Origin of the sequence: Cryobacterium sp. TMS1-20-1, assembly GCF_004402355.1 — a bacterium.
Classification (GTDB): Bacteria; Actinomycetota; Actinomycetes; order Actinomycetales; family Microbacteriaceae; genus Cryobacterium; species Cryobacterium levicorallinum.
The window spans coordinates 57,672-99,497 of record NZ_SOGF01000027.1 but is presented as its reverse complement, the minus strand read 5'-3'; the positions used below and the strand labels follow the sequence as shown (position 1 = coordinate 99,497).

The window sequence follows — 41,826 nt, the reverse complement described above, 5'->3', positions numbered from 1 at the left end:
AAACGCAAGGTCTCGAAATGGCCCGCCAAACGCTTCCACCACGCCCACTGGCCACAACCCGGTCACGAGCCAGAAATCACCATTCAAGTGCTTAACTGAACGGTATTGAGGCTTAACCTGATCCACCAGGGGCTCCGGTCGGTGCAATTTATTCCACACTGGTAGACGCACCCCGCTCGCGCACGGTTGCGGTCATATTGTTCACGAGCTCACGAAAGAGGCAGGTAGTGCGTAAGGAATGGAGCATCGCTCGGCGTCTCTTTTTCGCGCACGCATTGTTCATCGTCATGCTCACGCTCTTCGTCGGAACGGCCTTCTTCGTCGACGCGCGCGATCGCGGCTACGTCGAGACCGGCAACCGGATGCTCGCGGTCGCCACCGCCATCGCCGACAGTCCGCTCGTGCTCGCGGCGAGTGAGTCGGCCGACCCGAGCGCGTCGCTGCAGCCTTACGCGCTCGAGTTGAGCGCCGATGCGGGGCTCGATTTCATCACGATCATGGCCCCAGACCGTACCCGGTGGACCCACCCAACCGACACCGAGATCGGCAGGGACTACATCGGCGCCATCGCTCCGGCACTCTCCGGAACCGCCTTCACCGAAATCAGCACCGGAACCCTCGGGCCATCCGTTCGTGCCGTGGTGCCGGTAACGGATGCCGACGGCACCGTGCGCGCGCTCGTCGCGGTGGGCACCACGACGAGCAACATCACGATCGCCCTGAACGCCCGGTTACCCTCGGTGCTCGGTCTGGCTCTCGGGCTCCTCACGTCGGGGTCAGTGGTGACCTGGCTGCTGGGGCGCTACTTACGCCGGGTCACCCTGGGCTGGGGACCGGAGCACCTCGCGCAACTGTTCGTCTACTACGACTCGGTGCTGCACTCCGTGCGGGAGGGTCTGGTACTAGTCGATCTGCACGGTGACCTCGTGCTCTACAACGATCAGGCGGCCACCCTGCTGGGGATTCCGCCGCGCCCGGCTGCGGGAAGTTTCGAGCGACCGCAGGCTTTGACCGCCCTGAGCCTGCCGCCGAGTCTCGGAGATCTGCTGCGGAGCGGCCGCAACGCGCACGACGAGATTCATGTGACCGGCACGCGAGTACTCGTAGTGAACCAGCAGCCGGCGACCGCCTCGGGGAACGCGGATGCCCGGGCGGAACCGATGGGGTTCGTGGCGACGATTCGCGACCACACCGATCTGCAGAACCTGGGCAGTGAGCTGCAGTCAATGCGGACCCTGTCCGATGCACTGCGAGCGCAGACCCACGAGCATTCCAACCGGCTGCACACGATCGTGTCGCTGATGGAACTCGGCCGCACCGAGCAGGCACTCGAATTCGCCACAAAAGACCTCGAATTGAGCCAGCGACTCGCCGACGAGATGGTCGGCTCGGTCGACGAACCGGTGATCAGCGCCCTGATCATGGGAAAATCGGCGCAGGCCAACGAACTGGGTATCACCCTGACCGTCACGGCGTCCGGCACGCTCGCGCAGTCCGGGCTGTCGATCCAGGACCTCGTGACGGTGCTCGGCAATCTGGTCGACAACGCGCTCGATGCGGCGGCGAGCGGCGACGACCCACGCCGCGTATCGGTCACGGTGTCGTCGACCGAGCAGGCCGTCGTGATCGAGGTGGCCGACAGCGGTGCCGGTGTGGCGCTCGATGTCATCGATGAGGTGCTGCGGCTGGGATTCAGCACCAAGGGCACTGGCACGGTCGGCGGCCGCGGCCTCGGTTTGGCTTTGGTGCGCCAGGCGGTCACGCGCCTCGGTGGCACACTCACCATCGGGCGTCGCGAGGGTGCCGTGTTCACGGTGACGATTCCGGCGATTGCTTTGCCCGCAGCGCCTCTGCCCGCAGCAGCAGACACCACGGCCACACCGACACCGCCCGAAACGCTCGCTGCGGCGGTCAATCATGACTGACTCAGCACCGATTCGCGTGCTCGTCGTCGAGGACGAACCACTCGCCGCCGAGGCGCACGCCGTCTACATCGGTCGCCTGGCCGGGTTCGAGCTCGTCGCCACGGTCGGCACCGGGCAGGAGGCCTTTCGCCGGGTAGCGGCCGCCGCCTCGGCCGGCACCCCGATCGACCTCGTGCTGATGGACATGAACCTGCCGGACAGCCACGGGCTCGACGTGAGCCGGCGCATCCGTTCGGCCGGTCTGTCCACGGATATCATCGCCATCACCGCGGTGCGCGACCTCGACAATGTGCGCGGGGCGATCGCCGCCGGCGTCGTGCAGTACCTGATCAAGCCGTTCACCTACTCGACCTTTGCTGCGAAATTGTCCAGTTACCGGGACTTTCGTGCGGAACTGAACGCGCACGCATCCGTTGTGACGCAGTCGGCGGTTGATAACGCGTTCGCGAGCCTGCGCGCGCCGACCGATATTCCGCTGCCGAAGGGCCTGGCCGATTCGACGCTGAATCCGCTGGTCACCTATCTGCAGGCCCAGACCGCGTCGGTCTCGGCGAGTGAGCTGATGGAGCCGCTGGGGCTCTCCCGGGTGACCGCGCGCCGCTACCTGGAATATCTCGCCAACACCGGTCTCGTGCTACGCGCGCCGCGCTACGGCACGCCCGGGCGGCCCGAGAATGAGTACAGCTGGAAGCGTGGTCGCTAGCGGTTCGTGAAATTCGGTGACCGCTTTTCGATGAAGGCGGCCATGCCCTCGCTCTGATCCTCAGTCGCGAACACCGAATGAAACAGGCGACGTTCCAAGTGGATGCCGCCGCTCAGCATCGATTCGTACGCCGCGTTGACGACCTCCTTGGCGAGCATCGCGATCGGTGCCGATTTGGCCGCGATCTCCGTGGCGGTCGCGAGGGCATCGGCCAGCAGGTCGGCGGCGGGCACGATGCGGGCGACGAGACCGGCCCGTTCGGCTTCGACGGCGTCGATGGTACGGCCGGTGAGGATCATCTCCATCGCCTTGGCCTTGCCGACGGCGCGGGTCAGGCGCTGGGATCCGCCCATGCCGGGTATGACGCCGAGCTTGATCTCGGGCTGGCCGAACGTCGCGGTGTCGGAGGCGATAATGAAATCGCAGATCAGGGCGAGTTCGCAGCCGCCGCCGAGGGCGTGGCCGGAAACAGCGGCGATGACCGGGGTGCGCACGGCGGCGAGCTTGTCCCAGCCGGCGAACCAGTCTTGGAGGTACATATCCATGTAGCTCTTCGACGCCATCTCCTTGATGTCGGCGCCGGCCGCGAAGGCCCGCTCAGAACCGGTGATCACGATCGCGCCGATCGAAGAGTCGGTGTCGAGCCGGGTGGCGGCACCGACGACGTCCTGCATGGTGGCGAAGTTGAGGGCGTTCAGTGCCTTCGGGCGGTTGAGCGTGATCACGCCGACCCGGCCGTGGCGCTCGAGCAGGATGTTTTCGTAGGTGTCGGCGTCGGTTGGAGTTTCGGTCTGGGTTGTGTCGCTCATGCGGTGGCCTTTCGTTCGGTGTTCTGGCGGAGTCCGCCGGTCGTGTGGATTTCGCCGGTCATGCCGGGCTCGACGCTCGTGCCTGGCTGCACGCTCGTTTCGGGCTCGGCGGGAACGTGCACGCGTGGCAGGCGCAGCTCGCGCTCCCCCAACGGCGCGAAGTGCGCCTGCACATCGGTGCCGAACACGGCGTCCAGACTGCTCGGCTGCCAGTTCGGGTTGCGGTCCTTGTCGATCACCTGGGCGCGAATGCCCTCGACCACATCGTGGCCGGCCACCATGCGCAGTGACACCCGGTACTCCTGCTCAAGTACGTCTTCGAGATCGGACAGGTCACGGGCGCGGCGGAGGGATTCGAGGGTGACCGTGAGCGCGGTGGGCGACTTGGCCAGAATGGCTGTGGCGGCGGCGCGGGCCGCAGCAACGGGAGAGTTCTGCAGCCGATCGATGATCACGGGCAGGCTATTGCCGGCGTAGCACTCATCGATCCAGGTGCGCTCGGCCAGCAGCGGGGCCGCGGGCACCGTCGACTCGGCGTACTCGGCGATGGCCGCGGCAACGGGCATCCGTTTGAGGGCATCGACCAGGGAATCGAGGCGCGCGGAGTCGACGAAACTGTCGGCGAGCCCGAGGGCGATCGCATCAGAACCGGTCATGGTCGCGGCGGTAAGGGCGAGATGGGTGCCGAGCTCGCCGGGGGTGCGCGAGTAGAGGTAGGTACCGCCGACGTCGGGCACGAAACCGATGGTGGTCTCCGGCATGCCGAGTCGGGTGCGTTCGGTCACGACGCGGTGTGAGGCGTGGCCGGAGAGGCCGACTCCCCCGCCGAGCACAATGCGGTCCATCAGGGCGACGAAGGGTTTGGGGTACCGCTTGATCTGCGCGTTCAGGGTGTATTCATCGGCCCAGAACCGGGCATTCTCGTCTGGATCGGTGCGGGCGTCGCGGTAGATCGAGACGATGTCGCCGCCGGCGCACAGGGCGCGGTCGCCGCTGCCGGTGAGCAGCACGGTCTGCACGGTCTCGTCGTCGGCCCAGTCGGTGAGCGCTGCGGTGATCGACCGGATCATGCCGTGGGTCAGCGCGTTGAGCGCCTTGGGCCGGTTCAGGATGATGCGGGCCAGCGGTCCCTCACGCTGCAGCAGCACCTCGCCGTCAGCGTGTGCCGAAGCGGATGCGTCGGTGCCGGTCGTCGACACTGTCAGGCCCTGATCGGAGGGTGTAGCAGTTGAATCCGTGCGGGGCATAGAGACCTTTCCGCGTCGCTGCGGTTGAGTTGGGGTGAACGTTGGCACAGTCTATCGAGGTGAATTTTCTGGCCGGCAACGTGCGAAGGCGCCGGAGGGTACCCCCGAACCGACGAACCCGGTGAGGATCGCTTGCCCTAGAACGGTTGAGGATCGGTGTCGAGGTCGAGATTGTCGGTGTTCCAAGTGGAGTTCCCGGCGGAGGTCCAGTCGGTGGTCCACGGGTCGGGCACGGGTGGTGCCGGCTCGGCCGGCATGGGTGATGCTGGCGCGGTTTGTTGTTGCGGTGGGTTGATGCGGGTGGCGGGGTCGGTGGCGTAGTGTTTGCCGGCGGGGCTGGTCCAGTGCACGGTGCCGTCGGGGCCGGCGACGGCTTTCCAATCGCTGAAGTGCTTGAGGTTGTGGTGGGCGGGAGAGAGGAAGTGGAGGTTGGTGGCGGTGGTGGGGCCGCCGAATTGTTTATCGATGGTGTGGTCGAGGTCAGAATGGCCGGCGGAGCGGTTGCAGCCGGGGAACCGGCAGGTTCCATCGCGTAGGCGGAGGTATTTCTTCAGCGCGGCCGGCACGCGGAACGGGGTGGAGCTGACGTCGAGGACGATGCCGGTGTGCGGGTGGGTGAGGACGCGCAGGAAACTCGTCGCCGTCCCAGCCAGCCGGCGGGCCGTCTCCGGGTCGATCGGCCCGTACCCTTCGAGGTCGGCGGGTTCCTCACTCTGACCCATCAGGGTCAGGACGGGGACGGTGATGTTGACGTTGGCGGTGAGGCCGGCGCCGAGGCCGCTGCCGGTGACGCCCTGCTGGAGCAGGTCAATGGCGACGTCGGCGCGGAGTTGGCTGAGGGTGCGGGGCTCATCGGGCCCCTGCAGACTGATCGCAGCATCGGTGACCCGGGTATAGACGCCTTGCAGGTCGTCGCCCGCCGCCCGTAACCACAGGGTGGCCATGCCGTCCTTATCGGGGAAGAACTGCACCCGGCGATCGGCCAGACACCGGGTGCGACGAACGGTAATGCTGTCAGGGTGGAACCGCTCCCGGAGTTTGCGGGCCTTGCCATCGAACTGCGCCGGAGTGAGGCGTTTCGCGTGCGGCAGCAACACCGCCTCTAACTCGGCCCGGGCGGGCTGCGGGACGGAATCGAGTTGGTCGAGCAGCCGCTGGGCATGCCGGAGGGAGATCTCTCCGGTGCGGAGCGCGGTCAGGGTCTCGGGCCGGGATTCGACCAGCACCCGGCTCTCCCGCAGCAGGCCGGAGGCTGTGCCGGCGGGGATGCGCAGCGCACAGGCCATTTCGGCGACCAGGCCCTGCTGGGCGGCGAAGGTCGCATCCCAGTCATGCTCATGCTGCGGACCGGCCTGCGGACGACCGGTCTCAGCACTGTTAGTGGTGTCATCCCACGCCTCCGTCAAGACCTCGGCCTTACTCGCCTGCGCCCACGCGATCACCTTCTCGAAGTAAATCACCCGGTCGACGAACTGCGCCTGGTGCCGTTGAAACGGACTCAGGTCGTCGGCCCGACTACTGTCGGCCGGTAGCAGCGGACCCGGTTCGTCGTCAATGTCGTGCTCGGTGCGGAGGTACTCGGCATAAAGGAACTCCTCGCGAAGGTCGTCATCGAACAGGTGCTCGGGCGGCACCGCGGCGAACACCTCGATCAGTTCCAGGCCGGCCGGAATGGGCGGGCCGTCAGGCATCTCACGGCGATAGAACGCCGGGCCGACAGGATCCGCTACGAATGGGTCGGTACTGAAAGGCTCCGTATCGACGTCTTCGAGGGCGTCGTACGGAGCGAACTGCCCGAGGCCCTCGGCGATCTCAACGCGCCAGTCTGCCTGGCACTGCGCCCAGAACGCATCAAACTCGGCGCGCTCCTCGGGTGTCGAAGGCCGGTAACCGTGGGCCGCAAAGAACGGATCGACGAGGCCCGGCTGGGGGGTGTCGCCGCTCTGGCTCATAGAACAAGTGTACCAAACTCATCCCTAAAAGTCGAGGAATTTTCAGACATCTTGGGAACTCTGAACGAAACTGCATTCGCATTATCAGTCCCGTTTTCGGCCGGCTCGACCCACGGGGAAAGGGCCCGGTTGTCAACGCCGGGCCAAAACAGGGCCAATAAGCCCGATACTCGCCCGGTTTTCGATCGGCGTCAACAGCCCCCAACACACGTGGGGGATGCGGTAATAATTTAATGCTCAGCAAGAACGCAGTTGCTCGAGGGAGTAGCACACTGTGGCGAGAACTGATGCCCGGAGAGGTTGACGCCCTGAGCACGAATCCGCGAGGGCCACAGCTCTTCGAACCTCTGAATCAAACCAGACCTTATGACAACGACAGACCCTTCAGCATGAATACTCGCATGGCTGGAGAAAGGGCCTTCAGCGACGGGCGCCGCGGACATCAAATGGCAATCGGACATCGATATCACCGCGGTGCGGTCCGTCTGTGCTTACTCCATTCCCACGCCACGCAATGTTCGCGACAATTTCCAAAGCGCTAACGATCCAACAGAGCGGCCGCCCGAAGACGTCCAGACCGGGCGACGATCAGCAGTAGCTATTATCGACTTGCAGCAGCTAGCGATTCCGACGGAACCTCTGGCCCCGCTGCCGAACACACTGCCGTAGGCAAGCGGCTGGCGAGTGAGGGGCGATCGTGGGCCCGACCATCGATTCGGGCGCAGAATGGCCAGCACCTCGCGGATGCCACGTTGGGGTCGGTCTGCGTACGCGTGGCCACGCGCAGGGCCCCGGCGATGCCGACACTGGTCGGGGACTCGAAAGACCGCGCACGAAAAAACCCCGCCGAACTGCATCAGCAGTAACGACGGGGTTTGATGGTGCACCCCCCCGGACTTGAACCGGGAACCCACTGATTAAGAGTCAGTTGCTCTGCCAATTGAGCTAGAGGTGCATGTCAAGCAGCGGAACTATCCGCGGCAACGTGTAACCCTAACACCCCAAGAGGGCATGATGCCAATCGAGGCCGAAAAGCGGCGGTGACCGGCATCCGTTCGTGAAATTACTATCCTTGAGACCGTGACCGAACCGCAAAACTACGCCCTTTCCGACGACCTGCAGCTGGCTCTTGCCCTCGCCGATGCTGCCGACGCGATCTCCCGTGCCCGCTTCACAGCGCTCGATCTCGTCGTGACGACCAAACCCGACCGCACCCCGGTGACGGATGCCGACCGGGCGGTCGAGCGCGCCATCCGCGACTGGCTAGCCAACGAGCGCCCCGATGACGGCATTCTCGGCGAGGAATTCGGCACGGCCGGATCAACCACGCGCCAGTGGATCATCGACCCCATCGACGGCACTGCCGGGTTCCTCCGCGGCATCCCGATCTGGGCCACCCTCATCGCGCTCGCCATCGACGGCGTCCCGGTTCTCGGCGTGGTCAGCGCCCCCGCGCTCGGCAAACGCTGGTGGGCCGCAACCGGCAGCGGCGCCTGGACAACTAATACAACCGCCGACAGCAGCAGCAAAGCGGATGCCGCCCCCACCCGCCTACGCGTCTCCGGCATCGCGACCCTCGCCGAAGCATCCATCAGCTACGGCAGCCTGCAGCAGTGGGATCAAGCCGGGCACCTCGACGAGCTCGTCACGCTTTCGCGCCAGGTCTGGCGCACCCGCGCCTACGGCGACATGTGGTCGTACATGCTGCTTGCCGAGGGGCACCTCGACGTGGCCGGCGAATTCGACCTGCAGCCCTACGACATGGCTGCCCTGGCCCCGATCGTGCAGGAATCCGGCGGCACCTTCACCTCGATCGACGGCCAGCCAGGACCGTGGCACGGCAGCGCCCTGGCCACGAACGGCCTGCTGCACGCGGCAACCCTCGCCGTGCTGAACCCGGCCTGAGGGCGCCGAAACTAGACTCCGACACCCGGATCGTCGGGATTCACACCGTTGCGGGCGTTGCGCGCATCGAGGCGGCGCTGCCGCCAAGCCCGGGGGTTGAGCAGCAGAATCGGCTTGGGGATGCGCAGCGCGTACCCGGTCGGAAGAATCCAGCCGTAGCGTTTGGCCAGCAGTGACAGCGCGGCTCCGCTGAGAATCGCGACTCCGGTGCCGATCGCGACGAATCCGAGCTTGCTCAGGATGACCATTTCGGTGCTCGCGAGCAGCGCGCTCGTGGCGTAGAGCGTGTTTCCGCCGAAGATCGTCGGCACCTTGAGCAGCATAATGTCCCGCACCATGCCGCCGCCGACGGCCGTGATCATGCCGAGCAGAATCGCAGGAAGCCAGCCGAGACCGGCCTCGAGCGCCTTCTGCGCCCCGACCGCCGACCAGCAGCCCACGGCGAGCGCGTCGAGCAGCAGCAGCACGCGGCGAGTCCACCGACCGTTGAAGGTCACGAAGTAGGCGATGACCCCGCCGAGGATGGCGCAGATCAGGTAGGCCGGGTCGAGCAGTGCGGCCGGCGTGCCCTGCTGCAGCAGCGTGTCGCGAATCATGCCGCCACCAAGCCCGCTCATGATCGCGAGCACCACGAAGCCGACAATGTCGAGGCGTGCGGTGCGCGCGGCGACGCCGCCGAGAATGGCATTGGCGAGCACGCCCGCCAGGTCCACGAAGCGGATTATCTCAAACAGCGTCTCCGACTCAGTGTTCACTTGCCCCATTCTCTCCTACTCTCGGGGCGCAAGCCGCGCACCTACAGTTAGGGAATGAGGATCACTGCTTTTTGCGACGTGTGCCTGCGGGTCGTCATGCTGCTGGCAGCGGCGCCGGAGAGCATCACGTACACCTCACGGGTCGTCGCCACCGAGGTCGGCACGCCCTACAACCACGTCACCAAGGCCATCATGCGGCTCCGCGAGCTGGGCCTGGTCGAGGTTATCCGGGGACGCACCGGCGGCGTGCGCATCAGCACGCTCGGCCGCGAAGCCACCGTCGGGGCGCTGCTGCGCCAGCTCGATACCCGCACCGATCTGGCAGCGTGCGACTCGCCCGATGGCCCCTGCCCATTATTGAGCGGATGCGGCCTCCGCGGCGCCCTGCGCCGGGCGCGGGAATCCTTCTACCGCGAGCTCGACGGCATCGTCATCGCGGCTCTGCCACACGGAAAACCGAATGGACCGGTTCTGGTCGAACTCGGTCTGGTGCGGTAGGACTAAAGTCCCTAATTTCTACAACTTGTAGAAAACATCCTTTTAATTGGTATATCAAATGCTACTTTTGACGCAGACCCCACGAACGGGTGTCGCCACGCAGAAGGAGTATTCATGCTTTCGCCCCAGTCTCTCCCCTTCATCGAAGCCACCCTGCCGCTCGTCGGCGAGCGGATGCCCCAGATCGCGAAGAACTTTTACCACCGCATGCTCACCATTCACCCCGAACTGTTCGACGGGCTGTTCAGCCGCTCCAACCAGAGGAACGGCACGCAGCAGCAGGCCCTCGCCGGCAGCATCGCCGTCTTCGCGACCTACCTCGTGCAGAACCCGGACACCACGCCGGAGGCCATGCTCTCCCGCATCGCCCACAAGCACGTCTCCCTTTCTATTACGCCCGAGCAGTACGACGTCGTCTACAAGTACCTGTTCGAGGCCATCGCCGACGAACTCAGCGACGTCATCACCGCCGACATCGCCGCCGCCTGGACCGAGGTCTACTGGTTGATGGCTCACGCCCTGATCAAGATGGAGAAGGGCCTCTACGCCGGACTCGCCAGCGACAAGCCGCTCGCCCCCTGGATCGTTGTGAAAAAAGAAGCTGCCGGAACCGACGCCGTCACGTTCACCCTTGAACCGGCCGACGACACTCCCGTGACGCCCGCCCTTCCGGGCCAGTACGTCAGCGTCACCGCCGTCATGCCCGACGGTATCCGCCAGGTGCGTCAGTATTCGCTCTCGGCCGGCACGGCCACGACCCGCGTCTTCACCACCAAGCTCGACGCCGACGGCGAAGTCTCCCCCGTGCTGCACCGCGACGTACAGGTCGGTGACACGCTCATCCTCTCCGTGCCCTGTGGCGACATCACTCTCGATGCGGGCACCGGCCCGTTGGTCCTGGCCTCGGCCGGAATCGGCTGCACGCCCAGCGCCTCGATTCTGCGTTCTCTGGTAGACACCGGCTCAAAGCGTGAGGTGCTCGTACTGCATGCCGAGAGCAACCTTGAGCGCTGGGCGCTGCGTGACCAGATGAACGAAGACGTCGCCCTGCTGGAGGCGGCCGAGCTCGAACTCTGGCTGGAGATCCCGAGTGAGGGTCACCACGAGGGCTTCATGTCGCTGGAGAACGTGACGATCCCGGAGGACGCCTCGGTGTATCTCTGTGGTCCGCTCCCGTTTATGCAGAGCCTCCGCTCCCAGGCGCTAAAGTCCGGCGTTCCGGCCGACCGCATCCACTACGAGATCTTCGGCCCCGACCTCTGGCTCGCGAGCGTCTGACCTCGGCAGCCTGGCGCGGGTCCCGCGCTAGGCTGAATCGTGGATACTAACGGCGGCATCGAGACAGAACTCAAGTTTGACGTCGACGAAACGGCGCTGCTGCCCCGGTTGTACGACCTTCCCGGGGTGCAGACGGTTGCCGCGCCGGTCACCCACGATCTTCAGGCCGTCTATTTCGACACCGCCGACCTCGTGCTCACCGCCCAGCACGTCACCCTGCGTCGCCGCACCGGCGGCGACGACGCCGGGTGGCACCTGAAACTGCCGCTGGATGCCGGGCGTCGGCGCGAAATTCACGCACCGCTGGGCAAGCACGTACTCGTTTCTGATGGGCACAGCGAAGCGGATGCCGTCCCCGAGTCGCTCGCCCAACTCGTGCGGTTTCACGTGCGGGACTCCCCGCTCGTTCCCGTGGCCCGGCTGAACACCGAGCGAGTGGTGCATGCCCTGATCGGCGTAGGCGGCGAGACCCTCGCGGTGCTCTGCGACGACCACGTTCAGGCCGAGCGCCTCACCCCCGATCCGGCAACGGCGGCCTGGCGTGAATGGGAGCTCGAACTCGTCGATGGTCCGGACGACCTGCTCGACGCCGGGGAGTCCATGCTCGCGGCGAGCAGCATCCACGTGTCGCTGCACGGGTCAAAGCTGGCCCGCGCCCTCGGCGACCGGTTTCCCGAGCGTCCGGACGCTGCGCCCCGGCGGCCCCGGTCTTCGGGATGGGCCGGCGACGTTTTGGTGTTGAACCTGCACGAACAGTACGAGGTGCTGCGCGCCCAGGATCCCCAGGTACGGCAGGCCACAGCCGGAAGCGTGCACGCCCTGCGCGTCGCCACTCGGCGGCTGCGCTCGGTTCTCGCCACCTATCACTCCCTGCTCGATGCGACCGTGGTGCCGCACCTGCGCAGCGAACTCGCCTGGCTCGGGGCCGTTCTGGGCGGCTCCCGCGACGAAGAGGTGATGCAGCGCCGCCTCACAGGCCACCTCGACCGCGAACCCGAGGGGCTGCTGCTCGGCCCGATTCGCGAGCGTCTTGGCAGTCGCGCGGATACTGACACCGACGCGGCGCACCACGCGCTCCTGACTGCCCTCAACAGCCACCGCTACTTTCGGCTGCTCGATGCGCTCGCGACGCTCGTGACCTCACCGCAATTCACCGCCGTGGCCAGGCAGGAAGCACGCACGGTCGTGCCGGCACTGATCAATAAGGAATGGAAGAAACTGCGCCGTGCGGTGCGAGCCGCCACGAAAACCGTGCCGAGCGCCGAGCGCGACCTCGCCCTGCACGAGGTGCGCAAGCGGGCCAAGCGGCTGCGCTATGCGGCTGAGACGGCGCATCCGCTCAGCCGCAAGCGCGCCGCCACGGTCAGTGCCTTCGCCCAGAAACTTCAAACCATTCTCGGCAACCAGCACGACAGCGTCATCGCCCGCGAGCGCCTGCTCAAGCGCGGCGCGGTCGACGCCTACCTGCGCGGCGAGAACACCTTCAGCTACGGCCGCCTGCACGCCCTCGAGCAGCAGAAGGCAGCCGTAGCCGAGTCGCAGTTTTGGCAGGAGTGGAAGAACCGCCCGTGATTACTCGGGCGCGGACGAAGCGGTTAACCTTGGGCAACCGCAAGCCGCCACTTTGCCGCCAAGAGTCACGCAGCATCCGCAACTGGGCTAGGCTCACTGCCGCCACCTTAGGAAAGCAGAGTTCATGACTGTTACACCCCTCATCTGGGTCATCACCATCGTTGTCATCCTGGCTTTGCTCGCCTTCGACTACTTCTTTCATATTCGCAAGGCGCACGTTCCCTCGCTGAAGGAAGCCGCCGTGTGGTCCTCCATCTACGTCGGCCTGGCCATCCTCTTCGGCATCCTGGTCTTGGTCTTCGGCGGCAGCACGATGGGGTCGGAATACTTCGCCGGCTACATCACGGAGAAGGCGCTGTCCGTGGACAACCTGTTTGTCTTCCTGATCATCATGGCGAGCTTCCGGGTTCCCCGCGAAGACCAGCAGAAAGTGTTGCTGTTCGGCATCGTCTTCTCCCTGATTGCCCGCACCGGGTTCATCTTTCTGGGCGCGGCGCTGATCAACTCCTTCGCCTGGGTGTTCTACATCTTCGGCCTGATTCTGCTCATCACCGCGGGCAATCTGCTCAAGCCCGAAGCACACGGCGACAATCAGGCGGATAATTTCATGATCCGCCTGGCCAAGCGGAGCTTTCACACCACCGACCACTACGACGGCGACAAGCTGTTCACGATGCACGAGGGAAAGAAGGCCCTCACGCCCATGCTGTTGGTCATGGTGGCGATCGGCGGTACGGACATCCTGTTCGCGCTGGACTCCATTCCCGCGATCTTCGGCCTGACCCAGAACGTCTACATTGTCTTCACCGCGACCGCGTTCTCGCTGATGGGACTGCGCCAGCTGTACTTCCTGATCGACGGGCTCCTGGACCGGCTGATTTACCTCTCCTACGGCTTGGCGTTCGTCTTGGCGTTCATCGGCGTCAAGCTGGTGCTCCACGCGCTCCACGAGAACAATCTGCCGTTCATCAACGGTGGTGTACCGGTCCCGGTCGTGGAAATCAGCACGGGGCTGTCCCTGAGCGTGATCATCGGAGCGCTCACGATCACCGTTGTGGCCTCGCTGTTGAGTAAGGCGGGCAAAGCCCAGACCGCCATCAACAACGCGCGCCGCCACGCGGTCAGCTACCTCGATCTGGATTACACCGCTGATCTGGCCGAGCGCGAGCGGATCTACCGAATGCTGACCGCGGAAGAAGAACAGGTCCTGGCCATGGACCTGAAATACCACGACAAGGCCAAGGACATCAACCGCATCCGCGAGCAGGTAGCTGAGGCGCATCAGCAGCATGACGAGTATCTGGCCCGGTAGAGCGCGCCGGAGCACCTAACTTCGCCGAGGTCGTTGTTGACAGCGGGTGGGCGCGGGGAGCAAGCTGTGGCACACAACGGTGTCGCGCACTGATGCGTGGGGCCAAGGAACCTTCTTTCGTGAGGAGAAGCCCGTGCAGATTCCGGCTCCGTTCGATTATGTTCGTGCCAGTTCGGTCGAAAATGCCCTGGCCCTGCTCGATCGTCACGGGCCCGAGTCCCGGGTGGTCGCCGGCGGTCACAGCCTGCTGCCCATGATGAAACTGCGTCTGGCCCGGCCGGACTGGCTCATCGACATCAACGACCTGTTCGAGCTCGATTACTTGCTGATTGACAGAGTGCTCGTTGATCAGCACGTGCTGCGCATCGGCGCCATGACCCGGCACACGACGCTGCTCGAATCCGACGACGTCAAGCGACTGTTTCCCATCATCACCGATGCCGAACGGGTCATCGCCGACCCGATCGTGCGCAATCGCGGCACCATCGGCGGTTCGCTCTGCCAGGCCGACCCGGCCGAAGATCTCTCCACGGTCTGCCACGTGCTCGAAGCGGTGGCCGTCGTGCGCGGGCCGGCCGGTGAGCGGATGCTGTCCATGGCCGATTTCCACCGCGGCCCGTACGAGACCGCGGTCGCCCAGAACGAACTGCTGATCGAGGTGCGCGTGCCGATTCGGGAGCGCTCCGGCAGCGCCTATGAAAAGGTCGAACGACGAGTCGGAGACTGGGCCGTCGCCGCGGCCGGTGCGAGCGTGACACTCGCGTCCGACGGCACGATCGGCCAGGTGACCGTCGGCCTCACCGCGGTCGGACTCGACCGCAATGTCACCGAGGTCGAAGCCGTGCTGGTCGGCCAGGCTCCGACCGAGGAACTGTTCACGGAGGCCGGGCGCCTGGCCTCCATCGCCTGCGATCCCCTCACCGACCAGCGCGGACCGGTCGACTACAAGCGGCACCTCGCCGACGAGCTGACCCGTCGGGTGCTGCGGGCGGCCTGCCACCGCGCCGCGGCATCCGTTTCTGAGATCACGATCTAGGAGTTGAGCCCTCATGCAAATCAGCCTGACCATCAACGGCACCGACGTCACCCGCGAGATCGAACCGCGCGTACTGCTGGTGCACTTCATTCGCGACGACCTGCGGCTCACCGGAACGCACTGGGGTTGCGACACCAGTAATTGCGGCACCTGCGTGGTGCTCATGGACGGCCAGCCGGTGAAATCGTGCACCGTGCTGGCCGCCATGGCCGACGGCCACACGATCACGACGGTGGAAGGACTCGCCGACGGCGCCACGCTCGACCCGGTGCAGCAGGGCTTCATGGAGGAGCACGGCCTGCAGTGCGGTTTCTGCACCCCCGGCATGATGCTCACCGCCCGCGCCCTGCTCGACCACAATCCGCACCCCGAACCGCTCGAGATTCGCGAGGCCATCTCGGGGCAGATCTGCCGCTGCACCGGCTACGCCACCATCGTGCGGTCGATTCAGTGGGCCGCCGAGCATCCGCTCGTTGCCGCCGTTGACACAACCGAAGATGAAGAGGTGCGCGCATGACCATCCTCGAAGACCGCCCGTCGAACCCGGCGGCCGGCGACCACGACCGGCCAATCGGCCACGGGCGTATGCAACGCAAGGAAGACCCGCGATTCGTGCGTGGCAAGGGCCACTATGTCGACGACATCGTGCTGCCCGGAATGCTGCACGGTGCGATCCTGCGCGCTCCCGTCGCCCACGCCCGGCTGGTCTCGATCGACACCACCGCGGCGCTCGCCCATCCCGGTGTGCACGCCGTCATAACCGGCAGCGACCTGCAGGCCCTCGGCCTGGCCTGGGCGCCGACCCTCTCGATGGACGTGCAGGCCGTGCTGGTCACCGACAAGGTGCGCTTCCAGGGCCAGGAGGTCGCTTTCGTCGTCGCCGACGACCGCTACGCCGCCCGCGACGCCCTCGAACTGATCCAGGTCGATTACGACGTATTACCGCCGGTCGTCGACGCCCGCAAGGCGATGGACCCGGGCGCTCCCGTCATTCGCGACGACCTCGAGGGCCGCACCGACAACCACATCTTCGACTGGGAAGCCGGCGACAAAGCCGAAACGGATGCCGTCTTCGCGAGCGCCGACGTCGTGGTGAAGCAGGAGATCGTCTACCCGCGGGTGCACCCGGCGCCGATGGAAACCTGCGGCGCCGTAGCTGACTTCGATGCCGTCGACGGCCGCCTCACCCTGTACGAGACGACGCAGGCGCCGCACGCCCACCGCACCCTGTTCGCGATGGTCTCCGGCATTCCCGAGCACAAGATTCGCGTGGTCTCCCCCGACATCGGAGGCGGCTTCGGCAACAAGGTCGGAATCTACCCGGGCTATATCCTCGCCGTCGTCGGCTCCATCGTCACCGGCAAACCGGTGAAATGGGTCGAGGACCGCTCCGAGAACCTCATGAGCACCTCGTTCGCCCGGGACTACATTATGCAGGGCGAGATCGCGGCGACCAAGGACGGCAAGATCCTGGCCCTGCGCACCAACGTACTCGCCGACCACGGCGCGTTCAACGCCACCGCCCAGCCCACCAAGTATCCGGCCGGGTTCTTCCACATCTTCACCGGCAGCTACGACCTCGCCGCAGCGCATTGCACCGTGACCGGCGTGTACACCAACAAGGCGCCCGGCGGCGTGGCCTACGCCTGCTCGTTCCGGGTCACCGAAGCGGTCTACCTGGTCGAGCGGATGGTCGATATCCTGGCCCGCAAGCTCGAGATGGACCCGGCCGAGTTGCGCCTGAAAAACTTCATTAAGAAGGAGCAGTTTCCCTACGCCAACAAGACCGGCTGGGAGTACGACTCGGGCGATTACGAACCCACCATGCGGCTGTCGATGAAGATGGCCGGCTACGACGAACTGCGCCGCGAACAGAAGGAGAAACGCGAACGCGGTGAGCTCATGGGCATCGGCATCTCATTCTTCACCGAAACGGTCGGTGCCGGCCCGCGCAAGGACATGGACATTCTCGGCCTCGGAATGGCGGACGGCGCCGAACTGCGCATCCATCCCACCGGCAAGGCCGTCGTGCGCATCTCGGTGCAAAGCCAGGGTCAGGGCCACGAAACGACGTTCGCGCAGATCGTGGCGGAGGAGATCGGCATCCCCCCGGAGGACATCGACGTCGTGCACGGTGACACCGACCAGACGCCGTTCGGCCTCGGCACCTATGGCAGCCGGTCCACTCCGGTCAGCGGAGCCGCCGTGGCGCTCGTCGCCCGCAAGGTGCGGGAGAAGGCCCGGTTCATCGCCGCAGCCATGCTCGAGACCCGGCCGGAAGACCTCGAGTGGGAGAAGGGCCGCTGGTTCGTCAAGGGCGATCCGAGCGTGGGCAAGACCATGGCCGAGATCGCGATGGGCGCCCACGGCACGGTCGCGCTGCCCGAGGGTATCGACGGCAATCTCGACGCCGAGGTCACCTACGATCCGCCCAACCTCACTTTTCCGTTCGGCGCCTATATCTGCGTCGTCGACGTCGACCCGGGCACCGGCCATGTCAAGGTGCGCCGCTTCATCGCCGTCGACGACTGCGGCACCCGCATCAACCCGATGATCATCGAGGGCCAGATTCATGGTGGCCTCACCGACGGTGTCGGCATGGCACTGATGGAGATCATCGAGTTCGACGACGAGGGCAACTGCCTCGGCGGCTCGTTCATGGACTACCTCATCCCCACCGCCATGGAGGTACCCGACTGGGAGACCGGCTTCACCGTGACTCCGTCGCCGCACCACCCGATCGGAGCAAAGGGCGTTGGTGAGTCTGCCACGGTCGGGTCACCGCCGGCCGTCGTCAACGCCGTCGTGGATGCCCTCGCCCCGTTCGGCGTGGTGCACATGGACATGCCGTGCACACCATCCCGGGTTTGGGAGGCCATGCAGGGCCGCACGAGACCGCCGGTTTAGCATGCCCGAGATGAAGTCCGTGCTGGAGCGGGAGCTCGAGGCGCGCCGCGAACCGTTCGTGCACGCGACCGTGGTGCGCGCGGTGCGCCCGACGAGCGCGCACGCGGGCGACACGGCGCTCGTGCGCTTGACCGGCGAGATCGAGGGCTTCGTCGGCGGAACCTGCGTGGAGGCATCCGTTCGCCTGTACAGCCTGCAGGTGCTCGAAAGTCGCCAGCCGCTGCTGCTCAAGGTCGTGGCCGGCGTACCGTCGAGCACTGTGGAGGACGGCGCGGTCGAGGTCTCCAACCCCTGTGTCAGCGGCGGGGCGATCGAGATCTTTCTCGAACCGCGCCTTCCCCTGCCGCGCCTGATCGTGGTCGGGTCGACGCCCGACGCCGCGGCCCTTGCCACCCTCGCACCGCTCGTCGGTTTCGAGCTCCTGCAAACGGATGGCGCCTCTGCCGCCCCGCAGGCCGGCGACGCTGCGCTGGTCGTCGCGTCCCACGGCCGGGACGAGGAGTCCGCGCTGCTGGCGGCGCTGGCTGTGGGGGTGCCGTACGTGGCGCTCGTGGCTAGTCCCCGGCGCGGTGCGGCGGTGCTTGCGTCGCTCGACGTGTCGCCGGAGCAGCGCGCTCGGGTGTTCAGTCCGGCGGGCCTTGACCTCGGGGCGCGAACGCCCGGAGAGATTGCGGTGTCGATTCTGGCGCAGCTGGTGCAGGAACGGGCCGGGCGGGGACATCCGGTTGGTGTGGGCGCGGTTGGTGTGGGCGCGGTTGGTGTGGGCGCGGTGGCGGGAGCGGCGGATTCGGCGATCGCCGCAGAGCCGCCTGACGCCAAAGCGCGTGCTGCCACCCCACCTGCTGCCGAGCCGCAGGCCGCCGGCGTCGCGATCGACCCGGTCTGCGGCATGTCCGTGGCCGCGCTGCCGTCGACGCTGCAGGTCGAGCACAACGGCGGGACCGTCTATTTCTGTGCGGCGGGCTGCCGCAAGGCGTTTCTGGCGAATCCGGAGCCGTATGCGACCGCGCGGTAGGCACCCGCGCGCTAGCCGCACGCGCCGTAGCCGCCCGACTTCACGATGGGGGTGGCTGCGTTGGTGACTCTGCCCGAGATCGTGCCCGATGTCGCCGCGCTACAGCGCGCCCTCGATGCCGAGGACTATCTGGCCGACGATGGGCTCGCAACCGCGGTGTTCCTGGCCGTCCGCATGCGCCAGCCGCTGCTACTCGAGGGCGAACCGGGGGTCGGCAAGACCGAGATCGCTAAGGCACTCGCCCGACTGCTCGACACCGCACTTTTTCGCCTGCAGTGCTACGAAGGTATCTCGGCCGCGGAGGCACTGTACGAGTGGAATTACCCGCGGCAACTGCTCGGCATCCGTTTGGCCGAGGCGCGCGGGGTTGAACTGGCCGAGACCGAGCTGTTCGGCCGCGACTACCTGCTGCGCCGCCCGCTGTTGCAGGCGATCGAGCACGCGGGCCCGCGGCCGGCCGTGCTGCTGCTCGACGAGATCGACCGGGCCGACGCCGAGTTTGAAGCCTTCACCTTTGAGCTGCTCGCCGAAGCTGCGGTCACCATCCCCGAGCTCGGAACCGTGCGGGCCACGCATCCGCCGATCGTGATTCTCACCAGCAATCGCACCCGCGACCTGCACGACGCGCTGACCCGGCGCTGTCTGTATCACTGGATCGACTACCCGGGGCCGGAGCGGATCGCGCAGATCGTGCGCCGCCGGGTACCGAGCAGTTCACAGGTGATTGCGACCGAGGCCGCCCAGGCCATCACCCGTCTGCGTTCGCTTGACCTGGTGAAGCCGCCCGGAATCGCCGAGGCCATCGACTGGGTGGGCGCGCTCGGGGTGCTCGGCATTGAGCAGCTGAGCGGCCGGGCGGTCGAGCAGACCTGGGGTTTCGTGCTGAAGAACCGGGACGACCTCGATCTCGCTACCGCTCGCGGGGCCGCCTGGGTCGTCGAGGCCGCCGGTGCCTGACCGCGGCGCACCTGTGCCCGGCAGAAGTGATCCCGGCACCAGCAAGCCCGACGCACGTCAGGCCGGCACCGAGTCGGCCTCACCGAGGCTTCCGAAGCCGCCGGCCCAGGGCCGGATCCCGCCAATCGAAGCTGCGGCCCTCGCCGCCGGGTTCAGCACGGCCCTGCACCGCGCCGGACTTCCCGTGTCGCCCGACCGGGCGGCCCGTCTGGCCGAGGCGCTCCGCCTCGTCCCCCCGACCGACCGCGCCGCCCTGTACTGGGCCTGCCGGATCGTGTTCGTCTCCCAGCAGCAGCACCTTGCCCGGTTCGACGCCGTGTTCAGCGCCGTCTTCGACGGTCGACTCGACCCGGCCGAAAGCCGCGGTGATCCCAATGCTCCCCCGGCGATCGGCTCGGAAACCCGTTCCCAGGCCGCCCCGCCGACCAATCGTCCGGCCGCAACTCCCGAGCCTGGGGCCGATCGACCGCCGGCCCCCTTGCCCGGCACCGACTCGAGCGACAACGATAACGAGGCCCCGGAGCACGACGCCATCCTCGCCCTGGCCTCCAGCGACGAACACCTGCACGACATGGCGTTCGCCGACCTCGCCCCCGACGAACTCGCCCGCCTGCGCGAGCTCGTTGCCCGCATTGTGCTGTCGACGCCGACCCGCCTGACCCGCCGCAGGCATCCGTCACGGCACAGCCGTGACCGGCTCGATCTGGCCCGCACCGTGCGGTCAGCGCAGCGTACCGGGGGCGATCCGATCGCCCTGCACCACGCCCGCCGCCGGTCGAAGCCGCGCCGACTCGTGCTGCTCTGCGATGTGTCGGGCTCGATGGAGCCCTACACCCGGGTGTTCCTGTCGCTGCTTCAGGGCGCGGCATCCGGCGCGCGGGCCGAAGCGTTCGTGTTCTCCACCCAGCTCACCCGGCTGACCCGTCAGCTCGCGCTCCGCGACCCGGACCAGGCACTCGCGCAGGCGGCCGCCACCGCGACGGACTGGGCCGGCGGTACCCGGCTGGCCGCGAGCATCCGTCGATTCATCGACGATTTCGGGCGACGCGGTCTGGCCCGGGGAGCGGTGATCGTGGTGTTCTCGGACGGCTGGGCGCAGGACGACCCGGTCGACGTCGACACCCAGATGGCACGCCTGCGCCGACTCGCGCACCGCATCATCTGGGTGAACCCGCGCAAGGTCGCCGTCGACTACCGGCCGCTCGTGGGCGGAATGGCCGCCGCGCTTCCCTACTGCGACGCCTTCGTCAGCGGCCACAGCTACGCCGCCCTGGCCGAGGTGGCGGCCGCGATTCGCGGCGACCCGCCAGCATCCGATCAACGAGCATTCTCCCACCAACCGACCTGACCGAGCAGAGGACACCCTGATGCAACTTGACAGCACCTTCACCGTTATCGCCCCCGTCGACACGGTCTGGGACACCCTGATGGACTTCGAACGTGTCGCCGGGTGTGTGCCGGGCGCTCAGATTCTCAACCAACTCAGCGATGACAACTACCAGGTGGGGATGAAGGTCAAGCTTGGCCCGGTCACGATGCAGTACCGCGGGCAGATGAACGTCGACGAGCGCGACGCCGAGGCACACCGGGCCGTATTCTCCGGCAAGGCTCAGGAGACCCGCGGTCAGGGTACAGCCCAGGCCACGGTCACCCTCGTTCTGGTCGAAACCGACGGTGTCACCCAGGGCACGGTCAGCGCCGATTTGTCCCTCTCCGGCAAGGCGGCGGCCATGGGCAAGGGCGTCATCAGCAGCGTCACCGAGCAGATGATGGGGCTGTTCGCCGGCAATCTGCAAGACCTGATCGAGGGCGGCGAGGCAGCTGAGTCGGAGGGTGAGGCGGAGGCCGCAGCCAGGGCCGCCGACAGCGCTGCCACCCCCGTAGGCGACCACCTCGACGACCCGGCCACCCTCGTCCAGGGTTCCCCCCGCGCCGTCACCGACATGAGTGATATTCCACTCGGGGATGCCCCGGCCGCCGATACCCTCCCTAAAGTCACGCCGGATGCCCCCGCCCGGCTGCCCAGCGCCGTGCCGCCGCGCCCAGTGCCACCGCGCGCGGCTCCGGCAGGCGGCCAAAGCGGGGCACCCGCTGGCGGGCATCGCGGCGCGCCGTATCGGGCAGCGCCGGCCCCGAGCCTCAACGCTCTGAGCCTGGTCAAGGGCGTCATTGCCGACCAGTTGAGCGACCCGGTGAAACTTGTGGGTCTGCTGGCCGCGGTAGCGTTCATCGCATACCGAATCGGTCGACGGGCATCCGGCCGTTAGAGTCGACCGACGACAGAAGGGAGCCCGGCATGCGTGAAGTTCTCACTACCCTCTTCGCTGGCTGGCAGGGCGGCGCGACGGCGGGCCTCGCGACCGTCGTGCGCACCTTCCAGTCGGCACCTCGGCCAGCCGGCGCATCGATGCTGGTCAGCGCCGACGGCACGGTCGCCGGCTCGGTCTCTGGCGGCTGCGTCGAGGGCGCCGTCTACGAACTGGCCACCCAGGTCGTAGAGGACGGCGTGCCGGTGCTCGTGCGCTACGGCATCAGCGACGACGACGCCTTCGCGGTGGGGCTGACCTGCGGCGGTATCCTCGACGTCTTCATCGAACCCGTCTCCCGCGACACCTTCGCACTGCTCGAGGGGGTGCATGACGATGTGGACGCCGGGCGCCCGGTGGGGGTCGCCACGGTGATCGAGCATCCGGATGCCGGCTGGATCGGCCGCCACCTCGTGGTGCGGCCGCAGGGATTCGAGGGCGATCTCGGATCGGACCGCGCCAACCACGCCATCGGCGACGACACCCAGGGGTTGCTCGCCGCCGGCCGCAACACGACTCTGACCTACGGTCCAGACGGCGAGCGTCGCGGCGAGGGCATGCGGGTGTTCTTCGCGAGCTACGCGCCCAGGCCCCGCATGCTGGTCTTCGGAGCGATCGATTTCGCCACCGCTCTGGCCCGGCTCGGAACCTTTCTCGGCTACCGGGTCACGGTCTGCGATGCCCGTGGCGTGTTCGCCACCGCCGCCCGCTTTCCCGGGGTCGACGAAGTCGTGGTGAGCTGGCCCGACCGCTACCTGCGCGAACAGATCGCGGCCGGCCTCATCGATCCCCGCACGGTCATCTGTGTGCTCACCCACGACCCGAAATTCGACGTTCCCCTGCTTGAAGCCGCCCTGCACGGCCCATCGGTGGCGTATATCGGCGCCATGGGATCCCGCCGCACCCACCTCGACCGGCTGGAACGACTGCGGGCGGTCGGCGTGACCGACAGCGAGCTGGCCCGGCTGCGCAGTCCGATCGGCCTCGATCTCGGCTCCCGCACGCCGGAGGAGACCGCGGTCTCGATCGCGGCCGAGATCATCTCCCTGCAGTGGGGCGGCAGCAACGAACCCCTGCACACCCTCGTCGGCTCCCTCCACGGCGACTCGATCCACCATGACGACCTCGTCGACCCCAACCCGCCGCCGTCATCGTCGCGGCCATCGCCATCGCCATCGAAGCAGGCTCCGGGTAGCACGTCCAGTGCACGAACGGTCCTTCGCGGCTAGCTGTACCGGGCAGCGCGCGCAGTTCGACGCGCGTGTTACGCGCGGTGCCATCTTTCGCCCTATGGCGTACGTGGGGTGCCACGGGCGGGCGGCGATAGGCTCGACGGATGGCTCTCGAATCCGCTGTCCCCCCGACTGTCACGACGAAGAGCGATCGAGATTCTGCCCGATGAGCATTCTGGACGCCGTCAGGTCGGTGCTGTTCGTGCACGCGCACCCCGACGACGAGACCATCGGCACCGGCGGCCTGATCGCCTATCTCGCGAGCCGCGGCATCCGCATCACCCTGGTCACGGCCACCCGCGGTGAACGCGGTGAAGTCGTCGCGGGGCCGCTCGCGGCGCTCGTCGGCACTGCCGCCCTGGCCGAGGAACGCGAGCGCGAACTCGAGCGCGCCGCCCGGACGCTCGGCATCAACGAGGGATTCTGGCTCGGCGAGGCACCGGCCCGCGCGCCCGGGCTCGCGCCGCGCCACTACCGCGACTCCGGTATGGAGTGGATCCGCCCCGGCCTGGCCGGCCCTGCCGCCGAGTCCGCAGCGGATGCCCTCGCCCGCGCTCCGCTCACCGAGGTCACCACCGACCTCGTCGCCGTTCTCCAGCACGTGCAACCGAGCCTGGTCATCAGCTACGACCGAACCGGCGGCTACGGCCACCCGGACCACGTCCGCGTACACGACGCCGCCCTCGCCGCCAGCCGAGCACTCGCCATCCCCTACGCCGAGATTCTCCACTCCCCCACAGCGGATACGGAATGGTTCGACCTCGACACCCATCGCGCCACCGTCGTGGCCGCCCTCCGCTGCCACGCCAGCCAGCTCAGTGTCGACGGCGACTTCATCGTGCACTCCGGCGGCCAGCGCGAACCCATCCGCCCGTCGGTCGGCCTGCGCCTGCGCTGACCATAGCATCCGCTTAAACCAAATGAGGCCGCCCAATGGGCGGCCTCAGAAGCGGTAACAGCGTGTGACAGAACCGGTGGTGGAGATGCGGGGAATTGAACCCCGGTCCACTGCTGTGGTCATATGCCTTCTACGGGTGTATCCAGTGAAATCGCTTTCTCGGCCCCGGAATTTGCCACTGGCATCTACTCCGACAGGCCCAGCCTTCGTTTAAGTCCCTCTACACCCCGTGGCTCAATGTAGAAGCAATCTCTCTAAATGGCGTCAGGATCCGGGTAGAGAGCATTCCCGGTCTGGCGGACTTCTTTAGTGCTTTCGCTTAGGCAGCGAGAGCGAAGTCAGTGCGCTTTGAATTGGCACTTATTGTTTTGCAGAGATCGTTTACGAGATAACCCTGCATCCTCGACCCGCTTCTCACAATTGCGCAAACAATGTCGAAACCGATCATCCCCATACACATCGCACGCCTCAAAAAGCGCCAGCGATGGGTTCGTGTCACACGCTGTTGAATTACCAATCTGCACCAGTTTCGGTGCAGCCCTCCATACTACTACAGAAGTTGCCTAGTCGCCGAGGTGGCGCTGCGCCGACATCGCGCGGTCCGATTCGCGCTTGTCGGTGCGTTCCCGCAGAGTCTGACGCTTGTCGTATTCTTTCTTACCCTTGGCGACGGCGATCTCAACCTTGGCCCGACCATCCGCGAAGTAAATCCGCAGCGGAATGAGCGTGTAACCGCCCTCCTTGGTCTTGTGGCTGATCTTAATGATCTCCTTCTTGTGCAGCAGGAGTTTGCGCTTGCGGCGCGGCGGGTGATTGGTCCACGAGCCACCGGAATACTCCGGAATGTGCACCGCATCCAGCCAGGCCTCGCCGCCCTCGATGAAGGCGTAGCCGTCAACCAGGGTGGCCCGGCCCGCGCGCAGCGACTTGACCTCGGTGCCGCTCAAGACCATTCCGGCCTCGTAGGTGTCACTGATGAGGTAGTCATGTCGGGCCTTGCGGTTGGTCGCCACGACCTTTTCGCCACGTTCCCTGGGCATGTGTTCACCTCAATTTTTATTCGTCAAGTGGATGCCGCCGAAAGATCCGGCAGACAGCCCACCAGTCTACCGGCCCCGCACCTGATCGCTGCGCGCGGGCATCCGCTTGACGCTTAAACCTTGAGGTAGCGGGTGATCGCGAAGTTGGCCGAGAACGCGGCGAGCACCGCACCGACCACCAGCAGGATGGGCACCACAACGAGCGCATCATCCATACCGACCAGGGCAAAGCCGGTGAGTCTGGCCCCGAGATACCCCTGCACGAAGAAGTAGACCAGCGCCACAATCGCGCCGCCGGCGAGCAGCGAGCCGAGCAGCGCCGCGAAGACGCCCTCGAGAATGAACGGCGTTTGAATGAACCGGTTGCTCGCGCCGACCAGTCGCATAATGCCGAGTTCGCGGCGTCTCGAGAACGCCGACAAACGGATGGTCGTGGCGATCAGCAGCGCCGCTGCGATCAGCATCAACCCGGCAATGCCGATGGCGGTGTAGCTCGCGACGTTGAGCACCGAGAAGATCTGGTCCAGGTATTTGCGCTGGTCAGCGACGTTTTCTACGCCGGCAACCCCGGACAAGCTCTCGACCAGCACGGCGGACTGGGACGGGTCCTTGAGGTTGACCCAGAAGGTCTGGTTCAACTGATCCGCGGTCACGTAGTCGGCCACCGGGTTGCCGGCGAACTGCTTCTTGAAATTCTCGAAGGCCTGCTCGTGCGTCTCGAAATAGTAGGTGTCGACGAACGGCGCCAGGGTCGGCGATTCGAGCTGGGCCTCGACGGCTGCGATCTGCTCTGCCGAGGCGTCGCCGCCGGTGCAGGTTTCGCCCGGCGAGATGTCGGAGCACATATAGATGCCGACCTGCGCCTTGTCGTACCAGAAGTTCTTCATCTGGCCGATCTGCATCTGCATCAGTACGGCCGCGCCGACGAAGGTCAGCGAGATGAAAGTCACGAGTACCACGGAGACGACCATGGATGCGTTGCGTCGCAGACCGTTCGCGGCCTCGGAGAGCACCAGTCCGAGCCTCATCGGTTGGGCCCCACGTTCTGTTCGCCGGTTTGGTCGGGTTTCTCACCCGGCGCCCGCAGGCCGAGTTTCTCGGCGAGGGTGAGCTGTTCGGGGGCGTCGTTCGGGGCGACCGGAAGAACCGGGCGCGCCATCGGCGGCGTGGCCACGGCGGGACCGGCCTCCTCTACAGCAGGAGATTCGGCCGCAGGAGCCGACTCAATCGGTGTCGGAACAACCGACGCGGCCGCCGCTGCAACCGCAGCTGCCGCCGCCTGGTGCAGCGACACGGAGGTTTCGGGAACCGGCGCCGACGGATGCGTCAACGAGGGTTGGGCCGCGGCCCGCGCTGCGACGGCGGCCGACGCGACCGGCGCGGGGTCGCTCGCTGCGGCATCCGCTTCAGACGTCGGCACGATGGTCGGGATGGACGCGGTGGCGTAGCCGCCCTGGCGTTCATCCCGCACGATCTCGCCGTTGACCAGTTCGATCACGCGGCGCTGCATCTTGTCCACGATGCCGGCCTCGTGGGTGGCCATGATCACGGTGGTGCCGCCCGCGTTGATGCTCGCGAGCAGTGCCATGATTTCGGCGCTCGTGGTGGGGTCGAGGTTTCCGGTGGGCTCATCGGCCAGCAGAATCTGGGGCTTGTTCACGATGGCGCGGGCAATGGCCACGCGCTGCTGCTCACCACCGGAGAGTTCGTGCGGCAGGCGCTGGGCTTTCTCGGCCAGGCCGACCATCTTCAGGGTGTCGGGCACGGCTTCCTGAATGAAGCCACGGCTCTTGCCGATGACCTGCAGGCTGAACGCGACATTGTCGAAGACCGTCTTGTTCGGCAACAGCCGAAAGTCCTGAAAGACCACGCCCATGTTGCGGCGAAAATAGGGCACCTTGCGGTTGGAGATCGAGCGCAGGTCTTGCCCGAGCACGTGGATGCTGCCGCTGGTCGGCTTCTCCTCCTTGAGCACGAGCCGCAGGCAGCTCGATTTGCCCGATCCGGAGGCGCCGACCAGAAAGACGAATTCGCCTCGCAAAATCTCGACGTCGATCGAGTTCAGGGCCGGCCGAGAGGTGCCGGGATACTTCTTGGTTATGTGATCAAAGCGGATCATAGCTCTTAGAGCCTAGGCACCCGCTGGCGTTTTCCCTACTGCGACATACCCGAGAGAGGGAAGGCTCAGCATCCGTTTAGTCTTCGGGGGCTTTCTTGCGCCAGCGGATGCCGGCCGAAATGAAACCGTCCAGGTCACCATCGAAGACGTTGCTGGGGTTGTTCACCTCGTACTCGGTGCGCAGGTCCTTGACCATTTGGTAGGGCGCGAGCACGTAGCTGCGCATCTGGTCGCCCCAGCTCGCGGTGATGTTGCCGGCGAGCTCTTTCTTGGTCGCGGCCTCTTTCTCGCGCTCGAGTACCAGCAGCCGGGACTGCAGCACGCGCATGGCTGCGGCCCGGTTCTGAATCTGGCTCTTCTCATTTTGACAGCTCACCACGGTGCCGGTGGGCAGGTGGGTGATGCGCACGGCGGAGTCGGTGGTGTTGACCGACTGGCCGCCAGGGCCGCTCGAGCGGAAGACATCCACGCGAATATCGCCGTCGGGCACCTCGATCGACTCGGTCTGTTCGATCAAAGGCACCACCTCGACCGCGGCGAACGAGGTCTGGCGCTTGCCGGCCGAGTTGAACGGGCTCATCCGCACCAGGCGGTGGGTTCCGGCCTCGACGCTGAGCGTGCCGAAGGCGTAGGCGGCATCGACCTCGAAGGTCGCGCTCTTGATGCCGGCTTCTTCGGCGTAGCTGATGTCGAGCACGGTCGTGCGGTAGTCGTGCTGTTCGGCGTAGCGCAGGTACATGCGCAGCAGCATTTCGGCGAAGTCGGCGGCATCCACTCCCCCGGCGCCGGCGCGAATGGTGATGACGGCGTTGCGTTCGTCGAATTCGCCGTTGAGCAGGGTCTGCACTTCGAGCTCGCCGAGCAGCTTCTGCAGGCTGGCGAGTTCGACGCCGGCCTCGTCGGCCAGTTCCTGGTCGCCCTGGCCGTCATTGGCCATCTCCACGAGCACCTCGAGGTCATCGAGGCGGGCTCCGATGCTTTCGATGCGGGCCAGTTGCGACTGCCGGTGGCTGAGGTCGCTCGTCACCTTCTGGGCGTGCTCGGTGTCGTCCCACAAGTCGGGCATACCGGCCTCGCCGCTGAGGTCGTCAATCTCCGCGCGCAGTCGATCAATGTCGATCACCGAGCGGATGTCGCCAAACGTGGTCCGCAGCGCGGCGATCTGTACTGAGAAATCCAAGTCAATCATGTTCTGTTCAGCCTACCGGGCGAAGGCGCGGTACTGCCGGGCTGGTGGGAGCACCACTCGAACAGCACTCCGGAAAACACGGTCGGGATCGCACGTGCCGGATTACAGGGGCGGGATCGCACGGGTCTGAGCAGCACGGGTCGGGATAGCACGGTCGGGATTGCACTGCGAGTAGCATCGAACCGATGAGCAACCACGAGCGCCCCTTCAGCCTGCGCTCGGTCGCCCTGGTCGCGTTCCTACCGACCCTGCTGTTCTCAATCGGCGAGGGCGCGATTATCCCGCTGATTCCCCTGGTTGCGACTGACCTCGGTGCTTCCCTGGCCATTGCCGGTGTGATTGCAGCGATGGTCATGCTCGGTGAGCTGGTCGGCGATATTCCCAGCGGCTGGATCGTCTCGCGCATCGGGGAACGGAACGCGATGATCTGGGCATCCGCTCTCACCATCGGTGCCGTGATCGTCTGCATTGTCGCTCCCAACCCACTCGTGCTCGGTCTCGGCATTTTTCTGGTCGGCCTCGCCACAGCCATTTTTGCCCTCGCCCGGCATGCCTTCATGACCAACTATGTGCCGCTGGTCTACCGGGCCCGCGCGCTGTCGACCCTCGGCGGCGTGTTTCGAGCCGGCTGGTTTGTCGGCCCCTTTCTCTCGGCCGGCCTGATTCACCTCACCGGTGGTACGCAGGCCGTGTTCTGGGTGTTCATCATCTGCTGCGTCGCCGCATCAGCGACGCTGCTGTTGTTGCCAGACCCGTCGAAAGCCTTTGCCACTCCCTCCGCTGATAGGACCATATTCGACGCCACCGACACGAGCACCGGCGCGATCAGCAGCACCGGAACGGCGCGACCGGCCGTGCCGGTGCAGGGATTGTTCCAGACCATTTGGAGTCACCGCGGAGTGCTTTTGCGGCTCGGTACGGGCGCCGGTCTGATCGGTGCGATGCGGGCCAGCCGCACGGTGATGCTGCCGCTCTGGGCGGTCAGTATCGGCATCAGCGCCCCCGACACGGCGTTGATCATCGGCATCGCCGGCGGCATCGACTTCGCCCTGTTCTATGTCAGCGGCCAGATTATGGACCGGTTCGGCCGCATCTGGAGCGCGCTGCCCTCGATGATCGGCCTCGGTGTCGGCCACCTGGCACTCGCGTTCACCCACGACCTGCCGAGCAACGTGGAGTGGTTCATCGGCGTGGCCATGTTCCTCTCGCTCGCCAACGGGGTCGGCAGCGGCCTGCTGATGACGCTCGGCGCCGACCTCGCTCCGCGGCCGAATCCCGCACCGTTCCTGGGCGCCTGGCGGTTCACGGCCGACTTCGGGAGCGCCGCAGCTCCCCTGGCGGTCGCCGGCATCACCGCGCTGGTCTCGCTCTCGGTTGCCAGCGGCGTGATGGGGGCAATTGGCCTCTGCGGCGCGGTGCTGCTGCGCCGCTACATTCCGCGCTACGCCCCGCATCGCCCCGGCCGCCTGCTCTGACCGGGCGAACCTGACCGGGTGGAATGTTCCCGGCGGCTCGCGCGTTGGGCCAAATATGCCCCTCATCGGAGAATACGAGCCAAGCACCGCCCAGTGGGTGCGCGACCAGGTCGACCTGTACGAGAAGTCCGGCGGAACCGAGGGCACGACTCTGCGTGACATGCCCGTGATCGTACTCACCACCGTCGGCCTCAAGAGCGGCAAGTTGCGCAAGGCACCGCTCATGCGCGTCGAACACGACGGCCACTATGCCGCTGTCGCCTCGCTCGGTGGCAGCCCCAAAAACCCGGTCTGGTACGCCAACGTCATCGCGCACCCCGAGGTGGAGCTGCAAGACGGGCCCGAGAAGTGGGACATGCGCGCCCGCGAGATCACCGGCGACGAAAAGGCCGTCTGGTGGGAGCGCGCCGTGGCAGCCTTCCCCGACTACGCCGCCTACCAGGTCAAGACCGAGCGGAAGATTCCGGTTTTCGTGCTCGAACCCATCGAATAAAGGTGGCGAAAGCAGCCACCCGCAAGGCGTCGATCGACCGCATCACGCTGCCCGACCTCGCCGACGACGACGGGGCGCAGCTTTGTTCCGGCGACGGTCGCGAGGCCGAGCGCTACGCCGGCGTGAACCTCGACGGCCGCGACCTGACCGGTATCTCCTTCGGGGAGTGTGAATTTGCGGGAGTCTCGCTGCATGAGACCAAGCTGCGCGGAGCATCCTTCTCGGAATGTCTCGCCACCGATCTGCACGCCCCGGTGTTCAGCGCGCCGCGCTCGAACTGGCGTGACGTGCAGATCAACCACGCCCGACTCGGCTCGGTCGAGGTCTACGAGGCGACGCTGCGCTCGGTGCACATCGACGGGTCGAAGCTCGATTTCGTAAATCTGCGCAACGCGACCCTGACCGATGTGCTGCTGAGCAACTGCATTATCGACGAGCTCGACCTCGGCAGCGCCACCGTGCAGCGCCTCGAACTGCAGAACTGCCGCATCGGCACCCTCGATGTCGGCGGCGCCAAGCTCAAGGACGTCGACCTGCGCTCCAGCGACTTCTTGGCCGTCCACGGCCTTGAGAGCCTGCGCGGTGCCACGATCGACGATGCCCAGCTCGGCATGCTGGCGCCGCTTCTCGCCGCCCACCTCGGCCTGCGCGTCGAATAGGCAGGGCCTCGGCGCCGCTCGATAAGCGGATGCCCGGGCCGGCCTGGTACGGCCGCCCGCGCGGGGTCGCCGCGTCAGGGAATCGCGACCGCGGTCAGCTCGAGGTCGGACTTCGGCTGGTCGCGCTGGGTCGCGATCGCAGCCCCGGCGGCCACGCAGACCACGACGATCGCGATCTGCTGCAGCAGCGTGAAGGTTTCGCCGAGCACGAGCGCGCCGAACCCGGCAGCGATCACCGGGCCGAAGCTCGTGATGATCGCGTACAGCCGAGGGCTTATCCGCCGCAGAATGTACGTGTCGAGTGTGTAGGGAAAGGCCGAGGAAACCACTCCGACGAGCAGGAGCAACCCGACAACGCCCCAGGTGAACGCCGACAGGTCGAGGGTGAGCACGGCGAACGGCACCACGATCACGAGGCTGACCAGGCTGGCAATGGAGATACCCTCAAGGCCGGCAAATTCGGTCGCCACCCTGCGGGTCAGCAGAATGTAGCAAAACCAGGAGGCCGCTGCGGTCAGGGCGAGCACGACGCCGAGCAGGTCGAGCGTGCCGTCCGACCAGGTCAGCAGAAACACGCCCCCGGCGGCGGCCGCGGCGCACACGAAGTCCAGGATGCGGCGGCTGGTGACGAGGGCGAGAGCGAACGGGCCGAGAAATTCAATGGTCGCCGCAACGCCCAGCCCGAGCATGCTCACGGCCTGGTAGAAGCTGAGATTCATCACGGCGAGCACGACGCCGAGGGCGAGCGGCGGCCAGATGCGGCTCCAGGTCAGGTTCTTGAGCCTGGGCCGGGCCAGCGGCAGCACGACGATGACCATGACGATTTGTCGGGCCGCGACGACGACCGGCGAGCCGACGAGGGGAATGAGCAGTCCGGCCAGCGACGAACCGAAATTGATGCTGACTTCGGTGGCGAGTTGAGCTCCCGCACCCTTCCACTGCCCCCGCTTGGTACGCACACTGCTCCTGTCGGCGCCGTCAGGGCACCTAGCGAGGGTACCGCGCGCGGCATCCGCTCTGAGAATGCGCGGACGACCGCGGCCTAGAGCTGGAGCGGAACGAAGGTGTATTCGCTGGTCAAATGTTCGTGCTGGCAGGCACCGCAGTAGAGCACTCCGGACACGCGCATCGCGTCGACCCGGGAGGAGCATTGGATGACCTTGGGCCCACAGCACGGCGAGATCACCATGAAGCCACCCGATTCGGCCGGATCGTGACCGCTCAATCCGCGGTAGTGATGCACTCCCTCGCAGGGGAGAAGGGACTCGAAGTCGAGCTGCTCCACACTGTGCTCATCGACTTCGTGTCGGTCTAGTAATGCATCCATGAATTAACAGCCGTTCTCGGTGATTCTCAGCCGCCATGCTGGGCCACGTCAACCGGTGGCGACCAGCCCGGTTGAACGACGACCCGAGGTCGCCAGCACTACCAACCGGGGACCGGGGCTGGAACGAGTTTCGACTGCGTAAAAATGTGATGCTCCTACGGGTAAGAGGCCTCCGTGTCGGCTACGTGTCTGTGCATAGTACGCTTCCATCCTGAAAAAGCTAGTGCGCCTTGGTGGGCGCTCCCCGCCTACCCCGGCCATCTCCCTCGAGAGCGGGAAATGTGTTGCTTCACGGGTGCTGAGGCAGCAATTATCCCGCTCTCGCTGAAGGGGATGCTGTTAGTGGAACACAGCCCGGGACACCGCCGTTACCTCGAGCGGCACCCCGTCGGGAACCACGAGGGTGAGCACGGGTGGGCGCCACCACGACCGCAGGGTCACCGACGCGCTCTGCCCATCAGCGGATGCCGCGCTCGTCACGCCGAGCGCCTCGAACGAGGCGTGCGGGACCAGGCGCAGGTATTCATCCACCGCAGCCGACACGTCACCGGAGCGCAGCTGCGGCCGAGGGCCCACCATTCCGACCTGCACCTCGCCGAGAGTGAAGGCCTCGGACCCGGCGAGCGCCGCCCCGTCGGCAAGGCTCAGCAGCCGCTTGTGCTCGAGGTAGAGCGACGTCGCTGAGAGTGCCACGAGCACGAGGCTGAGGGCGAGAAAGCCGTAGAAGATGATGAGCAGCAGGGTCGACCCGTCCTCGGCCCCGGCATGCGGCAGGCGCCCGCTCATTCGAGGCCGCCAAACCGGGACACGACCTGCGTGGATGCCGCAGTCATCGGCACGCTCGCGCTCTGCTCGAGCGCGAGCAGGTCGGGCACGAGCGGCAGGGCGATGCCGATGCGCACGGTGACCGTCACGAGAGCCTGGCGGGTGAGGCAGTGGCTCGGCCCACCGGAGCACTCGATCTGCACCTCGGCATCTCCGGCATCCAGTCCGTAGTCTTCGAGCGCGAAGGCCACGGCGCGCCGAGCGCGCTCGGTCGCCGTGGCCTGGTCCGGCGCCTGCACGTAGACCCTGGCTGCCTGCCGCGCGGCTCCCTCCACGGCGAGCGCACCGCCCTGCAATGACGACAGGGCGAGCACGAGGTAGACCAGCGGAACCAGCAGGATCATTCCCGCCGTGATGAATTCCAGCGAGGCCGAACCGGCCTCACTTCCGGGCGCCCCGGAGCGACTACTCCAGCGTTTCGACCGCGGCATGCGCGACCACCTCCAGTCCGCGCGGGGCACCGAGCAGGCCCATCAGTGGCAGCGGCGCCACCACCCGTACTTCGACGCTCGGGTAGTCGGCACGGGGGCCGTAGCGAGCGACCACATCGGTGGCATAGGTTGCTCCGATGGCGGTCGTGATCAGATCGCGCGTTCGCGCAGCTCCGGCAGGCAGGCTGCTGTCGGCGAGCGTGGCATAGCGGGCGCCCTCGGCCGCCGCATCGAGCACGGTGTTGCGAATGTGCAGCGCGAGCGCCAGCTGCATGACCATGAGCGTGAGAAAGGTCAGCAACGACACCACCATGACGAACTCGGCCACGGCGCTACCCGCCTCGTCGCGCAACTCGTGAAGGCGCAACCAGGCGAGCCGGCGCATCCGGTTATGCATGGGTCGGTCAGAAACTACTGACGCGATCCATGGCCTGCTGGAAGACCCCGCTGAGGGCCGGACCGGCCAGCCCCCAGATGATCAAAACCAAACCGGCCGTCATGAGCGTGATCAGCACCCAGCCGGGGACGTCACCCGTTTCGTCGTGGAGCAGACCCTTGAGGCGAAGCATGATTCGGGACATGGCATTCTCTTTTCTGGTGAGCGGAACGGTACCGGGCAGTGCGTTTAGAAGCCGGCCTGCAGAACAACCAGGCCGGGAAATACAGCGAATAAAACGGTCATCGGCAAAATCAGAAAAACCAGCGGCACAAGCATGGCAACTTCCTTCTTGCCGGCCATCTCGAGTAGCGAGCGTTTGGTCTGGTCGCGGGAATCCTGGGCCTGCGCGCGCAACACCTCGGCGATCGGCGAGCCCCGGTCGAGGGCACCGGTGACCTGATCGACAAATCGGGTCACCTCCGGCAACTGGATGCTCCGCGACAGCGCCGAGAGCGCCACCCCGATCGGTACCCCCGCGTGCACCTCGGTGATCACCCCCGCGAATTCTCGCGACAGCTCCCCCGAACTCGTGCGGGACACCCGCCGGATCGAATCCAGGATGCCTTCCCCCGCCGACAGCGACAGGGTGAGAAATTCGAGAATGGTCGGCAACTCGCTGCGCATGCGGGCCAACCGGGCGGTGGCGGCCCGCTGCAGGAGCCAGTCCCGCAACACGGCGCCACCGATTCCCGCCACGAACGGCACGACCACGCGCGCCGGCCACGGCAGTTCCGGAAGGGTGACGATGGTGATCACCGTGCCGGCGGCAAAGGCGAGAAGCGCCCAGACCAGTTGCACCGAGCGAAACTCCAGCGCGGTCTTCGCCGAGCCTGACTGGTGGAGTCGGCGCGCGATGAACTCGCTGCCGCCAAGCAGGTTCGACAACCCGCGGGTGAGCGCTCCGAACAGCGGCGCAAACAGGCTGCCCAGCACAGGAATCGGGTTGACGGTTTTCCGGGCGACGATGCTGCGGGCTTCGGCGGAGACGTCGAGAATGTACGGCACGACCCGATCGATCAGACGGGGCCGGGTCAGCCGCGGCGTCAGGCTCACGAGCGACCACAGCCCCACACCGAGACCGCTGCCGCAGAGGACGGCCCAGCCCAGGCTCGCGCTCATGGCCGGCACCCGCCGGCTACGCGAACCATCGGCGTTCCTCCGGCAGCCGGCCGAGCGCGAGCATGACCCGGTAGGCCACGATTGACAGGGCCAGGCCGCTCGCGATCACGGCGACGCCAGCCGGCGAGTTGTAGGCGACGGCAGCCTCCGGGCGGGACGCGAGCAGCACCAGGATTATCCACGGTGCGGCCACCCCCAGTCGGGCCGCATTGACGACCCAGGACTGCCGCGCCTCAACTTCGAGCCGTACCGCGGCATCCTGTCGTAGCCAGGCTGCGAGGCTGCGCAGCACCACGGTGAGGTCGCTTCCACCCACTTCCCGGGCCATGCGCAGGGTTTCCAGGATGCGATCGGCGACCGGATCGGCGAGGGAGCGTTTGAGTTCGTCGACGCAGTAGCTGAAATTGCCGGTGGCCCGGTACTCCCGCTCGAACTGGGCAAACGCCGTGCGGGTGGCCACCGGTCCGGCCTGGGCGAGGCTGCTCACGCTGTCGGGCAGGGCCAGCCCGGAACGCAGTGCCGACACGAGGTGATCGACGACATCGGGCCAGACCGTGCGATTGGCCCGGCGCCGGGCCGCGGCCCGCCACGAGACGATCAGCCACGGCAGCAGCACTCCGACCAGTCCGGCAACGGCGCTCAGGGCCTGTACGGCGAACAGGCCGTGCATCAGGGCAGCGGATGCCACACCCACGATCGTCGACACCGCCAGGAACGCCGACACCGGCACCGACCGCAGCCCACCCTGAACCAGGCGCACCCGCATCCGCTCCCCGGCGCCCGCCCGGCCTCCCGCGGATACAGCGCCGGCCGGCCAGAGAAACGGCGCCAGCAGCAGCACGAGCCCACTCCCGAGCAGGCACCCCAGCACGAGAGTCATGCGGCACCCTGCCGCAACACCAGCGCCGGGTCGACGCCGGCGGCACGAAATTTGGCGAGCTTGGTGGGATGCGAGCCGGTCGGCTCGAGGTGCCCGTGCGGGGACAGAAACAGGGGGCTCGCCTCGATCGTCGAGCCGGCCAGTTGGCCGCTCGGCGCAATGATCTCGGTGACCCGGCGACGGCCGTGCCGATCAATCTCGCAGTGCACCACGATGTCGATGCAGCCGGCCACCGTCGGCAGCACGAACGACGAGTCGATGTTGCGCCCGGCCAGCAGCGGCAGGGTGGAGAGCTTGGCCAGCGCGTCCCTGGCACTGTTGGCATGAATCGAGCACATTCCGGGGAGCCCGCTATTAAGGGCGATCAGCAGGTCGAGGCTTTCAGCCTCGCGCACCTCACCGACCACCAGCCGGTCGGGCCGCATGCGCAGGGATTCCTTGATCAGGCGGCGCAGGGTGATCTCGCCGGTGCCCTCGAGGCTGGGCTGCCGGCACTGCATCGCGACGACGTCTCGGGCCGACAGATCGAGTTCGAAGGTCTCCTCAACGGTCACGATGCGCTCACCCGGCCGCGTCGACGAGAGCAAGGCGTTCAGCATCGTGGTCTTGCCGGTCTGGGTGGCGCCGGAGACCAGAATATTCTGGCCGCCGAGCACGCAGATCCGCAGAAAATCGGCGGCCTGCTGGGTGAGTGAGCCGAGCCCGACGAGCTGGTTCAGATCGCGAATGCGCCGGGTGAACTTGCGAATGTTCACCGCCCAATATTTTCGCGTTATATCCGGGATCACGACGTGAAGTCGGGAGCCGTCGGGTAGCGAGGCGTCGACGAACGGCGACGAGAGGTCGACTCGGCGACCGGAGGCCTGCAGCATCCGCTCAACGAGGTCGCGCACGTCCTGCTCGCCGAGCAGCAGCGTGGTCAGCTCGGGGACCCCGTCGCGGGCGACGAATACCCGGGCGGGGCCATTGATCCAAATCTCTTCGATCTCCGGATCATCCAGAAACGGCTGCAAGACGCCGAAACCGGTCAGCGCGGCCACAACCTCGCGGGCGGCCTGGTGCTCGTCGGCGATCATCGGAGCGAGCCCGCTGAGCGCCCGCTCGCTGTACCGGCGCAGTTCGTCGCGCACGTACTGCTCGACCAGCGCGTTATTGGCCGCCAGGTCGACGCCCTCGCGGCGCACCCGCGATCGCACTTGCTCTGTGATGATACGAACGGCTTCGGTCATCCCCGTATGATGGCCTCAATTGCCGTTCTGCGTAAAAGTTATCCACAGGGCTTGTTTTTAGGTGCCCCGAGCCCCAAAAATGGTCGCAACGGATGCCGGGCATCCGTTGCGATTATCAGCGATCGACCCAGCGTCAGCGCGCTGACCAGCCGCCGTCCATCGTGTAGCTCGAACCGGTGACCATGGCAGCATCGTCGGAGGCGAGCCAGGCCACGAGCGACCCGACCTCGGCTGGTTCAACCAGTCGTTTGATCGCGCTCTCGGTGAGCATGATCTTGCTGAGCACCTCGGCCTCCGGAATGCCGTGCACCAGAGCCTGGTCGGTGATCTGCTTCTCGACCAGGGGGGTGCGCACGTAACCGGGGGCCACGCAGTTGCTCGTCACTCCGTGCGCCCCGCCCTCGAGGGCGGTCACCTTGGACAGGCCTTCAAGCCCGTGCTTGGCCGAGACATAGGCACTCTTGAACGGCGAGGCACGAATGCCGTGCACCGAGGACACGTTGATGATGCGCCCAAAGTTCGCCGCGTACATCTGCGGCAGTACGGCCCGAATCAGCAGGAACGGGGCCTCCAGCATAAGCGTGAGAATATTGTGAAAATCGGCCGGATTGAAGTCCTGGATCGGATTGATCCGCTGAATTCCCGCGTTATTGACCAGAATGTCGACGCCGTCGAGAGCAGTGGCAAGAGCGTTATCGGTGAGGGCCTCGGTGGCCATCAGGTTGACGGTCCAGATTGATCCACCGACCTCCTCGGCCAGGGAGGTCGCCTCCGCTGTGTCGATGTCGGCGACGACGACGTGCGCGCCCCGAGCGGCGAGCGTTCGAACGACGGCCGCGCCGATTCCGCTCGCCCCGCCGGTGACGAGGGCGCGACGACCGGCCAGGGGCTGGCTCGGGGTTCGAACGGAGACGCTGCTGGCAACGAAGGTGTTGGCGCTGACGGCGTCGGTGAGATCAGTCATTTGGTTCCTTTTAGTTGCGCGATCGCTGCAGGGTGGGTCGGTCAGAGGCGGGGCACCCCCGGCGCCCCGCCTCTGACGATCGAATGAGTTGAGCCGGTCAGTTGCCGGAGGAGGCGGGCTCGAGCCCATGCTTGCGGGCGTCGACCGCGTCGACCTCGCGCAGCGATGCCCCCTTGGTCTCCTTCAGGGTGACGACGGCGACCACGGTGATCGCGCAGGCGATCATGATGTAGATCGCGACGGGAACCCACGTGTTGTACTGCTGCAGCAACGCGGCGGCGATGATCGGCGCCATCGAGCCGGCCAGAATCGACGTGACCTGGTAGCCGAGTGATACCCCGGAGTAGCGCATTCGAGTCGGGAACATTTCGCTCATGATCGCGGGCTGACCGGCATACATCAGGGCGTGGAAGCAGAGCCCGACCGTGACGGCGAGAATGATGAGCACCGGGTTCAGCGTGTCGAACATGGGGAAGGCGAAGAATGCCCAGCTGGCACCGAGCACAGCACCGGCGAGGTAGACGGGCTTACGGCCGAGGCGGTCCGAAAGGCGGCCGACCTGGGGAATCACGATGAAGTGCACGACGTGGGCGATCAGCAGGGCGATCAGCAGCTGGCCCGTGTCGTACTCGTGCACCGTCTTCAAATAGACGATCGAGAAACTCACGATGATGTAGTATAGGATGTTCTCGGCGAAGCGCAGACCCATGGCTCCGAGGATTCCCTTGGGGTACTTCTTAACGACCTCGAGCACGCCATAGTTGACGGCCTTCTCGGCCTCAACCTGGGCTCGGGCCTCGAGAAAGATCGGGGCTTCGCTGACGTGGGTGCGAATGTAGTAGCCGATCACGACGATGATCGCGGAGAGCCAGAACGCCACGCGCCAGCCCCAGCTGAGGAACTGCTCGGGCGGAAGGAGCCAGGTCATGGTCAGCAGCACGAGGGTGGCGAGCAGGTTGCCCACCGGAACGGCGGCCTGCGGCCAGCTTGACCAGAAGCCACGCGACGCGTTCGGGCTGTGCTCGGCGACGAGCAGAACGGCGCCGCCCCACTCGCCACCGACGGCGAAGCCCTGGATGAAGCGGAGGGCCACGAGCAGCGCGGGGGCCCAGTAGCCGATGGTGTCGAAGCCGGGCAGGCAGCCCATGAGGAAGGTGGCGGCACCAACCATGATGATCGTCACCTGCAGGGTGTGCTTGCGACCGAGTTTGTCACCGATCTGGCCGAACACGATGCCGCCCAAAGGCCGGGCAATGAACCCGACGGCGTAGGTGAGGAAGGCGGCGATAATGCCGTCCAGCTCACTGCCGGCGTTCGGGAAGAAGACCGTGCCGAAGACCAGGCTCGCGGCCGTGGCATAGAGGAAGAACTCATACCATTCCACGACCGTGCCCACCATCGAAGCGGCGACGATCTTCTTGAGGCCGGACTTTTCAGTTTCGCTGCCGGCGGTTGCCGTGGTCTTACCGGAACCGGCAGCTCCAACGCGTTGATTGACACTCATTGTCTGTCTCCTTTGTGTCGTCAATGACACGTACTGTGCGGTGAGAAGTGCGCAAAAGATTTCGGCCGCCTGGCTGAAGCACGACCTGACTGAGTATTCCCGCAGGACGGCCGGGCAACAAGAGTCAAAATGACAGAGCGCGTGTGCATAATTGCAGATATGACCTTTGAACCGGCTGGTACCGACCCACACCCCGATGATCTGCTGATCTTTCTGGCCGTTGCCCGCACCGGGCGTTTCACGACCGCCGCCGAGGGCCTGGGCCTCAACCACACCACGGTGTCCAGGCGGATCGCCGCTCTGGAGAAGGCGCTCGACGGTCGTCTGTTGGCCCGCGCTGTCGGCGGCTGGGAGTTGACCGAGCTCGGACACCGAGCCCTGTCGGCGGCCGAAGGCGTCGAATCGGCGCTCACCCTGCTGCGCAGCTCCGCGACAGATTCCCCGCAGCTGTCCGGAGTGGTGCGCATGTCGGCCACCGACGGATTCAGCGCCTACATCGCCGCCCCGGCCGTGGCAGCGCTGCAGCGACGGCATCCGCTGCTGCGAGTTGAAATTGTCACCGTGACACGTCGCGCCCTGCAGCACCGCTCCGGCCTGGATATCGAGGTCGTGGTGGGTGAGCCGCAGGTGCACCGGGCCGAATCGATCCTTCTCGGCTATTACCACCTCGGTATGTACGCCTCCCGGCCGTACCTGGCCGAGCACGGCACTCCTACGACGGTGGAGGAGCTAACGCAGCATCCGCTCGTCTATTTTGTGGATTCGATGCTGCAGGTCGACGATCTCGACGCGCCCAGGCGACTGGTGCCGCAGATGCGGGAGTCGCTCAGCTCGACGAACGTCTTCGTGCATGTCGAGGGCACCAGGGCCGGCGCTGGAATCGGCTTCCTGCCGTGTTTCATGGCCGATCAGCACGCTGATCTGGTACGGGTGCTGCCGCAAAGTTTTCAGGAGCGACTGCCGTACTGGATGGTATTGCGCACCGAATCGCTGCGGCTGCCCGCCGTGGCGGCACTGGTGGGCGCCCTACGTGCCCAGATGGAATCGTATGCCGCGGCGTTGCTTGGTCATCACGACGACCAACGAGATCCTGCCGCGCAACTGGCCATCTAGACTAGGAGCACACCGGCGGGAGTGGTGGAATTGGCAGACACGCAGGATTTAGGTTCCTGTGCTTTCGAGCGTGGGGGTTCAAGTCCCCTCTCCCGCACACGGTCATCGGGCGTCACCTCCCCCTAATGCCGGGGCGGAGCGGCCGGGCAACTTCCCACGATTGCGCGATACTCTGGGCTCGGTATCCGCTGCACTCACCCGATAAATGCCCGCCGCCAACTGGAGTTCCCTGCATGAATCCCACCGCACTGATTCCCTGGCTCGACCCGACCCAGATTATCGAATCGGCCGGTCCGTGGGCGCTGCTCGTCGTCTGTGCCATCGTCTTTGCCGAGACCGGATTGCTCGTCGGATTTCTCCTCCCCGGGGACACGCTGTTGATCATCACCGGCCTACTCGCGTTCCCCGCAGCCGGCGTGATTCAGATCGACATCTGGTGGGTCGCACTGGCCATCGGCTTTGCGGCATTTCTCGGCGGCGAGGTCGGCTACCTCATCGGTCATAAGTTCGGCCCGCGCGTCTTCGAACGCAAGGAATCCGGCTTGTTCAGTATTAAAAACGTCGACCGCACCAATGCATTCTTCGTGCGTTTCGGCGGCGTCGCCGTCATCGTGGCCCGGTTTGTGCCGATCGTGCGTACCTTTGCCCCGGTCGCCGCCGGTGTTGGCCACATGGACTACCGCAAGTACACCCTGTACAACCTGATCGGTGCC

At 66.2% G+C, this 41,826-nt stretch carries 40 protein-coding genes, 2 tRNA genes and 1 other RNA gene (1 of these 43 cut by a window edge); 22 read left to right on the top strand and 21 right to left on the bottom strand.

The annotated features are described in order from the left end of the window. The first annotated feature begins 227 nt into the window (after positions 1-227). Entirely contained in the window at positions 228-1,925 is a 1,698-nt protein-coding gene (locus E3O45_RS06920; RefSeq protein ID WP_134442718.1) for a sensor histidine kinase, read from the top strand. Beyond that, positions 1,918-2,628, top strand: a complete 711-nt coding sequence (locus E3O45_RS06915; RefSeq protein WP_134442717.1) for a response regulator — start codon at positions 1,918-1,920, stop codon at positions 2,626-2,628. The genes E3O45_RS06920 and E3O45_RS06915 overlap by 8 nt, the downstream gene beginning before the upstream one ends. Here the strand turns inward: E3O45_RS06915 and E3O45_RS06910 are convergent. From E3O45_RS06910 to E3O45_RS06895, 4 genes are all read right to left on the bottom strand, one after another. After that, complete coding sequence (locus E3O45_RS06910) at positions 2,625-3,437, bottom strand: enoyl-CoA hydratase (protein WP_134442716.1); 813 nt, start codon at positions 3,435-3,437, stop codon at positions 2,625-2,627. The genes E3O45_RS06915 and E3O45_RS06910 overlap by 4 nt on opposite strands. Beyond that, positions 3,434-4,684 (bottom strand): enoyl-CoA hydratase/isomerase family protein, encoded by a 1,251-nt coding sequence (locus E3O45_RS06905; protein WP_134442715.1) that lies wholly within the window; start codon positions 4,682-4,684, stop codon positions 3,434-3,436. Before E3O45_RS06905 ends, E3O45_RS06910 begins: the two co-directional genes overlap by 4 nt. Before the next feature lie 137 nt (positions 4,685-4,821). Further along, entirely contained in the window at positions 4,822-6,636 is a 1,815-nt protein-coding gene (locus E3O45_RS06900) for an HNH endonuclease signature motif containing protein (RefSeq protein WP_134442714.1), read from the bottom strand. An 879-nt stretch (positions 6,637-7,515) separates the two neighbouring features. Further along, positions 7,516-7,591 (bottom strand) — tRNA-Lys (locus E3O45_RS06895). Positions 7,592-7,716: 125 nt separating this feature from the next. Between E3O45_RS06895 and E3O45_RS06890 the strand changes: the two genes are divergently transcribed. After that, on the top strand, positions 7,717-8,541 hold the full coding sequence (locus E3O45_RS06890) for an inositol monophosphatase family protein (RefSeq protein WP_134442713.1): 825 nt from the start codon (positions 7,717-7,719) through the stop codon (positions 8,539-8,541). 11 nt (positions 8,542-8,552) lie between these two features. Here the strand turns inward: E3O45_RS06890 and E3O45_RS06885 are convergent, their stop codons facing one another. Then, positions 8,553-9,296, bottom strand: a complete 744-nt coding sequence (locus E3O45_RS06885) for a trimeric intracellular cation channel family protein (RefSeq protein ID WP_134442712.1) — start codon at positions 9,294-9,296, stop codon at positions 8,553-8,555. Positions 9,297-9,350: 54 nt separating this feature from the next. Between E3O45_RS06885 and E3O45_RS06880 the strand changes: the two genes are divergently transcribed. The 13 genes from E3O45_RS06880 (at position 9,351) to E3O45_RS06815 (ending at position 24,307) form a co-directional block, all read left to right on the top strand. Next, on the top strand, positions 9,351-9,794 hold the full coding sequence (locus tag E3O45_RS06880) for an Rrf2 family transcriptional regulator (RefSeq protein WP_134442711.1): 444 nt from the start codon (positions 9,351-9,353) through the stop codon (positions 9,792-9,794). A gap of 114 nt (positions 9,795-9,908) precedes the next feature. Then, positions 9,909-11,072 (top strand): globin domain-containing protein, encoded by a 1,164-nt coding sequence (locus tag E3O45_RS06875; RefSeq protein ID WP_134442710.1) that lies wholly within the window; start codon positions 9,909-9,911, stop codon positions 11,070-11,072. A gap of 39 nt (positions 11,073-11,111) precedes the next feature. Next, entirely contained in the window at positions 11,112-12,644 is a 1,533-nt protein-coding gene (locus E3O45_RS06870; RefSeq protein WP_134442709.1) for a CYTH and CHAD domain-containing protein, read from the top strand. A gap of 124 nt (positions 12,645-12,768) precedes the next feature. Further along, positions 12,769-13,956 (top strand): TerC family protein, encoded by a 1,188-nt coding sequence (locus E3O45_RS06865; RefSeq protein WP_134442708.1) that lies wholly within the window; start codon positions 12,769-12,771, stop codon positions 13,954-13,956. Positions 13,957-14,089: 133 nt separating this feature from the next. Continuing rightward, a complete protein-coding gene (locus E3O45_RS06860; RefSeq protein WP_134442707.1) occupies positions 14,090-14,992 on the top strand; it encodes a xanthine dehydrogenase family protein subunit M in 903 nt (300 codons plus the stop codon). Between the two features lie 13 nt (positions 14,993-15,005). Then, positions 15,006-15,509 (top strand): (2Fe-2S)-binding protein, encoded by a 504-nt coding sequence (locus E3O45_RS06855; RefSeq protein ID WP_092449329.1) that lies wholly within the window; start codon positions 15,006-15,008, stop codon positions 15,507-15,509. Further along, positions 15,506-17,899: an aerobic carbon-monoxide dehydrogenase large subunit gene (locus E3O45_RS06850; protein WP_134442706.1), complete on the top strand. Its 2,394-nt coding sequence runs from the start codon at positions 15,506-15,508 to the stop codon at positions 17,897-17,899. Before E3O45_RS06855 ends, E3O45_RS06850 begins: the two co-directional genes overlap by 4 nt. Before the next feature lie 10 nt (positions 17,900-17,909). After that, positions 17,910-18,914 carry an XdhC family protein gene (locus E3O45_RS06845; protein ID WP_241985262.1) on the top strand — a complete coding sequence of 335 codons (1,005 nt, stop codon included), beginning with the start codon at positions 17,910-17,912 and terminating at the stop codon, positions 18,912-18,914. A 63-nt stretch (positions 18,915-18,977) separates the two neighbouring features. Continuing rightward, positions 18,978-19,871, top strand: a complete 894-nt coding sequence (locus tag E3O45_RS06840) for a MoxR family ATPase (protein ID WP_241985261.1) — start codon at positions 18,978-18,980, stop codon at positions 19,869-19,871. Positions 19,872-19,884: 13 nt separating this feature from the next. After that, on the top strand, positions 19,885-21,219 hold the full coding sequence (locus tag E3O45_RS06835; protein WP_241985260.1) for a VWA domain-containing protein: 1,335 nt from the start codon (positions 19,885-19,887) through the stop codon (positions 21,217-21,219). 19 nt (positions 21,220-21,238) lie between these two features. Next, positions 21,239-22,138, top strand: coding sequence for an SRPBCC family protein (locus tag E3O45_RS06830; protein WP_241985259.1), 900 nt, complete (start codon positions 21,239-21,241; stop codon positions 22,136-22,138). A gap of 29 nt (positions 22,139-22,167) precedes the next feature. Next, complete coding sequence (locus E3O45_RS06820; protein WP_134442703.1) at positions 22,168-23,406, top strand: XdhC/CoxI family protein; 1,239 nt, start codon at positions 22,168-22,170, stop codon at positions 23,404-23,406. A gap of 169 nt (positions 23,407-23,575) precedes the next feature. Further along, the gene (locus tag E3O45_RS06815) at positions 23,576-24,307 is read left to right on the top strand and encodes a PIG-L family deacetylase (RefSeq protein WP_134442702.1); all 732 of its coding nucleotides are present in this window, start codon (positions 23,576-23,578) and stop codon (positions 24,305-24,307) included. Between the two features lie 77 nt (positions 24,308-24,384). Here the strand turns inward: E3O45_RS06815 and ssrA are convergent. The 5 genes from ssrA to prfB form a co-directional block, all read right to left on the bottom strand. Beyond that, positions 24,385-24,759: a transfer-messenger RNA gene (gene ssrA, locus E3O45_RS06810) on the bottom strand. Positions 24,760-24,870: 111 nt separating this feature from the next. Further along, entirely contained in the window at positions 24,871-25,347 is a 477-nt protein-coding gene (gene smpB, locus E3O45_RS06805; RefSeq protein ID WP_092449344.1) for an SsrA-binding protein SmpB, read from the bottom strand. Between the two features lie 113 nt (positions 25,348-25,460). Then, positions 25,461-26,375, bottom strand: coding sequence for a permease-like cell division protein FtsX (gene ftsX, locus E3O45_RS06800; RefSeq protein ID WP_104132645.1), 915 nt, complete (start codon positions 26,373-26,375; stop codon positions 25,461-25,463). After that, positions 26,372-27,466 carry a cell division ATP-binding protein FtsE gene (gene ftsE, locus E3O45_RS06795; RefSeq protein WP_134442701.1) on the bottom strand — a complete coding sequence of 365 codons (1,095 nt, stop codon included), beginning with the start codon at positions 27,464-27,466 and terminating at the stop codon, positions 26,372-26,374. The genes ftsX and ftsE overlap by 4 nt, the downstream gene beginning before the upstream one ends. 76 nt (positions 27,467-27,542) lie before the next feature. Continuing rightward, positions 27,543-28,655, bottom strand: coding sequence for a peptide chain release factor 2 (gene prfB, locus E3O45_RS06790; protein WP_134442700.1), 1,113 nt, complete (start codon positions 28,653-28,655; stop codon positions 27,543-27,545). A 185-nt stretch (positions 28,656-28,840) separates the two neighbouring features. On the opposite strand from prfB, the gene E3O45_RS06785 reads away from it, so the two are divergent. Genes E3O45_RS06785 through E3O45_RS06775 form a run of 3 tightly spaced genes read left to right on the top strand, consistent with a single transcriptional unit; the run spans position 28,841 to position 31,282 of the window. Next, positions 28,841-30,130 (top strand): MFS transporter, encoded by a 1,290-nt coding sequence (locus E3O45_RS06785; protein WP_134442699.1) that lies wholly within the window; start codon positions 28,841-28,843, stop codon positions 30,128-30,130. 55 nt (positions 30,131-30,185) lie between these two features. After that, on the top strand, positions 30,186-30,623 hold the full coding sequence (locus tag E3O45_RS06780) for a nitroreductase family deazaflavin-dependent oxidoreductase (protein WP_092449355.1): 438 nt from the start codon (positions 30,186-30,188) through the stop codon (positions 30,621-30,623). A gap of 2 nt (positions 30,624-30,625) precedes the next feature. Beyond that, a complete protein-coding gene (locus E3O45_RS06775) occupies positions 30,626-31,282 on the top strand; it encodes a pentapeptide repeat-containing protein (protein WP_134442698.1) in 657 nt (218 codons plus the stop codon). 74 nt (positions 31,283-31,356) lie between these two features. On the opposite strand, the gene E3O45_RS06770 is transcribed toward E3O45_RS06775, so the two are convergent. The 11 genes from E3O45_RS06770 to E3O45_RS06730 all read right to left on the bottom strand — a co-directional run bounded on the left by E3O45_RS06770 (position 31,357) and on the right by E3O45_RS06730 (position 40,000). After that, complete coding sequence (locus tag E3O45_RS06770) at positions 31,357-32,241, bottom strand: DMT family transporter (protein ID WP_241985258.1); 885 nt, start codon at positions 32,239-32,241, stop codon at positions 31,357-31,359. Positions 32,242-32,324: 83 nt separating this feature from the next. After that, entirely contained in the window at positions 32,325-32,609 is a 285-nt protein-coding gene (locus E3O45_RS17495; RefSeq protein WP_134467497.1) for a hypothetical protein, read from the bottom strand. 339 nt (positions 32,610-32,948) lie between these two features. Next, a complete protein-coding gene (locus E3O45_RS06765; RefSeq protein WP_134442696.1) occupies positions 32,949-33,395 on the bottom strand; it encodes a pilus assembly protein TadG-related protein in 447 nt (148 codons plus the stop codon). Then, positions 33,392-33,865 (bottom strand): hypothetical protein, encoded by a 474-nt coding sequence (locus E3O45_RS06760; RefSeq protein ID WP_134442695.1) that lies wholly within the window; start codon positions 33,863-33,865, stop codon positions 33,392-33,394. Before E3O45_RS06760 ends, E3O45_RS06765 begins: the two co-directional genes overlap by 4 nt. Beyond that, positions 33,840-34,262 (bottom strand): TadE/TadG family type IV pilus assembly protein, encoded by a 423-nt coding sequence (locus E3O45_RS06755; RefSeq protein WP_241985257.1) that lies wholly within the window; start codon positions 34,260-34,262, stop codon positions 33,840-33,842. The genes E3O45_RS06760 and E3O45_RS06755 overlap by 26 nt, the downstream gene beginning before the upstream one ends. Before the next feature lie 7 nt (positions 34,263-34,269). After that, positions 34,270-34,446 (bottom strand): hypothetical protein, encoded by a 177-nt coding sequence (locus E3O45_RS17490; RefSeq protein ID WP_166789417.1) that lies wholly within the window; start codon positions 34,444-34,446, stop codon positions 34,270-34,272. Between the two features lie 44 nt (positions 34,447-34,490). Further along, positions 34,491-35,423 carry a type II secretion system F family protein gene (locus E3O45_RS06750; protein ID WP_134442694.1) on the bottom strand — a complete coding sequence of 311 codons (933 nt, stop codon included), beginning with the start codon at positions 35,421-35,423 and terminating at the stop codon, positions 34,491-34,493. A 16-nt stretch (positions 35,424-35,439) separates the two neighbouring features. After that, entirely contained in the window at positions 35,440-36,303 is an 864-nt protein-coding gene (locus tag E3O45_RS06745; protein ID WP_134442693.1) for a type II secretion system F family protein, read from the bottom strand. Beyond that, positions 36,300-37,532 (bottom strand): CpaF family protein, encoded by a 1,233-nt coding sequence (locus E3O45_RS06740; protein WP_134442692.1) that lies wholly within the window; start codon positions 37,530-37,532, stop codon positions 36,300-36,302. The genes E3O45_RS06745 and E3O45_RS06740 overlap by 4 nt, the downstream gene beginning before the upstream one ends. Before the next feature lie 133 nt (positions 37,533-37,665). Further along, a complete protein-coding gene (locus E3O45_RS06735; protein WP_134442691.1) occupies positions 37,666-38,496 on the bottom strand; it encodes a 3-hydroxybutyrate dehydrogenase in 831 nt (276 codons plus the stop codon). A 97-nt stretch (positions 38,497-38,593) separates the two neighbouring features. Next, on the bottom strand, positions 38,594-40,000 hold the full coding sequence (locus E3O45_RS06730) for an MFS transporter (RefSeq protein ID WP_134442690.1): 1,407 nt from the start codon (positions 39,998-40,000) through the stop codon (positions 38,594-38,596). Between the two features lie 159 nt (positions 40,001-40,159). On the opposite strand from E3O45_RS06730, the gene E3O45_RS06725 reads away from it, so the two are divergent. The 3 genes from E3O45_RS06725 to E3O45_RS06715 form a co-directional block, all read left to right on the top strand. Further along, positions 40,160-41,113, top strand: coding sequence for a LysR family transcriptional regulator (locus E3O45_RS06725; protein ID WP_198418233.1), 954 nt, complete (start codon positions 40,160-40,162; stop codon positions 41,111-41,113). Positions 41,114-41,128: 15 nt separating this feature from the next. Beyond that, positions 41,129-41,210, top strand: a tRNA-Leu gene (locus tag E3O45_RS06720). A gap of 136 nt (positions 41,211-41,346) precedes the next feature. Continuing rightward, on the top strand, positions 41,347-41,826 hold the 5' portion of the coding sequence (locus E3O45_RS06715; RefSeq protein WP_134442688.1) for a DedA family protein. The gene runs 258 nt beyond the window's last position; 480 of the gene's 738 nt are visible here — the first part of the coding sequence; the start codon lies at positions 41,347-41,349; its stop codon lies beyond the right edge, outside the window.

Excerpts from the sequence above, each read along its gene's own strand:
- E3O45_RS06915 (WP_134442717.1), top strand. The coding sequence starts at position 1,918 with ATGACTGACTCAGCACCGATTCGCGTGCTCGTCGTCGAGGACGAACCA.
- E3O45_RS06910 (WP_134442716.1), bottom strand. The coding sequence starts at position 3,437 with ATGAGCGACACAACCCAGACCGAAACTCCAACCGACGCCGACACCTAC.
- E3O45_RS06905 (WP_134442715.1), bottom strand. The coding sequence starts at position 4,684 with ATGCCCCGCACGGATTCAACTGCTACACCCTCCGATCAGGGCCTGACA.
- E3O45_RS06900 (WP_134442714.1), bottom strand. The coding sequence starts at position 6,636 with ATGAGCCAGAGCGGCGACACCCCCCAGCCGGGCCTCGTCGATCCGTTC.
- E3O45_RS06880 (WP_134442711.1), top strand. The coding sequence starts at position 9,351 with ATGAGGATCACTGCTTTTTGCGACGTGTGCCTGCGGGTCGTCATGCTG.
- E3O45_RS06875 (WP_134442710.1), top strand. The coding sequence starts at position 9,909 with ATGCTTTCGCCCCAGTCTCTCCCCTTCATCGAAGCCACCCTGCCGCTC.
- E3O45_RS06865 (WP_134442708.1), top strand. The coding sequence starts at position 12,769 with ATGACTGTTACACCCCTCATCTGGGTCATCACCATCGTTGTCATCCTG.
- E3O45_RS06855 (WP_092449329.1), top strand. The coding sequence starts at position 15,006 with ATGCAAATCAGCCTGACCATCAACGGCACCGACGTCACCCGCGAGATC.
- E3O45_RS06850 (WP_134442706.1), top strand. The coding sequence starts at position 15,506 with ATGACCATCCTCGAAGACCGCCCGTCGAACCCGGCGGCCGGCGACCAC.
- E3O45_RS06845 (WP_241985262.1), top strand. The coding sequence starts at position 17,910 with ATGAAGTCCGTGCTGGAGCGGGAGCTCGAGGCGCGCCGCGAACCGTTC.
- E3O45_RS06830 (WP_241985259.1), top strand. The coding sequence starts at position 21,239 with ATGCAACTTGACAGCACCTTCACCGTTATCGCCCCCGTCGACACGGTC.
- E3O45_RS06820 (WP_134442703.1), top strand. The coding sequence starts at position 22,168 with ATGCGTGAAGTTCTCACTACCCTCTTCGCTGGCTGGCAGGGCGGCGCG.
- E3O45_RS06815 (WP_134442702.1), top strand. The coding sequence starts at position 23,576 with ATGAGCATTCTGGACGCCGTCAGGTCGGTGCTGTTCGTGCACGCGCAC.
- smpB (WP_092449344.1), bottom strand. The coding sequence starts at position 25,347 with ATGCCCAGGGAACGTGGCGAAAAGGTCGTGGCGACCAACCGCAAGGCC.
- ftsX (WP_104132645.1), bottom strand. The coding sequence starts at position 26,375 with ATGAGGCTCGGACTGGTGCTCTCCGAGGCCGCGAACGGTCTGCGACGC.
- ftsE (WP_134442701.1), bottom strand. The coding sequence starts at position 27,466 with ATGATCCGCTTTGATCACATAACCAAGAAGTATCCCGGCACCTCTCGG.
- prfB (WP_134442700.1), bottom strand. The coding sequence starts at position 28,655 with ATGATTGACTTGGATTTCTCAGTACAGATCGCCGCGCTGCGGACCACG.
- E3O45_RS06785 (WP_134442699.1), top strand. The coding sequence starts at position 28,841 with ATGAGCAACCACGAGCGCCCCTTCAGCCTGCGCTCGGTCGCCCTGGTC.
- E3O45_RS06780 (WP_092449355.1), top strand. The coding sequence starts at position 30,186 with ATGCCCCTCATCGGAGAATACGAGCCAAGCACCGCCCAGTGGGTGCGC.
- E3O45_RS17495 (WP_134467497.1), bottom strand. The coding sequence starts at position 32,609 with ATGGATGCATTACTAGACCGACACGAAGTCGATGAGCACAGTGTGGAG.
- E3O45_RS06765 (WP_134442696.1), bottom strand. The coding sequence starts at position 33,395 with ATGAGCGGGCGCCTGCCGCATGCCGGGGCCGAGGACGGGTCGACCCTG.
- E3O45_RS06760 (WP_134442695.1), bottom strand. The coding sequence starts at position 33,865 with ATGCCGCGGTCGAAACGCTGGAGTAGTCGCTCCGGGGCGCCCGGAAGT.
- E3O45_RS06755 (WP_241985257.1), bottom strand. The coding sequence starts at position 34,262 with ATGCATAACCGGATGCGCCGGCTCGCCTGGTTGCGCCTTCACGAGTTG.
- E3O45_RS17490 (WP_166789417.1), bottom strand. The coding sequence starts at position 34,446 with ATGTCCCGAATCATGCTTCGCCTCAAGGGTCTGCTCCACGACGAAACG.
- E3O45_RS06750 (WP_134442694.1), bottom strand. The coding sequence starts at position 35,423 with ATGAGCGCGAGCCTGGGCTGGGCCGTCCTCTGCGGCAGCGGTCTCGGT.
- E3O45_RS06745 (WP_134442693.1), bottom strand. The coding sequence starts at position 36,303 with ATGACTCTCGTGCTGGGGTGCCTGCTCGGGAGTGGGCTCGTGCTGCTG.
- E3O45_RS06740 (WP_134442692.1), bottom strand. The coding sequence starts at position 37,532 with ATGACCGAAGCCGTTCGTATCATCACAGAGCAAGTGCGATCGCGGGTG.
- E3O45_RS06735 (WP_134442691.1), bottom strand. The coding sequence starts at position 38,496 with ATGACTGATCTCACCGACGCCGTCAGCGCCAACACCTTCGTTGCCAGC.
- E3O45_RS06730 (WP_134442690.1), bottom strand. The coding sequence starts at position 40,000 with ATGAGTGTCAATCAACGCGTTGGAGCTGCCGGTTCCGGTAAGACCACG.
- E3O45_RS06725 (WP_198418233.1), top strand. The coding sequence starts at position 40,160 with ATGACCTTTGAACCGGCTGGTACCGACCCACACCCCGATGATCTGCTG.